Origin of the sequence: Paraburkholderia lebeckiae (assembly GCF_014201005.1) — a bacterium.
Classification (GTDB): domain Bacteria; phylum Pseudomonadota; class Gammaproteobacteria; order Burkholderiales; family Burkholderiaceae; genus Paraburkholderia; species Paraburkholderia tuberum.
Window position 1 is genome coordinate 171,591 of record NZ_JACHDK010000002.1, and the last position, 57,671, is coordinate 229,261.

Consider the following 57,671-nt stretch of genomic DNA (forward strand, 5'->3'; position numbering starts at 1 on the left):
GACGACATGAGCGAGACGTGGGACCCGATGAAGTATCACGATACTTTTCGCGACGACATCATGGCGCTCGTCGAGCGCAAGATCAAGGCGGGCAAGACCGAGGAGGTCGTCGAGGTCGAAGCGCCGCACGAGTCGCGCAAGTCCGCCGACATTCTCGACCTGTCCGATCTGCTGCGCCGCAGTCTTGGCCGCGGCAAGGGCAAGCAGGCCGCCACAGGCCGCAAGCGCGCCGCCGACGGGGACGAGGATCAGAGCGATAGCGAGGCCGAGTCCGATGAAGAGGCGGCCGCGCCCGCGCGCAAAAAGCCGCGCGCGGCAAGCACGGCGCGCAGTCGCAGCGGTAGCGGCGGCAGCGGGCGCGCGACCTCGAAAACCACCGCAACGTCCCGCAAACGGCGCGCGGCGGCCTGAGCGCGCGGCCGAGCCGCCCAGCGCACCAAACGCACCGGAGTCATCGCCATGAACGACCGACTCGAGCACTATCATCGCAAGCGCCGCTTCGAGGATACGCCGGAGCCGGCCGGCGCGACGACCCGCAAGCGCGCCGCGAGCAAGACCGGCAAGCGCGCGACGCCTGCCGCGCCCGATACGCTCTCCTACGTGATCCAGGAGCACGACGCGCGGCGTCTGCACTACGACTTCCGGCTCGAACTGAACGGCGCGCTGCTGTCGTGGGCGGTTCCGAAGGGGCCGAGCCTCGACCCGTCGGTCAAGCGGCTCGCGGTGCACGTCGAGGATCATCCGGTCGAATACGGTACCTTCGAGGGCGAGATTCCGCCCGGCAACTACGGCGCGGGTACCGTGATCGTGTGGGATCGCGGCACGTGGGAGCCGGCGGGCGGCGCGGCCGAAGCCGCGCGGTCGTACGCGGCCGGCAAGCTCAAGTTTCATCTGCACGGCGAGAAGCTGCATGGCAGCTGGACGCTCGTACGGAGCCACATGCGCGGCAGCGGCGACAAGGAGCAATGGCTGCTGATCAAGGAGCGCGACGAAGAAGCGCGCGACGAAAGCGCCTACGACGTGCTGAAGAAGCTGCCGGGCAGCGTGCTGGCCGACGGAGCTTCGAAAGGCAAGAAAACAAAGCAATCGAAAGCGGAGACGAAAACCTCGCGCAACGGCAAGGCCACGAGCGCAGGCAAGCAGGCGAAATCCGCATCCTTGCGCCGCGCAGCCGATCCAAAACGCCCCGACATCGTCGCGACGCGCAGCGCGCAGTCGCTACGCGAACTCGCCGCATCGCCATCGATCGAAGGCGCGGTCAAAGCCGCCTTGCCCGCGAGCCTGAAGCCGGAGCTGGCGACGCTCGTCGACAGCGCGCCGCCAGGCGATGACTGGCTCTACGAAATCAAGTTCGACGGCTACCGCGTGCTCGCGCGCATCGACCATGCGTCGAAGGCGAAGGGCGGCGTCGTCAGCATTCTCACGCGCAATGGCAACGACTGGACCGCAAAGTTCAGCAAGCAGATCGAGGCGTTCGCGGGACTCGACGTGCAAAACGCGTGGCTCGACGGCGAAGCGGTCGTGCTCGATGAACGCGACGTGCCCAACTTCCAGTTGCTGCAAAACGCGTTCGACGCGCATCGCCCGCAGGACATCGTGATCTATCTGTTCGATCTGCCGTTTCTGAACGGCTACGACCTGCGCGACGTGCCGCTCGAACAGCGCCGCGCGATTTTGCGGGCACTGCTCGAAGGCGTCGATGATCGCGTGCTGCGCTTTTCGAACGACTTCGCGTTCAGCGCCGACGAGTTGCTCAAGAGCGCGTGCGACATGGCGCTCGAAGGCATCATCGGCAAGCGGCGCGACAGCAGCTATGTGTCGGGCCGCTCGCCGTCGTGGATCAAGCTGAAGTGCCGGCGCCGCCAGGAGTTCGTGATCGGCGGCTATTCGGAGCCGGGCGGCAGCCGCGCGGCGTTCGGCGCGCTGCTGCTCGGCGTCTACGACGCCGACGGCCGGCTGCAGTACGCGGGCCGCGTCGGCACGGGCTTCGACGCCGCGCTGCTGCGCTCGGTCAAACGGGCGCTCGACGCGCACGCGAGCAAGCGCATGCCGTTCGCGAGCACACCGCGCGAGCGCAGCCGCACGCCCGTGCATTGGGTCGAGCCGGTGCTCGTTGCCGAATGCAACTTCGCCGAATGGACGGGCGACGGCATCGTGCGCCAGGCGTCGTTCGTCAGCCTGCGCGACGACAAGCCGGCGCGCCAGATCGTCAGGGAAACCGTCCGACAAGGAGCCGACGTGCAACAGCAAACCGAAACCGCCACCACCGATACGCCACGAACAGACGCGCCGAAAAAGCGCGCAACCAGCAAGACCGCCAGTGCCGCCAGGCCCGCCGCCAAGCAAAGCGCGCCCGCCCGAACCACGGCAACACGCTCGCGCGCACAGAGCGAAATCGCCGGCGTGCGCATCTCGCATCCCGATCGCGTGATCGACAAAGACAGCGGCGCAAGCAAGCTCGAACTGGTGCAGTACTACGAATCAATCGCCGAATGGATGCTGCCGCATCTGCGCGAGCGGCCCGTCGCGCTGGTGCGCGCGCCCGAGGATATCGGCGGTGAGCTGTTCTTCCAGAAGCACAGCCAGAAGCTGTCGATTCCGCACGTCACGCAGCACGAGGGACTCGATCCGGGCCATCCTCCGCTGATCACGATCGACACGCTCGCCGCGCTGGTCGGCGCCGCGCAGATGGGCACCGTCGAATTTCATACGTGGAATGCGGTCGCGTCGAATATCGAAAAGCCCGATCGCATGGTGTTCGATCTCGACCCGGACCCGTCGCTCGGCTGGGAACGCATGGTCGAGGCCGCACAACTGACCCGCTCGCTGCTCGACGAACTGGGCCTGAAGTCGTTCTGCAAGACGAGCGGCGGCAAGGGCTTGCACGTGGTCGTGCCGCTCGCGAAGCAGGCCGGCTGGGACGAAGTGAAGGATTTCTCGCAGGCGGTCGCGCAGCACATGGCGACGACGCTGCCGCAGTACTTCAGCGCGAAGATGGGCGCGCAGAATCGCAAGAAAAAGATTTTCATCGACTATCTGCGCAACAACCGTGGCTCGAGCACGGTGGCCGCATTCTCGGCGCGCGCGCGGCCGGGGCTCGGGGTGTCGGTACCGCTCGCGTGGGACGAACTGGAGAGCACGACGAGCGGCGATCAATGGAGCATCCGCAACGTCCACGAGCGCGTGGACGGCCTCGGAAACGACCCGTGGGCCGACTACGCAAAGACGCCTCAGCGCATCACCGCGGCGATGAAAAAACGTCTGGGCGTCGGGTGATGAGCGCTCGTCCCGGGAGCGGAATCCAACCCGCGATTGCGCCGCGCGTACTTTGCGCGCGAACGCGCTTCGCGAAGGAGCGATGCAATGAAGACCCTGCCGCAATCGACCGATGGCGACCCGCAAGCCGACCCGCACGCGAACAAGGATCCGAAGTCGTTGCAGGAAGCCGCGGCGCCGCTGCCGCATGAAGCCGACCAGCATCCCGAGTCGCAGCACGAGGACGAGCCGCGCCATGTCGGCAAGCAGGCTCATGACGACATCGAGCATGGGCAGCAGGATACCGACCGCCGCGGCGGCGGCGAGTATCAGCAACGCACGCAGAACGACGCGCATGCCGATGTGAACTCGGACCGCAAGCAGGGCGGCGCAAAGGGCGGCAAGCGCTGACGCGGCGTAGCGGGCATCGCGCCGCCTACGCGCCCGCCAGGCCAACCGGCTCGCGATCCCAGTACGGCGGATCGCCGAAATGCGCAGTGACGAAGTCGATGAAGGCGAGCGTCTTCGGCGGCACGAACGCGCGGCTTGGGTACACGGCCCAGATCGCGACGTCGTCCGCGAGAGGATAGCTATCGAGCACGCTGACGAGTTTGCCGCTGCGCAGATGGGGCGCCACGTCCCACGTCGATTTCAGCGCGATGCCGAAGCCCGCGAGCAGCGCGTCGCGAATCACCTCGCCGTTGTCGGTGACGAGGCGGCCGCTCACGCGCACGTCGAGCGGACCGGCGGGCGTCACGAAGCGCCAGTCGCGCTGCTCCGACAGGATGATGCACTCGTGCCGCGCGAGATCCGACGGATGATGCGGCGTGCCGCGCGCGGCCAGATAGGCGGGGGCCGCGCACAGCACGCGGCGGTTGACCGCGAGCCGCCGCGCGACCAGCGACGAATCCTTCAGCACGCCGACGCGAATCGCGACATCGATTCCCGCGTCGACCAGATCGACCACCTGATCGGTCAGGCGCAGATCGACGCTGACACCCGGATAGCGGCGCAGAAACTCGCTGATCACCGGCGACACATGCTGACGCCCGAACGACGACGGCATCGACACGCGCAGCCGTCCCTGCGGTGCGGCCTGCGCGCGGCCGACCGATGCGCGCGCCGCGGCGGCCGCGTCGAGCAGCGCCTCGGCGCGCGTCATGAACACTTCACCGTCCTGGGTGAGGCTGATGCGGCGCGTGGTCCGATGCAACAAACGCGCGCCGAGGATCTTTTCGAGTTGTGCGATCCGTGCGCTTGCGACCGCCGCCGATAATCCGAACTCGCGCCCGGCCGCCGACACGTTGGCGAGCAGCGCGGCACGCACGAACAACGCGACGTCGAGCAGATCGAGCCGTTCGCGTTCGTTCGGCACGGACCGGACGGCCCGGCTTGAATCGTCCATTATTCTGAAAAACCAAAAAATGTTTCAGCGATTATGCCTGTTTTATCAGAATAAGAATCATCGTACGATACGAGTCATGCGTCACATCAACCGAACCCACAAGGAGCAGCCATGAAAGCCGTCGGACTCTACCGTTATCTGCCCATCGATCACGCCGAAGCGCTCGTCGACGTCGAGATCCCGAAACCCGAAGCGACCGGCCGCGATCTGCTGGTCAAGGTCGAAGCCATTTCCGTGAACCCGGTCGACACCAAGGTGCGCGCGCCGAAAGACACGCTCGAGAAGACGCCGCGCGTGCTCGGCTGGGATGCGGCAGGCACCGTCGTCGCGGCCGGGCCCGAGGTCACGCTGTTCAAGGTCGGCGATCCGGTGTTCTATGCGGGCAGCATTACGCGGCCGGGGGCCAACAGCGAGTTTCATCTGGTGGACGAACGGATCGTCGGGCACAAGCCGGCGTCGCTCGATTTCACGCACGCAGCCGCGCTGCCACTGACCGCGATCACTGCGTGGGAAGCATTGTTCGATCGCCTCGGCGTATCGCCTCAGGGCGCCGACGCAGGCCGGACGGTGCTGATTTTCGGCGGCGCGGGCGGGGTCGGCTCGATCGGCATCCAGCTCGCGAAGCAGCTCGGCAAGCTGCAGGTGATCGCGACCGCGTCGCGGCCCGAATCGGCGAAATGGGCCCGGGAGTTCGGCGCGGATCACGTCGTCGATCATTTCGGCGATGTGCCCGCGCAGATGAAGGAGATCGGCATCGAGCAGGTCGACTACGTACTGATCTTCAACGACACCGACCGTAATTTCCCGGCCGCCGCGCAACTGATCAAGCCGCAAGGCGGCGTCTGCACGATCGTCGAGAACAGCGCCGCCGTGCCCGTCGAATTGCTGAAGGCGAAGAGCGCCGCGTTTCACTGGGAGTTCATGTTCACCCGCTCGATGTTCGGCACGACCGACATGATCGAGCAGCACAAGCTGCTGACCGAGATCGCGCGGCTCGTCGATGCGGGCACGTTGCGCACGACGCTCGGCGAGGACCTCGGCCGCATCAACGCGAAGAATCTGCGTCGCGCGCATGGGTTGCTCGAAGCAGGACGCGCGATCGGCAAGCTGGTGCTGACCGGCTTCTGAGATGAAATCGACGCGCAGAAAGCGCGTCGCCGCAAGCGGGTTAACACCCGAGCCGACACGGCACGCGCGGCAGCGCGCTTGGCGTTAGACTGACGACGCAGCATGCCAAAACGGTTGCGTGTCTTGCGGCGAGGCAAGCCGGTATGAACCGGCCGGCCCTCGGCAGTGCGTGAACAGTGCACAGGCAGTCGCGTCGACGCGAGCGCGCAGCGGCACAACAAGGAGGTGACAGTATGAGCTTCAGCTTCAAACTCTCCGCCGTTTCCGTTGTCGCTTCTCTCGCCTGCGCGCTCGTGCCGGCTGCTCGCGCAGCCACGCCGATCACGGTGACCAACAAGGCCGCGCTCGACGGTCCGATCCGCTACACCGTTCGCGTCACGTCCAAACAGTTCGGCAATTCCCAGGAGACCCGCACGATCCGCTCGGGCGAATCGGACGACTTCACGTGGAAGACCGTGCCGCCCGGCGGTCCGGTGCCCGGCTCGGACGCATGCCCGGACTATGCGTCGCTGCCGGTCGACGAGAATGGCGCAATGATCCGCCAGACGCAGATCCGCTTCGCGCCGGTGGTGTCGAGCGACGGCACCGCGGCCGTACAGCTGAGCTTCCAGGCGCAGACGCCGCATGGCGTGAAAACCGTGACGAGCGGCGGCAAGACGCTCAAGTGTCCGAACGATGTGCGCGTGAGTCAGATCGTGCGTTTCACGATGCCGGTCAACGGCACGACGAAAACGCTGACGCTGACCGACGGCACGGAGATCGCCGTCACCGCGAAGCGGTGAAGGTTCGAGCGCGCGCTAGCGCGTCATCCTTGTACGTCATCCTTTGCGTGCCTCACGCTCGACGAGCCGCGTCGGCAAGAACTGATGCTCGGCCGAAAAGAGCCGCCGGTACGTGAGCAGCACCGCGCCCACGGTCCCCAGCGCTGACGCCGCCGCGATCAGAAACATGATGACGATCTGATAGCGCACCGCCTGCAATGGCGACTGCCCGGCCAGCACCTGACCGGTCATCATGCCCGGCAAACTGACGACGCCGACCACCGCCATCTGGTTCAACGTCGGCATCATGCCCGCGCGCACCGCCTGGCGCGCCGGCGCCTGAGCGGCCTCCCAGCGAGTCGCGCCGAGCGCGAGCGCCATGTCGACGCGGTCGCGCCGCGCGGTCAGCTCCTCGGTCATCCGCTCGATGCCGAGCGATACACCGGTCAGCGTGTTGCCGAGGATCATGCCGAGAATCGGAATCGCATATTGCGGCGCGTACCACGGATGGATGCGGATCACGACGAACAGTCCCACTGCGGCTACGAGCCACGAGCTGAGCCAGATCGACAGCACGCTGTCGGCGCGTTGTCCGGCATAGGTGTGGCTGCCGCGCTGCGCGCCGGCGAAACCGGCGATCAGCGTCATCACGATCATCAGCGGCAGCACCACGTACCAGCGAGCGAAACTGAACACCCAGCCGAGCACATAGCCGATCGCGAGCAACTGGACCACGGTGCGCACCGCCGCCCATGCGAGCTTGCGCTCGAGATCGAGCTTCAGCGCGACGGACACCGCGCCATTCACGACGATCAGCAGCGTCGCGATCGCGACGTCCCACAAGCTCAGATTCTGCAGGCTCATTGGCGGGGCTCCCGACGCTGGTCCGCGGGAGCGCGTTGGTCAGCATCGCGCCGCACGGGAGTGTGTTCGGCCAGTACGCCGGCGCGCATCGTCAGATGCCGTTCGCTCATGCGTGTTGCCTGCTCGAGATCATGCGACACCCACATCGATGCGTGAGCGCCCGGCGCGGCACCGAACCACGCCTGCACGAGCGCTTCGATCGCGCGCGACGACGCCGGGTCGAGCGATGCGGTCGGCTCGTCGAGCAACAGCACTTCGGGCGCGAGTTGCAGCACGCGGATCAGCGCGGCGATCTGCGCTTCGCCACCCGATAGTTCGCTTGCGCGTTTGCCGAGAAAGTCCTCGCCGCGGCCGGCCTGCATCGCGAGCCGGGCCGCGCGCGCGCGATCGAAGCGCGCGTCGCGATATGCCCGCAGCTCAAACGGATAGCGCAGATTGTCTTCGACGCTGCCGTCGATCAGCGCGGGCCGCTGCCGGATATACGCGATTGCGCGCCGGTAGCGCGGAATCCGCGCACGCTCGAGCGGCGCGCCATGCCACAGGATGCGCCCCGCATCGACCGGATCGAGCAGCGCGAGCGCGCGCAGAAACACGCTCTTGCCGGAGCCGGACGGTCCGGTAATCGCGACGCGCTCGCCGGCGCGCAGGGCGAAGGTGGTCGGCTGCAACAGCGTCAGGCCGCGCTGCGCATCGCGCCGCACGATGCCGTCGGCGAGGACGAAGGGAACATCGGTCATGGTTGGAACGTCGTGGGGAGGGTGTGCCGGTGGGACTGTCGACAAAGCGTGCGCCATGATAAAACGACGAGGCGCAACAGCGCACGACCGACGCGGCGATTCACGCTCGCGCCCCAGGCACGATAACTGCTGCACCGTGCACAACGCAGAACAACACGCGGAGCTTTTCAATGGCAGTGTCGAGCGGCACCGGACGACGGGTCGGAAAAATCCTTGCATGGCTGCTTGCGGCGCTCGTGATCCTGATCTTCGCGCTCGTCATCTTCATCCTGACCTTCGACTGGAACCGCGCGCGGCCTTACATCGACGACAAAGTCAGCCAGGCGATCGGCCGGCCGTTCGCAATCAACGGCGACCTGAAGGTGGGCTGGCGTCATGCGGTCGGCGAAACCGGCTGGCGCGGCTGGGTGCCCTGGCCGCGCTTTTCGGCGGCCAACATTGCGATCGGCAATCCCGACTGGACCAAACAGCTGCAGTTCGCGACGCTCGACGAAATCGACTTCGAGGTCGAGGTGCTGCCGCTGCTCGCGCACGACATCGTGATTCCGGCGATCAACCTCGTGAATCCGTCGGTCGATCTGGAACGTCTTGTCGACGGGCGCAATAACTGGACCTTCAAGCTGCCGTCGTCGAGCGGACCCACCGAGTGGAAGCTCGATCTGCACGACATCGCGTTCGCGAAGGGCAACATCGCGCTGTCGGATCAGCAGAAGAAGGTCGAGGTGCAGATGGTCGTCGATACGCTCGGGCAGCCGATCCCGATCGGCGACGCGCTGAAGCAGCAGGAAGCGGCCTCGCGCAGCGCGTCGGCTCAGGCAGTCGGCCGCGCGGGCGCGCGCCAACTCGCCGCCCAGGCCGAGGCACAGGCGGCCTCGGAGGCGAAGGCGGCTTCCGCTGCGGCGGCTTATGAAGCGGCAGCGCAGGCATCGGGCGCATCGGGCGCGTCCGCAACGTCGGGCGTGGGCGTGAGTTCCGGCGTGCTCGCGACGAGCGGCGCCGCCGCCCCAGCCGAAACCACCAGCGGGAGCGCCAGCCCGGCCGCGGCTGTCTCGGGGGCGAGCGGCACCGCACCTGGCGCCAGGCCCGCGACGCCGCTTTATGCGATCGGCTGGACCGTCAAGGGCACCTACAACCGCACGCCGGTGTCGGGCAGCGGCAAGCTCGGCGGCGTGCTCGCGCTGCAAGACGCGAACCGGCCGTTCCCAGTGCAAGCCGATGTCAAAGCCGGCGATCTGCATATCGCCTTCGTCGGCACGGTCACCGATCCGGCGCATCTCGCGGCGCTCGATCTGCGTCTCTGGCTGCAGGGCAACAGCATGGCGCGCCTGTATTCGTTGACCGGCGTGACCTTGCCCGAGACCCCGCCGTACGCGACCGAGGGCCATCTGATCGGTCAGTTCAAGGCGAGCGGCAACGTGTTCACGTATGAAAACTTTACAGGCCGGGTCGGCGGCAGCGATCTGAACGGTTCGTTGACCTATACCGGGCGCGAGCCACGTCCCCTGCTGCAGGGCGAAATCGAGTCGCATCTGTTGCAGTTCTCGGATCTCGCGCCGGTGATCGGCGCCGATTCGAACGCGAGCAAGGCGAGGCGCGGCGACGCCGCCGCGCAGCCGAGCAACCGCGCACTGCCGGTCGAGGAGTTCCGCACCGACCGCTGGAAGGCGATCGACGCCGACGTCAAGTTCACCGGCCGGCGCATCATCAAGAACTCGAACCTGCCGATCACGGATCTGTACACGCACGTCGTGATGACCGACGGCGTGCTGTCGCTCGTGCCGCTGAAGTTCGGCGTCGCGGGCGGCTCGCTCGCGTCGGACATTCATCTCGATGGCAGCGCGGCGCCGCTGAAGGGCCGCTTCGCGATGTCGGCGCGGCATATCAAGCTGAAGCAATTGTTCCCGAGCTTCAAGACTATGCAGAACGCGCTCGGCGAGATCAACGGCGATGCGTCGCTGTCCGCGACCGGTAATTCGCCGGCGGCGCTCGCGGCGACTTCGAACGGCGAGTTGAAGGCGCTCGTGACCGACGGCACCGTGAGCCGTCTGCTGATGGAGGCGGCCGGGCTCAACGTCGCGAACGTCGTCTATGAAAAGCTGTTCGGCACGCGCGACGTGAAGATCAACTGCGCGGCCACCGACTTCGTCGCGACCGACGGCGTGCTCGAAGCGCGCGTGTTCGCGCTCGATACCGACGACGCGGTGATCAACATCGACGGTCACATCAATCTGCGCGACGAAACGATGGACCTGGGCGTGCATCCGCATACGAAGGGCTTCCGGGTTTTTTCGCTGCGTTCGCCGCTGTACGTGAAGGGCACCTTCAAGGATCCGCACGTCGGCGTCAATGCGGCCGCGCTCGCGTTGCGCGGCGGCGCGGTGGTCGGGCTCGGGCTGATCAATCCGTTCGCGGCGCTGATCCCGCTGCTTGCGCCGAGCAACAACAAGCCGCTGCCGTGCGCGCAATTGCTCGCGCAAGTGCGGCAGATGCCAAAGGCGCCGCCGCCGGGCGTCAAGCAACAGCCGAAGGCGCCGATGTCACTCGAGGGAGCGCCGGTCAACAAGTCTTCGGGCGGCGCGTCGTCGCCAGCCACGGTGGATCGTAAGCGAGCGACGCCGTCGCCGGCGAGCGCGGCTGAATACAAGGGCAGCTGATGTTGTCGGGTTGGCCTTTGGACTGGGTGAGCTGGAGCCTCGGCGGTGGCCTGTGCCTGATCTTTCTGCGGCTGATCAGCGTGCCGCCCGCACGCGAGCGCGTCGATGAAAGTAGCACCGCTCTGACGAAGACGCCAGCGACGCGTGACGACATCAGCTGTCGAAACTGCGGATGAATGACGACTGAGAGACCCCGTCAGCAGCCCTGAACTTCAGGGCATCTGATCGGCCTATCTGAGCGAGCGCGGTGTGGCATCGCCCGACGCATCCTGGCGACGCACGCCGCGGCGAGTACCGATTCGTGTCGCGCCGAACTCCGTCAGAATCTTGCCGCGCGCACGGCTCGCGAACACGAGGAAGCCGAAGCCGTCGGCCTCGTACCAGTAGCCGCCGTTCTCGAGACCATCGAGCGGCTGCTCCAGCGCGTTGGTAATGGATTCGATGCAGCGCCGCCGCAATTCGGCTGGTGCGGGGTAGGGCGGCTGTGCGCCGCGCACACTGCATAGAAGCACGTCGAGTCCGGGCAGCACGTGTGCATAGAGCACCGGTTCGTCCTGCGCGCGAGCCCGCGCAATCTTGGTGTCGAGTTGACCGAACGGCTTGAAATGCCGCAGAACCGCGAGGAACGACTCGTCGCCGTCCACCTTCGCGCGTCTACGCTTTTTCGGGAAGGACATAAAAATTCGCCTGAAAAAGAATTGCAAGAATCGCTGCGTCTTCATGCGACCACTCCCGGCTTTCGCGCGCCGCACGTCGATCTTTTATAGCATACGACAAGGCCGGATTCACGATGATTCGACGCTACCGCATCGCCCCACCGCCTCCCGCACGAATCATGCCGAACCGCCTCGCCGCGCGCATTCGCATCCCAGCACACCTTGTCTCCATCATAGACGCAGGCGGCGCGGAAAAAACATCCCATCCCAATAAAAAAGTCATTTTTGTGTGGTCGAGCGCTTGCTGGCGCGTCGTTGAAATATCTCCGATTCACGTCGATAATGGCCCGTCCAGCCGCGCTGGCGCCCGCCTTGCAGGGCGCGACGGGTGCGCGCGAGCCCAGCCGTTCGAGTGACAGCCTGAACCACAGCCTGAACGCCCTGACGGAACCATGAAACTATTCACCAAAGGTCTGCTGCTGATCGCGATACCGAGCGTGGTCGAACTCGCGCTGCTCGGGGTCGTCTTCGATACCCAGCAGCGGACCGCGCAGGCCGCGCGATGGGTCGACAACAGCAAGCAGATCCTCTACGAGTCGTCGGCCATCGTCGATCCGCTGCTGCGTCAGGCCGCGCGCGTGCGCACGGCGATGGTGACGGGCAGCGCCTCGCTGATCGACCGCCATGCGGTGTGGGTCGACCTGAATGACCGGCTCGCGAAGCTCGATGTGCTCGTCGCCGAAACGCCGGCCCAGGCCGAGCGCGTACGCAGCATGCGGCGCGCGATCGACGCGTATCGCGAACAGAGTGTCGCGATCTCGCAGGCGTTGCACGAGGGGCGCAGTCTACGCCCCTATATCGCGCTCGAAACCGGCGAGTTGCCGGAGCAGATCGCCGTGTTCCGCGACGAGTTGGCCCAGTTCGGCGCGGCGGCGTCGGAGCTCGACGTCGAGCGCTCGAGCGCGCTCGGCGAGCGGCGCGAGCTTCAGCAGCGCGCGCTGATCGCCGCGGTGTTCGGCTCGATGTTGATCTGGGCGGTCACCGCCTTCGTGTTCGCGCGCGGCATCGGCCAACGCCTCGAAGTGCTGACCGATAACGCCGAGCGGCTCGGCAGCGGCCGGCCGCTCGCGGCGCCGTTGTCGGGCAGCGACGAAATCGCCGCGCTCGACACGGTGTTGCATCAGACCGATGCGCGTCTGCGCGAGGCGGAAGCCGGGCAGGAGGCGCTGAAGACGGAGCTCGAAGCACGCGCGCGCGAACTGGCGGCCGTCAATGAGGAATTGCGCCTGGAAACGCAGGACAACGAGATGTTCATCTACAGCGTGTCGCACGATCTGCGCTCGCCGCTCGTCAATCTGCAGGGGTTTTCGAAAGAGCTGCACGTATCGTGCGACGAACTCGACGTGCTCGTCGGACAGGCTCGTCTGCCGGAGAACGAAGCACGACGCATGACGCAGATCCTCGATGGCGACGTGCGCGAGTCGTTGCACTATTTGCGCACCGCGGTCGCGCGCGCGGCGGCGATCATCGACGCGCTGTTGCGCATCTCGCGCGCGGGACGGCTCGAATACCAGTGGCAGCGGGTCAGCGTCGGGCGCGCGGTGGCGCGAGTCGTCGATGGGCTGCAAGGCACGATCGACCGGCGCGCCGCGAGCGTCACGGTGCGCGAGCTGCCGCCCGCATGGGGCGATCCGGCGGCGGTCGAGCAGATCTTCGGCAACCTGATCGGCAATGCGCTGACTTTCCTCGATCCGGCGCGCCGCGGGCGCATCGAGGTCGGCGCGCTCGCGCCCGAACCCGTCGACGAAAGCGAGCCGCGCGTGGTCCGTATGCGCACCTATTACGTCCGCGATAATGGGCTCGGTATTCCGGCCGTGTATGTGTCGAAGGTGTTTCGGGCGTTCCAGCGTCTGCACGGGGACGTCGCAAGCGGCGAGGGGATCGGCCTCGCGGTGGTGCGGCGCGCGGTCGAGCGGCACGGCGGGCGCGTCTGGGTCGAATCGGCCGAAGGCGCCGGATCGACCTTTTTCGTGGTGCTGCCCGAGCAGCCGGGGCGCCTCTGAGCGCCGCGCATGCCGGCGCGGGCACTGCCGCTGCCATCCTCCCGGCGGCATGGATGACGAATCGTTGGCACGGAGAGCCTATGAATTACGCGCAAGCGGTCAGCATCGTTCTGATCGAAGACGACGACGGCCACGCGACGCTCGTCGAGCGGAATCTGGCGAATTTCGTCGTGCTGCTCGATCTGAAGATGCCGCGCGTCGACGGCTTCGAGGTGTTGCGACGTCTGAAGGAAGCCCCCGAGACCGCCGCCGTGCCCATGATCGTGCTGACCACGACCGAGGAACCGCGCGAAATCGCGCGCTGCTACGAACTCGGTTGCAACGTCTATATCTGCAAGCCGGTCGAATACGATGCATTCACCGAGGCCGTGCGCCTCTCGGCTTTTTCCTGCAAGTGGTCAAACTGCCTCCGGGGCATCGGCTCGCGCCGCCCTGAAGCTGTCCGAAAGCCGTTCATGACAAGATGAGCACCGTACCGAGCCGGAGAGCACCTGCATGATCGAAGAAGTGTCCACGCCGCGCGCCGCCTATGTGCTCGTCGTCGATGACGACGAGGGCATCTTGCGGCTCGCGCGCAAGTCGCTCGAACGCGCCGGCTGCCGGGTGACGATCTGCGCCGGCGTCGAGGCGGCCCGCGAGCGGGTCGCGAGCGGCAGCCCCGATCTGCTCGTGCTCGATTATCAGCTGCGCGGGCCGGAGACCGGGCTCGATTTCTTCCGGCGTCTGCGCGCGGAGGGCGTGCGCATTCCGGCGATCCTCGTGACCGGCTTCACCGACGAGTCGCGCGTGATCGAAGCGCTGCGCGCGGGCGTGTCCGACGTGGTGCCGAAGTCCGGCGACTATCTCGACTATCTGCCAGAGGCCGTGGAGCGCGTGTTGTCGCAGGTGCGGCTGCAACGCGCGTCCGACGAAGCGCTACTGCTGCGCGATCGCGAGCTCCATTACCGCACGCTGTCGGAGACGTTGCCGCATCTCGTGCTGACCTGCGACGCGGCCGGCGATTGCGACTTCCTGTCGAAGCAGTGGTACGACTACACCGGCTTGCCCGAACATGGCTCGCATGGTCTCGCGTGGCTCGACGCCGTGCATCGCGACGATCGCGAGCAGATCCGGCAAAGCTGGCTGAAGACCGTCGCGGGCCGCAGCGGCGACTATCGGCACGAGATGCGGATTCGCCGCCACGACGGCGAGTACCGCTGGTTCGACGTGCGCGTGGTCGCGATGCGCGATGCCGATGGCAACGTCAGCAAATGGTTCGGTAGCTGCACCGACATCCACTCGCAGCGCGAGGCGATCGAGGAGCGCGAGCGACTGCTCGAGTCCGAGCAGGCCGCGCGCCAGGCCGCCGAAGAAGCGAATCGCGCGAAGGACCGTTTTCTCGCGATGCTGTCGCACGAATTGCGCACTCCGCTCACGCCGGTGCTCGCGGGAGCGAGCGTGCTCGAGACGATCCCGGAACTGCCGGAGCAGGCGTGTGCGAGCGTGCGCATGATCCGCCGCAACGTCGAACTGGAGGCGCGACTGATCGACGATCTGCTCGATCTGACGCGCGTCGCGAACGGCAAGCTGCGGCTGTCGCTGGAGACCGTCGACGTACACGACGTGATCGACAGCGTGCTCGAACTCTTTCGCAGCGAAATCCAGGTCAAGCAGCAGGACGTGCATGTCGAGAAGCACGCGACGCATCACTATGTGCTCGCCGATCGCGCGCGGCTGCAACAGATGCTGTGGAACCTGATTCGCAATGCCGCGAAGTTCACGCCGGACGGCGGCCATATCTATGTGCGCACACGCGACGAACGCATGCAGGTGCAGATCTCGGTCGAAGACACCGGCATCGGCATCGAGCCGGAGCAAATCGGCAAGCTGTTCAATGCGTTTGAGCAGGGCGACCAAAGCATGACGCGGCAGTTCGGCGGCCTGGGTCTCGGTCTCGCGATCACGAAGGCTTTGACGGACGCGCACGGCGGCACTGTGACCGCGCAGAGTCCCGGTCCGCATTGCGGCGCGACCTTCACGATCACGCTGCCGACCGCCGCCGCGCCGGCCACTGCGCCGCCGGTCATCGTGCCGAGCAGCGTGCAGCCGGCGAGTTCGCTGTCCGTGCTGCTGATCGAGGACCATGCCGACACCGCCGACGTCATGGCCCAATTGATGCGCGGCTTGGGTCATCAGGTGACGGTGGTCGGGCGCGTCGACGATGCGCTTGCGGCGACGCAATTGCACAGCTTCGATCTGGTTGTCAGCGATGTCGGATTGCCAGATGGCACCGGTCTTGATTTCGTCATGGCGTTTCGCGAACATTCCGACGTGCCAGCCGTCGCTCTGACCGGCTTCGGCACCGACGAGGACGTGCGCCGCTGTTTGAGCGCGGGCTTTACATCGCATTTGACGAAGCCGGTCAATTTCGGCCAGCTCGAAGCGATGATCGAAAACGCCGCGCAGTTGAAGTGGCGAAAGGATGAGTAAGGTTCGATAAAGGGCAGCGCGCTGAAAGCGGCGTGAAAATACAAAGGCCTGTTGCGACGCCGATCGCAACAGGCCTTTTGATTTCACTGGCTCAGGCCGCCCAACCCGAGCTCGATTCGACGATTAACGCTGCTGGTTCTTCAGCGAATCGCGGATATCGCGCAGCAGCAGCACGTCTTCCGGCGTCGGCGGCGGCTCCGCCGGTGCAGGTTGCGGCTCCTTGCGCAGTTTGTTGATGAACTTGACCATCAGAAAGATGATGAACGCGAGAATGAGGAAGTTGATCGTCGCGGTAATGAACGAACCGTAACCGAACACCGCCACGCCAGCCGTCTGCAGGTCTTTATATGATTCGGGGTTGCCTTTGTAAGTGGCCGGAATATGGCCCAGGCGAACGAACAGATTGGAGAAATCGAGGCCGCCGGTAGCGACCCCGACAACCGGCATGATCAGGTCTTTAACCACGGAATTGACAATGGTGGAAAACGCGCCGCCGATAATCACACCGACCGCCAGATCCATCACATTGCCTTTGAGGGCAAATTCTTTAAATTCCTGGATCATGCTCATACATACACCTCCCTGATATGAATAGCCGAATCATACCAACCTGAAGCGGATAGGCTAGTGCTTTAGCCGCAAGGCGACAAGCGCATTTGCTGCGCGTCGCTAATGAGGAAACTGTGACTCGCTATGGCGCGCGCGCTCCAGATGCGCGGCAAAACTGACTGGGTCGATATTGGCGCCGCACAGCAGCACGCCCGCGCGTTTGCCCTGCAATGGTTCGCGCAGCGGTCCGAGCAATGCGGCCGTGGCGGCCGCGCAAGCCGGCTCGACCGCGAGCTTCAGCTGATTGAACAGGATCAGCATCGCCTCGCGCAACTGGTCGTCGGACACGGTGACGATCCGATCGACATGGCGGCGGCACAGCTCGTAGCTGTATTGCTCGGTATGCGGCGACATCAGCGAATCGGCGATGCTGTGCATGTGGCCCATTCTGACCGTATGGTTGGCGGCAAAACTCTTGCTCATCACGTCCGAGCCTTCGGGTTCGACGCCGTACACGTGCATGTTCGGATTCGCGAGCCGCAGCGCGGTTGAGACCCCGGCCGCGAGTCCGCCGCCGCCGATCGGCACGATCACCGCTTCGAGGTCGGGCGTTTGCGTGGCCCATTCGTAGCCGAGCGTCGCCGAGCCGAGCACCGTGCGATAGCCGTTAAACGGATGCACGAAATAGCGGCCTTCCTCGGCCTCGACGCGGCGCACCAGTTCGAACGCTTCGGCCAGATCTTCCGCATAGACGATGTCGGCGCCGTACTCGCGGCACAACGCGACGCGGGCCGGATTCGCCGCGCTGAACAGCACGACCTTAGCGCTGACGCCGAGCCGCATCGCCGCATAGGCGACCGCCACCGCGTGATTGCCACCCGACACGCAGGTGACACCCGCGCTCTTCTGCGCGTCGTCGAGCGCGAGCAGGTTCGTGAAGGCGCCGCGTGCCTTGAAGCTGCCGCCCGCCTGCAGCAGCTCGAACTTGAAATTGACGACGGTGCCGCGCAGCGACGAGAAGTCGAGCCGGTCGAACACCGGCGTGCGCGCGACCCACGGCGTCAACGTGAAGTGCTGCGCGGCGATGTCGTCGAGCGTGGGGATCGGCTCACCGTCGATCGTGTGATCCGTGTGCTGCGGCATGGCGCTGGACATGGCGGTCGCTCCGGAGTCGTCGATGTCGCTGAGACCCGTGGCTCGGCGCGCAGGTTCACTGCGACTGCGCGCCGCTGCAACGAAACGGGCTAAGCGGCCTCGACCGACATGCTGTGGATGAACTTGCGCAAGAAGCGCTCGCACGCGACGAGCTGCGCGAGCTCGACGAATTCGTTCGCCTTATGCGCCTGCTGGATGTCGCCGGGGCCGCAGACGATGCTCGGAATCCCCGCGTTCGAAAACAGGCCGGCCTCGGTGCCGTATGCGACCTTGCGCTTGTCCTGGTCGGCCGTCAACGCGCGTACGAGCTGCGTGATCGCGGCCTGTTCAGACGAATCGAGTCCGGGCGCCGCGGCGATCTTCGTGATCTCGATCGCGGCCGACGGATGCTCGCGCAGCATTTTCGGCAGCAGCGTTTCGCGCGCGTAGCTGTCGATGCGCGCGAAGATCTGCTCGGGATCGAGCGTCGGCAGATTGCGGAACTCGAACTGGAACTGGCATTCGGCCGGCACCGTGTTGATTGCGTTGCCGCCCGTGATCGTGCTGGTCTGCGCGGTGCTGAACGGCACGTCGTACAGTTCGTCGAAGGGGCCTTGCGCGCGGAACTGGTCGGCCATGTCGCGGATGTAGCAGATCAGGCGAGCCGCGTACTCGATCGCGTTCAAGCCCTTCGGCGTCAGCGACGAATGCGCGGCCTGGCCGCGTACGCAACACTGATACGCGTTGATGCCTTTGTGCGCGATGATCGGGCGCATGCTGGTCGGCTCGCCGACGATGCAGCCGTCCGGCTTCACGCCGCGCTTCATCAGATCGGCGATCAGAAGCGGCGCGCCGACGCAGCCAACTTCCTCGTCGAACGACAGCGCGAAGTGGATCGGCTTCGCGAGCTTCGTGCGCTGCATGTCCGGCACGAGCGCGAGCGCCACGCCGATGAAGCCCTTCATGTCGCAGGTGCCGCGGCCATAGAGCTTGTCACCGCGAATCTCCGGCTTGAACGGATCGCTGTCCCATTGCTGGCCGTCCACCGGCACGACGTCGGTGTGGCCCGACAGCACGACGCCGCCGTTCGTTTCGCCGTCGTGCGCGGGAATGGTCGCGAACAGGTTCGCCCATTTGCCGCCCTTGCCATGCGTCAGCGTTGCTTCGATACCGACCGCGCGCAGCTCGTCGCGCACGGTTTCGATCAGGCCGAGGTTTGGATTGCGGCTCACCGTGTCCATCGACACGAGACGCGTGACCCAGGGCAGAGATATCGGAGAAGCGGGGGACGTGGAGGAGGCGGACGACTGCAACGATTGCGCTGTTTCAGCGACGTGAGACATGACATGACTCCAGCGTTTTGTGTCTATCGATCATATCCCAAATTGCATTTTCGTCAGGATGTCCAAAAAGCCGGGCTCGCGTTGGCGCAGCGCAGCATCGATGCAAAAAACGGGGGACGTCCCCCCGTTTTTTGCGGCTTTCACGAGCCTGTGCGCGCAGCGTGCCGCGCTCAGCGAGCAGGCGCCATCGCCGTGCCGCGGCTCGGCGAACCGAGCGCGCGCAAGGTCTCCTTGACGGTCGCGACGCGCACCGCGAGATCCGGGCTGCGCGTTTCGATACGCAGCTTGTCCTGACCCGCGAGCTTGATGTGCTTGTGCTTCTGCACCATCTCGATGATCCGCATCGCGTCGACGGGCGGATTGGGGATGAACTGCAGGCCGATCACCGCTTCACCGGCATCGATCTTCGAAATGCCGAGCGGCTTCGCGGCGAGCCGCAGTCGATGCGTCTCCACCAGCGCATGCGCCTGCGGCGGCAGCTTGCCGAAGCGGTCGATCAGCTCTTCCTGGATGCCGTCGATCGAATCGTTGTGTTCGCAGTTCGCGAGGCGCTTGTACAGCGACAGACGTTCCTGCACGTCGCCGCAATAGTCCGACGGCAGGATCGCCGGCGAATGCAGGTTGATCTCGGTGGTCGCGGCGAGCGGCGCGGTGAGGTCTGGCTCCTTGCCGTTCTTGAGCGCCTTCACCGCGTCGTTGAGCATGTCGGTATAAAGCTGGAAGCCGATCTCGTGAATCTCGCCCGACTGCTTGTCACCGAGCACCTCGCCGGTGCCGCGAATTTCGAGGTCGTGCATCGCGAGATAAAAGCCCGAGCCGAGTTCCTCCATCTGCTGGATCGCTTCGAGCCGCCGTTGCGCCTGCTTGGTGAGCCCCTGCGGATCGTGCACGAGCAGATACGAGTACGCCTGGTGATGCGAGCGGCCGACGCGGCCACGCAGCTGATGCAATTGCGCGAGGCCGAACTTGTCGGAGCGGTGGATCAGGATCGTGTTCGCGCTCGGCACGTCGATGCCGGTTTCGATGATCGTCGTGCACAGCAGCACGTTCGCGCGTTGCGCGACGAAGTCGCGCATCACCCGCTCCAGTTCCCGCTCGTGCATCTGTCCATGCGCGACCGCGATGCGCGCTTCGGGCACCAGCTCTTCGAGCATCTGCCGGCGATTCTGGATCGTCTCGACTTCGTTGTGCAGGAAGTAGACCTGGCCGCCGCGCTTCAACTCGCGCAGCATTGCTTCGCGAATCACGCTGGTTTCCTCGCGCCGCACGAAGGTCTTGATCGCGAGGCGCTTTTGCGGCGCCGTTGCGATCACCGAAAAATCGCGCAGACCTTCGAGCGCCATGCCGAGCGTACGGGGAATCGGCGTCGCGGTCAGCGTCAGCACGTCGACTTCCGCGCGCAGCGCTTTCAGCGCCTCCTTCTGACGCACGCCGAAGCGATGCTCTTCGTCGATGATCACGAGCCCGAGCCGCTTGAACTGCACGTCGGACGACAGCAGCTTGTGTGTGCCGATCACGATGTCGACCGCGCCTTCGTTGATCTGCCGGATCGCCGCGTTCACTTCCTTGGTCGACTTGAAGCGCGATAGCTCGGCGATGCGCACCGGCCAGTCGGAGAAGCGATCGCTGAAGGTTTGCGTGTGCTGTTCGGCGAGCAGCGTGGTTGGCGCCAACAGCGCGACCTGCTTGCCGCCCATCACCGCGATGAACGCCGCGCGCAATGCGACCTCGGTCTTGCCGAAGCCGACGTCGCCGCACACGAGCCGGTCCATCGGCTTGCCGCTCGTCATGTCGCCGATCACGGCAGCGATCGCGGCGGCCTGGTCCGGCGTTTCCTCGAAACCGAAGCTCTCGGCGAACTTCACGTAGTCCTTCGGTTCGAGCGCGAACGCGTGGCCCTCGCGGGCGGCACGGCGGGCGTACAGGTTGAGCAGCTCGGCGGCGGTGTCGCGGATCTGCTGCGCGGCCTTGCGCTTGGCCTTTTCCCACTGGCCCGAGCCGAGCGAATGCAGCGGCGCGCTTTCCGGATCGGCGCCGCTATAGCGCGAGATCACGTGCAATTGCGCGACCGGCACGTAGAGCTTGCTGTCGCCCGCGTATTCGAGGTGCAGGAACTCGGTTTCGCCTTCGCCGAGATCCATCGTCGCGAGACCCATGTAGCGGCCGATACCGTGCTGCGAATGCACGACCGGGTCGCCGAGCTTCAGCTCGGACAGATCGCGCACCATCGAATCGACGTTGCTCGCCTGTTCCTGGCGGCGGCGTCCCGCGCGGCGCGCGAGCGGCCCGTACAGCTCGGTTTCGGTGATGATCGCGATGCCGTCGCCCGGCAGCGCGAAGCCGTTCGCGAGAGGCGCGACGCCGAGCGAGAAACGCGCGTCGCTCTTGAGCCAGTCGGCGAAGCTGTCGGCCGAGGCGGGCCTCAGCTGGTTGTCGGCGAGCAGTTGCAGCAGCGTCTCGCGGCGGCCCGCCGATTCGGCGGCGAACAGCACGCGGTTCGGCGTCGTGGTCAGATACGCGCGCAGCGCCGAGACGGGATCGTCGGCGTGACGATCGATCGCGAGGTTCGGCAGCGCGATCGACCAGGCGCCGTCGCCGTTGGTGGGCAGCACGAGCCGTGCGAACGGTTTCGCGAACGTGAAGAAATCCTCATCCGACAGGAACAGTTTCTGCGGTTCGAGAATCGGCCGGTCGCGGTCGTGCGACAGGAAATTGAAGCGCTGCTTCGTGTCATTGGTGAAGCGCCGGATCGCCGCGTCCAGATCGCCGACGAACGCGAGTTGCGAACCGTCGGGCAAGTAATGGAAGAGGGTGGCCGTCTCCTCGAAGAACAGCGGTAGATAGTATTCGATGCCCGCCGACGGCACGCCGTTGCCGATGTCTTTATAGATCGACGCGCGGCTCGGATCGCCCTCGAAAGTCTCGCGCCAGCGGCTGCGGAATGCGGTGCGAGCGGCCTCGTCGAACGGGAATTCGCGGCCCGGCAGCAGGCGCACGTCCTTGACCGGATAGACGCTGCGCTGCGTGTCGGGGTCGAACGCGCGGATCGAGTCGACCTGGTCGTCGAACAGGTCGATCCGGTAGGGCAGCGGCGAGCCCATCGGGAACAGATCGAGCAGCGAGCCGCGCACGCAATATTCGCCGGGACGCACCACCTGGCTCACGTGCTCGTAGCCGGCGAGCGTCAGCTGCGCCTTCAGCTTCGCTTCGTCGAGCCGCTCGCCTTGCGAGAAGGAGAACGTGTAGGCGGCCAGAAACGATGCAGGCGGCATCCGGTACAAGGCCGTCGTGGCCGGCACGAGCAGGATGTCGCAGCGGCCTTCGCCGAGATCGTGCAGCGTCGCGAGTCGCTCGGACACGAGGTCCTGGTGCGGTGAAAACGTGTCGTACGGCAGCGTCTCCCAGTCGGGCAGGAGGCGCACGCGCGCGTCCGGCGCGAAGAAGCCGATTTCCTGCGACAGCCGCTGCGCGTCGACCGCGCTTTCGCAGACCACAGCAAGCAGCGGCATCTTCTCGCGATACGCGAGATGGTAGCGGGCGATCAGCAGGGCGTCGGACGAACCGCGCGTGCCGTCGAAGGCGAAACGCTGGCCGGCCTTGACGAGCGCGACGGGCGGGGAGGACTGCGAGGATGCGGCGATGTCTGGCATAAAGGAAAAAAAGGGCGGCTCGGGGCTCACGCGACGGCCAAGTTTACGCGTGTACGGGCGTGGATGCGAAGGACGTATTATAAAATCCGTCCTTTACTTTGACCTGGCGGCATCCGCACTCGTGACTTCCCGTCTCTTTGCCCTGATCCCGTGCGCGGGCACCGGCAGCCGTTCCGGCGCCGCGATGCCCAAGCAATATCGCACTGTCGCCGGCCGCGACATGCTGCATTACTCGCTCGCCGCGTTCGACGCGTGCAGCGAATTCACGCAGACGCTAGTCGTCATCGCGCCCGACGACCAGCACTTCGACGCCCGCCGCTTCGGCAATCTGCGCTTCGCGGTGCGTCGCGTGGGCGGCGCGTCGCGCCAGGCGTCGGTGCTCAACGGTCTGCACGCGCTCGCCGAGTTCGGTGCCCACGACGACGACTGGGTGCTCGTGCACGACGCGGCCCGGCCGGGCATCACGCCGGCGCTGATCCGTACGCTGATCGGTTCGCTCAAGGACGATGCGGTCGGCGGCATCATGGCGTTGCCGGTCGCCGATACCTTGAAGCGTATCGACCGCGCGTCGGCCGATGACCGCATCGCCCATACCGAAGCGCGTGACGGCTTGTGGCAGGCGCAGACGCCGCAGATGTTCCGCATCGGCATGCTGCGCGAGGCGATCCTGCGCGCGCAGGCCGACGGCCACAATCTGACCGACGAGGCGAGCGCGATCGAATGGTCGGGCCACGCACCGAAGCTCGTGCAAGGCAGCCTGCGTAACTTCAAGGTCACGTATCCGGAAGATTTCGATCTGGCCGAGGCGATTCTGAGCCGCCCCGCCGGTTCGTGATACCGCGCCTGGCACATTGGAAAGATTTAGAAAGGCTTTAAAGAGGCTTTAAAACCTTCAGCACTTGAGGACGTGACGCACATGGATTTCAGAATTGGGCAAGGCTACGACGTGCATGCGCTGGTGCCGGGGCGCGCGCTGATCATCGGCGGCGTGACGATTCCGTACGAGCGCGGGTTGCTCGGTCACTCGGACGCGGATGTGCTGCTTCACGCGATCACCGACGCGCTGTTTGGCGCGGCCGCGTTGGGCGATATCGGCCGCCACTTCTCGGATACCGACGCGAAGTTCGCCGGCGCCGACAGCCGCGTGCTGCTGCGCGAATGCGTGGCGCGCGTGAAGGCGGCCGGCTTTGCGATCGGCAACGTCGACAGCAGCGTGATCGCGCAGGCGCCGAAGCTCGCACCGCATATCGACGGGATGCGCGCCAATATCGCGGCGGACCTCGGTCTGCCGATCGAGCGCGTGAACGTCAAGGCGAAGACGAACGAGAAGCTCGGTTATCTCGGCCGCGGCGAGGGCATCGAGGCGCAGGCCGCGGTGTTGTTGGTCAGGAGCTGAACGGGATTTTTGTTTGGGTGACGGGCGGTGCCGCTTACAGCGTCGCGCCGCCAATCGCCCGATTGCTCGGACACAGCTCGTCCGTTTGCAGGCCGTCGAGGATGCGCAGCACTTCTTCGGGATTACGTCCCACGTACAGATTGTTGACCGACACGTGCTGGATCGTGTTGTCCGGATCGACGATATAGGTCGCGCGCAGCGCGACGCCCGCTTCCTTGTCGCGCACGCCGAGCTGGTCGATCAGCTCGCCTTTCACGTCGCCGAACGAGTAGTGGTTGAGCCTGTCGAGCTCCTTGTACTCGCGGCGCCATGCGAGCTTCACGTATTCATTGTCGACGCTGCCGCCGAGCAGCACGGCCTCGCGGTCCTCGAACTCCTTGACGAGCTTGCTGAAATCGACGATTTCCGTCGGGCAGACCAACGAAAAATCCTTCGGATAGAAATAAATGATTTTCCATTTGCCTGGAAACGACTGCTCGGTGATGTATTCGAACGCCGAGACGCCGTGTTCTTCGTGATGGTTGAAGCCCGGCTTGGCGGCAATGACGGTGAACGCTTCGAGTTTATCGCCAACGGTTTTCATGCAAAGGCTCCTTCGGTAGTCGCAACAAGCGGCATGTTTCGAATGGCGACGGCGCGCGGTGCCGCGCGTCGTCGGCTCACGCGCTTTTCGCGAGTGGAAACTCGATCGTCACTTCAAGCCCTGGTCCGGGCGAGCGGTTGCGCAGCCGCAGCGCGCCGCGATAACGGGCGACGAGCCGCTGCACGATCGCCATGCCGAGGCCCGTGCCGTTGGCCTGGGTGCGCGCCGAATTCACGCGATAGAACGGCCGCGTGACGAGCGCGAGCTGGTCTTCGGGAATGCCGGGACCTTCGTCGACCACCGAGAGTTCGACGCGCGAGTGCGACACGCGCGTTTCGAGAATCACGTGTGGCACACCGTCGCCGTCGCTGAGGCCATATTTGCGCGCGTTCTCGAGCAGATTGCCGACCACGCGACGCATGTCGGTTTCATCGGCCTCGATCACCGCCGACGGAGCGAGCCGCGTGATCAGCCGCATGCTGTCCTCGCTTTGCATGCGTGCGGCGAGTTCGCTCGCGATCACCGAGAGGTCCACCGGTTCCGGCACACGCTGCACGGGACGCGCGTAGTCGAGGAAGCGGCCGATGATCATGTCCATCTGCTCGATGTCGTCGACCATCGCGTCCTTGGTGGCCTGATCGGACGGGCTCATTTCGGTCTCGAGCCGCAGCCGTGCGAGCGGCGTGCGCAGATCGTGCGAGATGCCCGCGAGCATCAGCGCGCGGTCCGCCTCGAGCTGTTCGAGGTCGCGCACCATCTGGTTGAAGCTTCGATTGGTTTCGGCGGCCACACCCATGCCGCGCTCGGGCAGCGGCTCGGGCGATTGCCCCGAGCCGACCCGGCGCGCGGCCATCGCCAGACGCGCGAACGGCCGGTTTACCAGACTCGTGATGAACGCCGCTCCGAACAGCGACAGCGCTAGCGCGAACACGCCCCAGCCGGCCCATTGCAGGCCGGTGGCGTTGTCGAGCTGATCGCGGTCGAGCGCGACCCAGTAATCGTCGTCGTCGATCTTGAAGCTGATCCATACGCCGTTGATATCGTTGACGCTCTGCGCGATGATGGTGTCGTCGCCGAGACGGCCGCGGATGTCGTGCTCGATCAGGCGATTCAACGATTCGTCGGGCTGGAGTTTGTATTTGTCGGTGGCTTCGCGCGGGTACACGCGCACCCCTTCATTGCTCTCCAGATCCTGCAGCAGCGCGCGCCGCAGGTCGGGATCGGAATAGAGGAGCGCGGTGCGCGTTAGCTTGACGATCGCGACGAGTTGCAGAGCCACGCGTTGCGCGCGCGGCTCACGCTCGATCACGCGAAAGCTCTGGAACCACGCGGCGAGGCTGACTGCGATCAACAGCGCGATCAGCAGAAAGGTCCGCCAGAAAAGGCCGCCGAACGCGAGCGTCAGGAGGCGCCGGTCGATCCGCATGGGCCCTTCTTATGTGACACAGAAACGAAAACGGAGCACAAACTCAGGCTGCACCGTCGGGGATGAACACGTAGCCGAGGCCCCACACGGTCTGAATGAAGCGCGGGCTGCCCGGATCCGGCTCGATCAGCTTGCGCAGACGCGAGATCTGCACGTCGAGGCTGCGGTCGAAGACTTCGTATTCGCGGCCGCGTGCGAGTTCCATCAGCTTTTCGCGCGACAGCGGCTGACGCGGATGACGCGCGAATACCTTCAGCACCGAGAACTCACCGGTGGTGAGCGGAATTTCCTGGCCGGCCTTGGTCAGCGTGCGGGTGGCGAGATTCAGCGCGAACTCGCCGAACTCGAAGACCTCGGTGGTCTCGGACGGCGCGCCCGGCAATTCGGACGGCGACTGGCGACGCAGCACCGCGTGAATGCGCGCGACCAGTTCGCGCGGATTGAACGGCTTGGGCAGATAGTCGTCGGCACCCATCTCGAGGCCGACGATGCGATCGACATCCTCACCCTTGGCCGTCAGCATGATGATCGGCGTGCGGTCGTTGCTGCCGCGCAGTCGCCGGCAGATCGACAGGCCGTCCTCACCGGGCAGCATCAGATCGAGCACCAGCAGATCGAAGCGCTCTCGCACCCAGAGCTTGTTCATTGACGGCGCATTTTCGGCGACGTAGACGTTGAAGCCTTGTTCGCCGAGGTAGCGGCGCAGAAGATCGCGCAGGCGTGGATCGTCGTCGACGACGAGGATTTTCGAAGGGTTTTTGGTTTCCATGGTCGGCATCTTAGCGCGATTAGAAAGTGGTGCGCGGTTACACCATTTCTGGGGTTACAGTCGGTTACAAAATTTACCCGCGGCGTGGAGCGACGTAAAGTATGCGCGTTTAGACTGCTTTACTGAATGCGGCTGTTCGGTGGATACTTCACTCGACAAAACTCTCGCACCCGGCTGTTACCGGGGTTTGTATACGCATCTGAGGTAGCCGGTTGCCGCGCCACGAAGGGAACAACATGAAGGGAGGGGTTTGGCCAAACGTGCGCCTGAGCGTGATTGCACTGGCGGTTGCCGGTACGCTCGCAGGCACACTGGGCCCGACGCTCGCCCATGCGCAGCCGTCCGCGGATAGAACGGCGAGCGAGCATGCGCCCCGCTCGGGCAATGGCAGAACCAGCCGCCACAACCCGAGCATCGATCACCCTGCCTCTGACGCGATGCTGCGCACCGCGGTTCCCCCTGATCTCGATCAACGTCGCCGCGACGGGCATATGACGCCCGAAGAGCGTCGGCTGTTACGGCAGCACATCGAAGACGCCGTGCGCGAGTTGTATAAGCGTTAATCCCAGCGCGCGCATCGCCGCGTGAAAAATCCTGTTGTATCTTCAGCGTCCACTCTCTGATCCGCTGCTCCGTTGAGTCGCCAGCACCGGCGCGTTTTGGTGCGCTTCTTCGTGCATATAGGCGCCTCGGCTCACGATGTCACGCCACTCACGAGCGTGGACAGCGTTACGAACTTTTACGAGCGTGGTGGGTGCGCGATCCGGCGATGCTGCTGTGCCTCGACGGTGGGTCCAAACGCACGCGCAAGCCCAATGAAAATTTCGCGCGCGAAGTGATGGAGCTGTTCACGCTCGGCGAGGGGCGCTATACGCAGCGCGACGTTGTCGAGGCCGCACGCGCCTACACCGGCTGGACTCTTGATCCCGATATGCAGGCATACGTGTGGCGCGCGGCCCGAGACCGCGACGTTCGTCACGACGAAGCTTTGGCGCGAGTTCATCTTCGACACGCCGGACCCGGCACGCGTCGAGCCGATCGCCGCGCAGTTTCGCACGAGCGGTTATGACATCGCGGTGACGCTGCGCGTGCAGGGCGGTTTGTTTGGCGTGCCGCCGATGCTTGCGCGGCTCGATGGGAATGGCAACCTGCCGGTCGGCGTGGATTTTCGCCAGCTTTATGCGACGGTGCTCGGGCCCTGGTGGGGGTTGGACGCGCCTGCGATTCTGCAGCAGCGGTTCGAGCCGCTGCCGTTGCTGCGGGCGTGAGCACTGGGCGCGAATCGACGCGCCCGGCGCTCAGGCTACTTCGCGCGCCACGCGATCCATAGCTTGCGGATCGGCGTCAACGCGATGCGTTGATGCAGCACGTGATAACCGTCGCGCTCGATTTCATCGAGCAACGCCAATGCGAGCGCCGCGAGCGCGAGCAGCGTGCGCTGCGCGCGCCGCGCGCTGGCGGGCACCGCGGCGAGCGCGGTCTGCACCGCGTCGCGCGCGCGATGCGTTTCGAACCGCATCAGCTCGGTGAAAGCGTCGGTGTATTTGCGATTGATCAGATCGGCGGCGGTGACGTTGTAGCGCTGCATCTCGTCGATCGGAACGTAGATGCGGCCGTGCCGGGCATCGTTGCCGGTTTCGGCGACGAACTGCGCGAGCATCAGCGCCTCGCCGAGCGGAGCGGCCCACGCCGACGCTTGCGCGGCATCGTCGGCCGATCCGGTTGCAGCCGCGCGCGACACCAGCGACGCAAAATTGCCACCGACACCATGCACATAGCGCCGCAGGTTCGGATAGTCGAGATAGCGTGCCTGGTTGAGATCCATCTCGAAGCCCGCGAGCAGTTCCTGCAGAGCCGGATATTCGGCCTGCGCGTCGGGCAGATAGGCCGCGAGTGCCTTGGACACCGGATGCGACGGCGAGCCCGTGGCCAGCGCGGCAATTTCTTTCTGCCACCACGCGAGCTTCGTGCGGCCGACCGCGGGATCGCTCGTCTCCTTGACCGTTTCCTCGAATTCGCGACGCAATGCGAAGAGCGCCGTCAACAGCGGCTGACTGGCGGCGCGCGCCTGGCGAAGCGCATAGTAGGTGCTCGATCCTGGGGGCGCCGCTTTCTGCTGGCAATAGTCGTCGAAATTCACGGGATGAGAGTGTGGGGAAGGACTGGCGAGAAGGGCGCCGACGTCCGATGCGGCGCCGGTCTCGACGAGCCGAAAATTGTAGCATCGGCGTCGCGCGCGCAGATACCGCCGGGTGCAGACAAGCGCGAATCAATCAGTTAGAATCTCGCGCTTACGCTTTCGGGCACGTTTCGGGCACGTGTTAGGCTCGCCTGGAAGTGCACAGGACAATCGGGCGCGACGCATCGCGGCGTACCCGGCTGCGAGGGTGGCGAAATTGGTAGACGCACCAGGTTTAGGTCCTGACGCCCGCAAGGGTGTAGGGGTTCGAGTCCCCTCCCTCGCACCACTTATTGGTAGTCAAGAAAAACCCCGTCAAGTTGGTAGTCAAGAAAAACCCCGTCAAGTCTTTGGACCGACGGGGTTTTTTCTTTTTTGCGCGGTCCTCTGAAAGGCCTCAGTGTTGCTCCGCTGACTTTCATTACGACCGCGCGACTCAGGCGCCCGGCGTTCGCGGCGCTTCCTCCGAGCCCGGCAATTCCGCTTGCGCGGCGCCTTCGAGGAAACGGCGCGTCGACTCGAACGCCTGCAGCATCTGGTCCGGCCACGGCGTTTGCAGCATCACCGCCTGATGATTCTCAAATGCCGACGACAGCAGTTTCGCCAGTTCCGGCGAACGAAGATGACGCAGCACGACGCTGACCGCGATCGCGGTCGCCTGGCTCGCGCCGGCGGTCTGGAGTTCCGACGCGGTGAGTGCCGCGATCTGTTTGTTGATGTCCACTGAAGCGTCCCTGGATGAAAAAGAGGGTGAAGGCGCGTTGGCCGAGGCTCAATTTTGACACGCGCCGCCCAATGCCGTGAAACGGCGCTTTTCAAACACGGCGGTTCGCCGCGCGCTTTCGCTCCCGCGCGTTCATGGCACGGATCACCTTGTCGAGCGCCGCGCCGAACGCGGCCCTTTCTTCTTCGTCGAGGCAGTCGAACATATCGCCGTTCCACTTGCGCGCGATCGGCATCACTTTGCGATACAGCGCGCGGCCTTCCTGCGTCAGCGAGACCAGCACGACGCGGCCGTCCGCGGCGCTCGATTCGCGCTGCACGAGTCCCTGCCGGATCAGCGCTTCGGCCGCGCGACTCGCCTGGCTCTTGTCGAGATTGGCATGGCGTGCCAACTCCATGATCGAGAACGGTCCGAACGATCCCACCGACGCAATCACCCGCGCTTCGGGCAGCGTCACGTCGAGCTTCGCCGCGTAGCGCGCGCTGATGCCGCGCTCGGCCAGTTTGTTCAGCACATGCAGACGATACGTGAGGAACTGCTCGAGCCCGGCTTTGGCGGAGTCCTTCATGGTCATCCCGTGATGAGTGGAACGGTCGTGGCGCTGTGATTGTTGGGGGCAACCGTTTTGCGGGTCAACGCACGCCGTATTTCAGGCGCGTCAGCTGCTCGGCTTCGTTGGCGAGCAGGCGCGCCGCGTCGCGAATTGCGACGTCGAGCGTGATCGGCCCCGGCGCCGGAGAAAAGCAGCCGCTGAAGTATTCGGCAAGACGCGGCAGCGCGGCGGGGTCGACCGCGCCGGACAGCAGCGTGGCGGGCACGCCCGCGGCGCGCGCGTGCGCGCACGCGACGAATGGCGCCTTGCCGTGCAGCGTCTGTACGTCGGAACGGCCTTCACCGGTGATCAGCCAGTCGGCGCCCGCGAGCGCGGCGTCGAGGCCGATTTGCCGCGCGACGGTTTCCGCGCCCGGCTCGAACTGCGCGCCGAGCATGTGCAATGCGAAGCCGAGGCCGCCCGCCGCGCCCGCGCCCGGCAGGTCACGCGCCGTGCGGCCCAGTGCGGCTTCGAGCAGATCGGCGAAGCGCGCGAGCGCCGCGTCGATCGGTGCGACCTGTTCGGGCTTCACGCCTTTTTGCGGACCGAAGATCGCGGTCGCGCCGTGCTCGCCGGTCAACGGATTGTCGACGTCCGACATGCCGACGAACTGCGTGTCGGCAAGCCGCGCGTCGAGCAGCGACGCATGGACCCGCGCCACGCGCGCAAGCTGCTCGGGTGTGCCTTCGAGTACGTTGCCTTGCGCGTCGAACAGTTGCAAGCCGAGGCCGGTCAGCAGGCCGGCGCCGCCGTCGTTCGTACTGCTGCCGCCGAGCGCGACGAAAAAGCGCCGCACGCCGGCATCGAGCAGCGCGCGAATCGCTTCGCCCATGCCGCGCGTGCTGCGCGCCTCGACCGGCAGGCCCATGCCGATGGGGTCCGTAATGCCGACGATTTCCGCCGTTTCGATGATGGCGCTGCCGTCCGTGAGCAGGCCTGTCAGCGCTGCGCGCGTCGGACCGGCCGCGCCGCGCACGCTAAGCGTGCGGCGCTCGCCGCCGCTGGTGAGCATTGCGTCGAGCGTGCCTTCGCCGCCGTCGGCCATCGGACAGATGCGCACGCTGGCGTCGGGGCGTGCGCGCTGGATGCCGGATGCGATCGCCTGTGCGACTTGTTCCGCGCTGAGCGAGCCTTTGAATGAATCGGGAGCGATGACGACGACAGGCGAGGGCGACGAATTCGGCATGGTGTCTCTGAGACGTTTGAGTCGTTGTAAGCGGTTGCTGGAGCGGATGAAGCGACCGGCTGCTGGTGACCGGCGGTGGCGGCCCGACCGAGTGCGTTAGCTTATCAGCATGGGAGCGTCGGCTGAATATGTCGAAAGGCATAGGCGGGATCGCCGCCATGACGCTCGCACTCGCTGTGTCAAAACTAACCGAAAACGGCCCTCAAAACGCCCGGAATGCAGGGAAAACTCGATGCAATCATCGAATCCCGGCTAGGCGCGCAAATAGTTTGCTAAAATATTCGGCTCTTTGGACTCAACCGTGCTGCCGACGGCCTGCAAGCCCGCGGCGCAGGTGCGTGATCGATGCAATCGGCGCAAATCGATGCGAAGCGACATCGACGGGCAGCACGGAGAAGATAACTGATTCGCTCGAATAATTTTAGGACGATTGAAGCCATGGCTAACGTTGTTGAAAACCTCGGCAAGCTCGAACGCCGCGTGACGATTTCCCTGCCGAAGGATGCCGTGCAGAAGGAAGTGGATTCGCGTATCCGTCAACTCGCGAAGAACGTGCGCATGCCGGGTTTCCGCCCGGGGAAGGTGCCGCTCAAGATGGTGACGCAACAGTATTCGGGCCAGGTGGAAGCCGAAGTGCTGAGCGACAAGGTCGGCAAGGAATTTTTCGACATCAGCCGCACGGAAAACCTGCGTGTCGCGGGTCAGCCGAGCTTCGCGCCGAAGATCGACGCTGCGGAAGGCAGCTACGCGTTCGACGCGACCTTCGAGGTGTATCCGGAAGTGAAGCTGGGCGACGTCGCCACGGCTGAAATCGAGCGCACCATGACCAGCATCAGCGAAGCGGAAATCGACCGCACGCTGGACATCCTGCGCAAACAGCGCGTGCACTTCCACGCCCGCGGCGAGGCAGGCGAGCACGGCGACGGCGGCGCGGACACGGCCGCCAAAGACGGCGACCGCGTGACGGTCGACTTCGTCGGCAAGATCGACGGTGAAGCATTCCAGGGCGGTAGCGCCGAAGACTTCGGCTTCATCCTCGGCGAAGGCCGCATGTTGCCGGAATTCGAAAAAGCGGCGCTCGGCTTGAAGGTCGGCGAAGCGAAGGAATTCGATCTGAAGTTCCCGGACGACTACCACGGCAAGGAAGTGGCGGGCAAGACGGCGCAATTCACGATCACGATGAAGAAGATCGAATGGCCGCATCTGCCGGAAGTCGACGGCGAATTCGCGAAATCGCTCGGCATCGAAGACGGCGATCTGACCAAGATGCGCGCTGAAATCAAGGACAACCTCGAGCGCGAAGCGAAACGCCGCACGCAAGCCATCGTCAAGAACCAGGTGATGGACGCACTGCTCAAAATCTCGGAGCTCGACGTCCCGAACGCGCTGATCGAGCAGGATCAGGAGCGCCTCGTCGTGATGGCTCGCCAGGATCTGGAACAGCGCGGCGTGCCGAACGCGAAGGACGCGCCGATCCCGGCCGCGATGTTCAAGGAGCAGGCCGAACGCCGCGTCAAGCTGGGTCTGGTGCTGGCCGAGCTCGTGAAGGCGAACGAACTGCAGGCGAAGCCGGAGCAGATCCGTGCCGAAGTCGATGAATTCGCGAAAAGCTACGAAGACCCGAAGGAAGTCGTCCGCTGGTATTATTCCAACCAGCAACGTCTTGCTGAGATGGAAGCGTATGTCGTTGAAGCCAACGTCGTCGACTTCGTCCTCAGCAAGGCCAAGGTGACGGACAAGGAAGTGAGCTTCGAGGAACTGGCAAGCGCAACGGCGCAAGCGTAAGCGTCGCTGGAACGGCGTGCCGGCTGTCGGAGCGACCGACGGCCCGCACGCCGTTTTTTTCTGTCATGAATCTGTGTGACGTACCGGATCCGGTCGTGCGGCGCACACGAAGACAGCACTTGAATACGGGCTCGTCGCACCAACCTGTGTCCAGCAGCTAACATTCAGAATATTTCCAGACAAGGATCCATTGCATGACCTTTCGCGCCCAAATGCTGGACACGTTGACCTCCCAGTCGTCCCGGGATCTCGAAGCGCAGGCACTCGGTCTGGTGCCGATCGTCGTGGAAACGAGCGGCCGGGGCGAGCGCTCCTATGATATTTATTCGCGTCTGCTGAAGGAACGCATCGTGTTCCTCGTGGGCGAAGTGAACGACCAGACGGCCAATCTGGTGGTTGCGCAGATGCTGTTTCTCGAAAGCGAGAATCCGGACAAGGACATCTACTTCTACATCAACAGTCCGGGCGGCTCCGTGTCTGCCGGCATGGCGATCTACGATACGATGCAGTTCATCAAGCCGGACGTCTCGACGCTGTGCATGGGGCTTGCGGCGAGCATGGGCGCGTTCCTGCTCGCGGCCGGTGCGAAGGGCAAGCGTTTCGCGCTGCCGAATTCGCGCGTGATGATTCATCAGCCGCTCGGCGGCGCGCGCGGCCAGGCATCGGACATTGAAATCCAGGCGCGTGAAATCCTGTACCTGAAGGATCGGCTGAATCATCTGCTCGCGCACCACACCGGTCAGCCCGTCGAACGTATCGCGCGTGACACCGATCGTGACAATTTCATGTCCGGCGATGACGCGCAGGCGTACGGCCTCGTCGACCAGGTGGCGCACAAGCGTCCCTGATCTGGTACGGTTTTGCCCTGCTGTTTTGCCCACTGTTGCGGCAAAACCGTCATCGGGTCGGTTGTGAATGTTCAACTTCCGTCCGGGCGTCTGCGGCAAGCGCCGTTATCGTGCTCACTAGCCCTGCCGCGCCCAAACTGCGTGGTGGGGGCAAACGGCGTATTATGTAATCCGGTGTCCGGAGGCTCACACATCTATGGCGGACAAGAAAGGTTCTAACAGCGAAAAGCTGTTGTATTGCTCGTTTTGCGGCAAGAGCCAGCATGAGGTCAAAAAACTGATTGCTGGCCCGTCGGTATTCATCTGCGATGAATGTATCGATCTGTGCAACGAAATCATTCGTGACGAGGCTGCAGGTGCGGGCATCGAGGCCGGCTTGTCCAAGTCCGATCTGCCGACCCCGCAGGAAATCCGCGAAATTCTCGACCAGTACGTGATCGGTCAGGAGCGCGCGAAAAAGATCCTCGCGGTCGCGGTCTACAACCACTACAAGCGCCTCAAGCATCTCGACAAGAAGGATGAAATCGAGCTGTCCAAGAGCAACATCCTGCTGATCGGCCCGACCGGCTCCGGCAAGACGCTGCTTGCGCAGACGCTCGCTCGCCTTCTGAACGTGCCGTTCGTCATTGCCGACGCGACCACGCTGACGGAAGCCGGCTATGTCGGCGAAGACGTCGAGAACATCATTCAGAAGCTGCTGCAGAATTGTAATTACGAGGTGGACAAGGCCCAGCGCGGCATTGTCTACATCGACGAAATCGACAAGATCAGTCGCAAATCCGACAACCCGTCCATTACACGCGACGTGTCGGGCGAGGGTGTGCAGCAGGCTCTGCTGAAGCTGGTCGAAGGCACGATGGCGTCGGTGCCGCCGCAAGGTGGCCGTAAGCATCCGAACCAGGACTTCATCCAGGTCGATACAACCAACATCCTGTTCATCTGCGGCGGTGCGTTCGACGGCCTCGAGAAGGTCATCGTCGATCGCACCGAGAAGACCGGCATCGGTTTCGGCGCGAGCGTGAAGAGCAAGCAGGACCGCGACGCCGGCGAAGTGCTGCGCGAAGTCGAGCCGGAAGATCTGATCAAATTCGGCCTGATTCCGGAACTGATCGGCCGTCTGCCGGTGGTCGCCACGCTCGGCAAGCTCGACGAAGCGGCGCTGATGAAGATTCTCGTTGAACCGAAGAATGCGCTGGTCAAGCAGTATCACAAGCTGTTCAGCATGGAGCGCGTCGAGCTCGAAATCCGTCCGGCCGCGTTGCAGGCCGTGGCGCGCAAGGCGATCCGCCGCAAGACGGGCGCGCGGGGCCTGCGTTCGATTCTGGAACAGGCGTTGCTCGAGGTGATGTACGACCTTCCGCAAATGAAAGGTGTCAGCAAGGTCATCATCGACGACAACGTTATCGACGGCGACGGCAAACCCCTGCTGATCTACGAAGACGCGCCGAAGGTCGCGGGTTCGAACTGATCGGCTTTCGAGTTGTGCAAAAAGGCCGTTCATGGCGACGTGAACGGCTTTTTCGTTTATCGTGTGGTCAGGCTGGTTGTTCTCAACTATGGAGTCACTAAACCTTCGGAGTCACTGAACTTTTCCCACACGCGGAGGCTTGCAATATTTTCTGCTGGCCTCACCTATCGAACGAACTGATTCCACTCATGGGGAAATGAAATGTCAGGAACCCAACTCCTCCCGCCGGAACGCATTACGCTGCCGCTGCTCCCGCTGCGCGACGTAGTCGTTTTCCCGCACATGGTGATTCCGCTCTTCGTAGGCCGCCCGAAGTCGATCAAGGCTCTCGAAGCAGCAATGGAAGGCGGCAAGCACATCATGCTCGTCGCCCAGAAGACGGCTGCGAAAGATGAGCCGACCGAAAAGGACATGTACGAAGTAGGGTGTATCGCCAACATCCTGCAGATGCTGAAGCTGCCCGACGGTACCGTGAAGGTGCTCGTCGAAGGCTTGCAGCGCGCGAAGACGCTTTCCATCGAAGAACAGGAAACGCAGTTCTCGTGCGAAGTCATGCCGCTCGAACCTGACCACGCCGACAGCGCTGAAACCGAAGCGCTGCGTCGCGCGATCGTGTCGCAGTTCGACCAGTATGTGAAGCTGAACAAGAAGATCCCGCCGGAGATCCTGACCTCGCTGTCGGGTATCGACGAGGCAGGGCGTCTCGCCGACACGATCGCGGCGCATTTGCCGCTCAAGCTCGACCAGAAGCAACACATCCTCGAGATGTTCCCGGTGATCGAGCGGCTCGAGCATCTGCTCGCGCAACTCGAAGCCGAGATCGACATCCTGCAGGTCGAAAAGCGTATCCGTGGGCGCGTGAAGCGTCAGATGGAGAAGAGTCAGCGCGAGTACTACCTGAACGAACAGGTCAAGGCGATCCAGAAGGAACTCGGCGAAGGCGAAGAAGGCGCGGATCTCGAAGAACTTGAGAAGCGCATCACGTCCGCCCGCATGCCGAAGGAAGCGAAGAAGAAGGCCGACGCCGAGCTGAAGAAGCTCAAGCTGATGTCGCCGATGTCGGCGGAAGCGACGGTCGTGCGCAACTACATCGACACGCTGATCGGCTTGCCGTGGCGCAAGAAGAGCAAGGTCAACAACGACCTGTCGAATGCGGAGCGCGTGCTCGACGAAGACCACTTCGGTCTCGAGAAGGTGAAGGAACGTATTCTCGAGTATCTCGCGGTCCAGCAACGTGTCGACAAGGTCAAGGCGCCGATCCTGTGCCTCGTGGGGCCTCCGGGCGTTGGTAAGACTTCGCTCGGTCAGTCGATCGCGCGCGCGACGAACCGCAAGTTCGTGCGCATGGCATTGGGCGGCGTGCGTGACGAAGCCGAAATTCGTGGCCACCGTCGCACGTACATCGGTTCGATGCCGGGCAAGATTCTGCAAAGCCTGACCAAGGTCGGCGTGCGCAATCCGCTCTTCCTGCTCGACGAAGTTGACAAGATGGGTCAGGATTTCCGCGGCGATCCGTCGTCGGCCCTGCTGGAAGTGCTCGATCCGGAACAGAACCACACGTTCGCCGACCACTACGTCGAAGTCGACTTCGATCTGTCGGACGTGATGTTCGTGGCGACGTCGAACTCGCTGAACATTCCGCCGCCGCTGCTCGACCGGATGGAAGTGATTCGTCTGTCCGGTTATACGGAAGACGAGAAGGTCAGCATCGCGCAGCGTTATCTGTTGCCGAAGCAGAAGAAGAACAACGGCCTCAAGGATGGCGAAGTCGATGTGACGGAAACTGCGATCCGCGACATCATTCGTTACTACACGCGCGAAGCGGGCGTCCGCTCGCTCGAGCGTGAAATTTCGAAGATTTGCCGCAAGGTCGTGAAGATGCTTCTGCTGAAGAAGGCGGAAGGCGCGGTGAAGGTCGACGGCAGCAACCTCGACACGTTCCTCGGCGTGCGCAAGTACGACTTCGGTCTGGCCGCGAAGGAAAATCAGGTGGGCCAGGTCACGGGTCTCGCGTGGACTGAAGTGGGCGGCGATCTGCTGACCATCGAAGCCGCGGTGATGCCGGGCAAGGGCAATGTGATCCGCACGGGTTCGCTCGGCGACGTGATGAAGGAATCCGTCGAAGCGGCGCGCTCGGTCGTGCGTTCGCGTTCGCGTCGTCTTGGCATCAAGGACGAAGCGTTCGAGAAGCAGGACATTCACATCCACGTGCCGGAAGGCGCGACGCCGAAAGATGGTCCTTCGGCTGGTATCGCGATGACGACCGCGCTGGTGTCGGTGTTGACCGGTATTCCGGTGCGCGCCGATGTCGCGATGACGGGCGAAATCACGCTGCGTGGCGAAGTTCTGCCAATCGGCGGCCTGAAGGAAAAGCTGCTGGCGGCGCATCGCGGTGGCATCAAGCTGGTGCTGATTCCGGAAGAAAACGTCAAGGACTTGACGGAGATTCCGGACAACGTGAAGAACGCGATCGAAATCGTGCCGGTCCGCTGGATCGACAAGGTGCTCGAACTTGCGCTCGAACGTGTACCGCAGGCGTTACCGGAAGAAGAACCGAAGCCCTCGGCGCCGGTTGGGGCTGAGCCGGGCAAGGATGCCGCGACGGACGTCGTCAAGCACTAAGATTCAATGCGCATCAGAATGCGCTGGACGCCAAAGCATTCGCAGCGGTGTCGTTCGCTGAAGCAGAAAACCCGCGGTCAAGAGCCGCGGGTTTTTTTTGCCCGCGCGGCTTCGTCGCCAGGCTGCATTGCCAGTCTTTCCGCTGCAACATACTGCAACATACTGTGACAAAAGCGCCCCTCTAAAATACGCCGATCAGGCTCAACCCCGGTTGACACAGGGGTTTCGGCCGTTTCTAATGAGGCGGCCTGGCGTTCGCGCCGGCCGCGTGGCGGGAGGTGCTGGAAAGCACTGTCACGATTGCCAATAAACATTCACGGGGGTTTGAATGAACAAGACGGAATTGATCGATCACATCGCACAGCAAGCCGACATTTCGAAGGCCGCGGCGGGCCGTGCGCTCGATGCAGTCATCGCCGGCGTCAAAAACACGTTGAAGAAGGGCGGATCTGTGACGTTGGTCGGCTTTGGCACGTTCGCGGTCGGCAAGCGCACCGCGCGCACCGGACGCAATCCGCGCACGGGCGCCGCGATCAAAATCAAGGCAGCAAAGGTTCCTAAATTTAGGCCTGGCAAAGCTCTGAAGGATGCGCTAAACTAATGAGCTTGCTGCTTGAGGAATTGCTTAACCCGACTGCATGAACGATTCGCGGGGAGGGCGGCGGCAAGGCAGAAAACACATCAAGCACTGAATCACGAAACGGGTGCTTAGCTCAGTTGGTAGAGCGGCGCCCTTACAAGGCGTAGGTCGGGAGTTCGAGCCTCTCAGCACCCACCAGTTTCAGATTCGGCTGCAGTGTTTCCAGTCGCAAAAGTGCAGTATAAGGAGTGGTAGTTCAGTCGGTTAGAATACCGGCCTGTCACGCCGGGGGTCGCGGGTTCGAGTCCCGTCCACTCCGCCAGTATCCACGAAAGGCGAACTCCGGTTCGCCTTTTTTGTTGCCCGCTGTTGTAAGATCGGGCGTTCTGTTTTTGGCACCCCTCACGCATGCTCGATTTTTTCCGCAATCACCAGCGTCTGATGATGTTCATGCTCATCCTCGTCATTTTGCCGGGGTTGGGTTTCGTGGGTATTCAGGGCTTCCGCGGCTTCTTTGACGAAAGTGCAAACGTCGCGAGTGTCAACGGTCACAAGATCACCCGTGCCGAATACGACGACGCGATGCGCCAGCAGATCGACCGCGGGCGTCAGATGCTCGGCGCGAAGTTCGACATGAAGTCGTTCGACACGCCGGAGCGCCGTCGCCAGATGCTCGACGGCATGATCGAACAGCGTGTGCTTGCCGACGAAACGCAGCGTCTGCATCTGAGCGCATCGGACGAAGCGGTGCGCCGCACGCTGCTGTCCGATCCGGTGATCTCGTCGCTGAAGAATCCCGACGGGTCGATCGACCTCGACCGTTACAAGCAACTGCTCGCGATGCAGGGCATGACGCCCGATCAGTACGACGAGCGCGTGCGCTACAACCTCGCTATGCAACAACTGCCCGCGAGCATCGAGGCGAGCGCGTTCACGTCGAAGACGCTCGCGCAGCACTTGACCGAGCTCGCGCAGCAGCAGCGGGAAGTGCAGGGCATCGCGTTCCATCCGCACGATTACGCGGCGAAGATCCAGCCGACCGATGCGCAACTGCAAGCGTACTATGACGCGCATCGCAACGACTTCGCGACGCCCGCTACGGCGACGATCCAATACCTGATGATGTCGCCGGCCACGCTGAGCGCATCGGTACAGCCGAGCGACGCGGACCTGAAGAAGTACTACGACGACAACATCGCCCACTTCCGCACCGAAGGCGAAGTGCGCGCAAGCCATATCCTGATCGCGGCACCGAAGGACGCGAGCGCGGCCGACAAGGCAAAAGCGAAGCAGAAGGCTGAGGAGTTGCTCGCGCAGCTCAAGGCGCATCCGGACCAGTTCGCGCAGATCGCGCAGCAGAACTCGCAGGATCCGGGTTCGGCATCGAAGGGCGGCGATCTCGGTTACTTCGGCCGCGGCATGATCGCGGGCGGCCAGGCGTTCGACGACGCGGTGTTCGCGCTGAAGAAGGACGAAATCAGCGGCATCGTCCAGACCGACTTCGGTTTCCACATCATCAAGGTCACCGATGTAAAGCCGGCGGTCACGAAGTCGTTCGACGAAGTGAAGGACCAGATCGCGAGGGAGCTGAAGACGCAACTGGCGAGCAAGGCGTTCACCGACAGCTCAGAAGGTTTCACGTCGCTCGTCTATGAAAAGGCCAAGAGCCTGCAGCCGGCCGCTGACAAATTCAAGCTGCAGATCCAGACCGCGACGGTCACGCCGCAGCCGGATCCGAAGCTGCCGCCCGACAGCCCGCTGAACAACCCGAAGTTCCTCGCAGCCGTGTTCGCGAACGACTCGGTATCGGCGCACAACAATACGCAGGCCATCGACGTCGGCAATAACACGCTGATCGCCGCGCGCGTGACCGACTACAAGCCCGCTGCCGTGCCCGCATTCGACGCGGTGAAGGACGCGGTGCGTCAGAAGGTGATCGCCGTGCAGGCGAACGAAGCAGCGCACAAGGACGGCGTCGCGAAGCTGGCCGAGTTCGAGAAGTCGAAAGCGACCGCCGGTTTCTCGTCGGCGCTGAAGGTGTCGCGCAATGACGCGCAGGGCGTGCCGCCTGCCGCACTGAGCGCAATCTACAAGGTCGATGCGCAAAAGTTGCCGGCCTACGTCGGTGTCGATCTCGGCGACGACGGCTATGCGATCTATCGCGTGAACCAGATCGTGCAGCCCGCGGCCACCGACGCGCAACATCTCGCTGTCGCGCAGCAGCAGATCGCTCAGGTGGACGCGCAGTCGCAGGCCGAAGCCTATCTGAAAGCGCTGCGCGAGCGCTCGAAGGTGAAGTTCTACGGTACGCTCGACAGCGCCGCCCAGCCGGCCGATCAGTAAGCCGCAGTAAGCATTGCCTGCTCGTGCAAAAGAAAGCCCCGCATTTGCGGGGCTTTTTTATCTACAGCCAGGTGGCAGCTTTACAGACAGCCGCTGATCGCGCCGGTGGCGTTGCCACCGCCAGCGCCGCCGGCGCGAAAGCCGACCCACGTGCCCTTGCCGCTATAGGAAGGACGGACCACCGCGGCCGCGCCGTTGGGCGGCTGCTGGCCCGGGACGTAGACGTCCATGGCCTGATCGTTGGCGAGCGTGTTTTGCGAGACCACCTGTTGTTGCGAACTATCCGCCCATTTCTGCGCGATGCAGGTTGCGACGGCGCGAGGCGGCTGCTGGCTTTGACCCACCGACTGAACGCCGGCCGGCGGTTGAGCCGCGCAGGCCGAGATGGCAACGGTCAAAGCGATTAACGGTAAATATTTCAACGTTATCTCCTCAGAAGTCGCTCAAGAATGAGCCGGGTGGCAGGGATTGCCCATCTGTCGAACGGCTCGGCGATCCGTGTTCCCCAGGTTCCGGAAACAAGTCGTTAGCAGGTCTTTCAGTGCGGCGAACTTGTGCGAAGAAGTGGCTTGACAGCGGGCCACACGTTGTTGAGTAGCAGCGGCTGTGCCTGCTGCGTCGGGTGGAGCTGATCGGCCTGGAACATGTCCGGTTTATCCGCGATGCCGGCGAGAAGAAAGGGCACGAGCGGCACATGGAACTCCTTCGACAGCTGGCCGTAGAGGCCGTGGAACTTTTGCGTATAGTCGGGGCCGTAATTGGGCGGCACGTACATGCCGACGAGCACGACCTTCGCGTGGCCTTGCTGCGCCTGTTCGATGATCGTGCGCAGGTTGTCCTCGGTCGTCGAGAGCGGCACGCCGCGCAACGCGTCGTTGGCGCCGAGCTCGACGATCACGATGCTCGGCTTGAGCCGTTCCATCAGCGCGGGCAGACGCGCGCGTCCGCCGCTTGTCGTGTCGCCGCTGATGCTCGCATTGGCGACGCTATAATCGATGCGCTCTTCGGCCAGACGCTGACGCATCAACGCGACCCAGCCCGTATCGCGGGGCAGCCCGTACTCAGCGGAGATGCTGTCGCCGAGCACGACGATCACCGGCTTCGCGGGTTCGGGCGTATTCGCCGCGTGAGCCCGCAACGGTAACGAAACCAGAGCGGCGGCCATCATGGTCGCGCCGAATGCCGCAGACAGCGCCGCGGCGCGAGGGGCGATGGCGCGCACTTTCAACCTACGCTTCACCATGCCAAACAGAACTGATCCAGTCATTGAAGTGCGGGGTTTGTGCAAGAGGGTTAAGGATGCTGCGGGCGAACTGACGATTCTCGATGACATCGATCTTGCCATCGATGCCGGCAGCAGCGTCGCGATCGTCGGTGCATCCGGGTCGGGCAAGTCTACGCTGCTCGGCTTGCTCGCGGGATTGGACAGTGCTAGCGCGGGCTCGGTTCGGCTGCTCGGGCGCGAACTCGGCGAGCTCGACGAAGACGGCCGCGCCGCGTTGCGCAGCGGCGCGGTCGGCTTCGTGTTCCAGTCGTTTCAGTTGATGCCGCATCTGACCGCGCTCGAAAACGTCACGTTGCCGCTCGAACTGCAAGGGGGCATCGGCACACGCGAGGCCGCCGCGCGTGCGCGTGAACTGCTCGAACAGGTTGGGCTCGGGCAGCGTACCGGTCATTATCCGAAGCTGCTGTCGGGCGGGGAGCAGCAGCGCGTCGCGCTCGCGCGCGCGTTCGTCACGCGCCCGGCGATCCTGTTCGCCGACGAACCCACCGGCAGTCTCGACGCGGCCACCGGCCACGCGGTAATCGATCTGATGTTCGAGATGAATCGCGCGCACGGCGCGACGCTTGTGCTCGTGACACACGACATCGAACTCGCGCGGCGTTGCGATACGACGGTGACGATCGAAGCGGGGCGGCTCGCTTGATGGTCTGGCGGATCGCGGGCTTGCGCTCGCGTACCTCGAGCATGTCGTCGTCGAAGCAAAAACAAAGCGGGCCGTAGCCCGCATTGTTCTGTTTATGGCGCGTTATCGCCCGCTATCGTGCGCTCCAGACTTCCATTCAGCGCTCCAACGCAGCCCGGGCCCGGGCGATCAGCGCCGACGTCGACGAGTCATGCTTCTTCACGTCGGCACTCGCCGCGCCCAGATCGGCCTCGACCACCTTGCCGAGGATCTTGCCGAGTTCGACGCCCCACTGATCAAACGGGTTGATGTTCCACACCGACGCTTGCACCAGCACCTTGTGCTCATAAAGCGCGATCAGCGCGCCGAGCGTGCGCGCGGTCAACGCGTCGAGCAGCAGCGTCGCGGTGGGGCGGTTGCCCGGGAACGTCAGGTGCGGTGCGAGTTCCGGCTTGTCGGGGCCTGCCACTTTCTTCGCTTCTTCAAGCGTGCGACCCAGCATCAACGCTTCGCTCTGCGCGAAGCAGTTCGCGAGCAGCTTCGGATGATGGCTGGCGAGCGGATGCTCGGGCGTCAGCACCGCGATGAAATCGATCGGCACGATCGTCGGGCCCTGGTGCAGCATCTGGAAAAACGCGTGCTGACCGTTCGTGCCCGGCTCGCCCCACGTGACTGCGGAAGTCGCATAGTCGACGAACGCGCCGTCGAGACGCGCGGACTTGCCATTGCTCTCCATTTCGAGCTGCTGCAGATACGACGGCAGGAAATGCAGCGCCTGCGAATACGGCGCGACCAGATAGCTCTGCGAGCCGAAGAAGTTTCGATACCAGATGCCGATCATGCCGAGCAGCACCGGCAGGTTCCTGTCGAGCGGCGCGGTGCGGAAGTGCTGGTCCATCTCGTTGGCGCCGGCGAGCAGCTCGTCGAACTGTCGCGGACCTACCGCGATGATGATCGACAGACCGACGGCCGACCACAGCGAGTAACGTCCGCCGACCCAGTCCCACATCGAGAACACGTTCTCTTGCGCGATGCCGAACTTGACGACTTCGGCGGTATTGGCCGACACACCGACGAAGTGCTTCGCCAGCGCGCTTTCCGGGCAGCCTTTCTGGATGAAAAAGTCGCGCAGCGAGCGCGCGTTGGTCATCGTCTCCAGCGTCGTGAAAGTCTTCGACACGATGATCGCGAGCGTCTCTTCGGGATCGATCTGCTGCATCACGTCGTACAGATCGGCGCCGTCCACGTTCGACACGAAGTGCGTCGAGATCTCGGGCGTCGCGAGATGATGCAACGCGTGCACGACCATCTTCGGCCCTAGATCCGAGCCGCCGATGCCGATGTTCACGACATGACGGATCCGCTTGCCGGTATAGCCGGTCCATGCGCCGCTGCGGACCTGCTCGGCGAACGCGGCCATTTTCTTGCGCTCGGCCTGCACTTCGGCGAAGAACGGCGCCTTCGGGTCGGTTGCGCGCAATGCCGTGTGCAGCGCGGGGCGGCCTTCGGTCGGGTTGACGACCTCGCCCGCGAACATCGCGTCGCGGCGCTTTTCGACGCCGGCTTCGCGGGCGAGTTGCACGAGCAGTTGCAGGGTTTCGTCGGTGATGCGGTGCTTCGAGAAATCGGCTGAGAGACCGCCGCCCGCGAACGTGAAGCGTTCGGCGCGCGTGGGAGCGGGATCGTTCTCGGGGGCGAACCAGTCGCGCAGATGCGCATCGCGAATCGTGTCGTAATGCGTCTGCAGCGAGGACCAGGAGGGGAGCGAGTTCTGGGTCATAGCGTCCGTCTAACCAAGGGGCACGAAGGAAGGCGCGCGCATGAAGCGCGGCCGAGAATGATGCTGCGATGCAGTCAGAGCGATGCCACGCGGCCCGGATCGGGACAGGTGCCGACGATACTTCGCGAAGCGGGTGAACTTCGCGAAAACGCGAGGCGGCGCCCGCGCCCGCTGGAGTATCGCCGCGACCCGCGATCGACCCGACGAGCGGCGCAGGCAATCAGTATAGCGGGGATGCGCGACGGGCAGCAGCGCGTTGCGCGCGCTCGCAATGATTGGGATCGCGATGTTTCATCGGTGTGAACGAGCGCCGCGAACGCGATTCGTATTCCGAGCAATCGCGCGCGTCAAGCAAGCGGCGCCGAATAGAACAGCCGGTTCAACAAGGTCCGCACCATCGGTGCCAGCTCGCCGGCCGTCAGCCCGGCGGGGCCGTGGCCCTGCGCGGTCAGCGCATCGGCGGCGAGGCCGTGCAGATAGACGCCCGCGAGCGCCGCCTCGAAGCGTGGCAGATGCTGCGCGAGCAGCGCGCCGATGATGCCGCCGAGCACGTCGCCGGTGCCGCCCGTCGCGAGCGCGGCGTTGCCGGTCGGGTTCAGCGCGAGGCGGCCGTCGGGCGCGGCGATGATCGTGCCGACGCCCTTCAGCACGACGACGCTCGCAAAACGCGCCGCGAGCGCGCGCGCGGCCGCGAGACGGTCGCGTTGCACGCTCGCCGCATCGCTGCCAAGCAGGCGCGCCGCTTCGAGCGGATGCGGAGTGAAAATGCACGGATCGCCTTGCACGCCGCGCGCGGTGACTTCCGCGGCGAGCGCGGGATCCTTGGCGACCAGGTTCAGCGCGTCGGCATCGAACAGCTTGGGCACGTCGAGTTGCAGCACGTCGTGCAGTACCCGCGTCGCGCGTTCGCCGTGCCCCATGCCGCAGCCGATCGCGAGTGCGTCCATCGAATCGAGCGGCAGCGTGTCGATCGGATGCAGCATCAGTTCGGGGTGCGGAGGATCGTAGGGCGGGGCGCCTTCGCCGAGCAGCGCGACGTGGACCTTGCCCGCGCCGGTGTAGAGCGCCGCGCGCGCCGCGAGGATCGGCGCGCCGCACATGCCGGTGTCGCCGCCGACCACCGCGAGGCTGCCGAAGGTGCCCTTGTTGGTCGCGAAGTTGCGTGGGGGCATGAAGGGGCCGAAGAGATCGGGGGCGCTGAGCTGGATCGCCGCACGCGAGGCGCTGGTGGCTGCGTCCTGGCTGCCCCCGCCGTTGATCCCTGCCACGAGCCCGATCGGTGCGACCGTCACTCGCCCGGCGAGATCGCGGCCTTGCGCGGTGAAAAGCCCCGGTTTCGCGCCGATGAACGTGATCGTGTGCGTCGCATGGACCGCCGCCGCGCCGTTGCCGCCGATCACCGTGCCGGTGTCGCTGTCGAGCCCGCTGGGAACATCGAGCGCGAGCACGGCGCCTTGTGTCGGGCGCGCCTTCGTGCGCTGCGACAGCTGCCGCGCGAGCGTCGCGAAGACGCCGTCGAGCGGCCGCGCGAGACCGATGCCGAACATACCGTCGACGAGCCAGCCATAGCCGTCGAGCGAGGCGGGCGGCGACGCGTCGATCGGCACGCCGGCGGCGCGCGCGGTGTCGAGCGCCCAGCGCGCGTCGGCGGGCTTCACTTCGACCGGCATACAGACTTCGACGGCGATGCCGGCCTTGTGCAGTTCCGTCGCGACGACCAGCGCGTCGCCGCCGTTGTTGCCGGGGCCGGCGACCAGCCACGCGCGCTGCTGCGACTTCGTCACCGACGTTTCCGCGACGATCCGTTCGAGCAGCCAGCGCGCGGCCGCGTGACCGGCGCGCGCCATCAGCGTGTGCTCGGGCAGGGCCGCGGCGGCCTGGGATTCGGCGATCCGCAAGTCGGTCAGCGTCAACAGCGGCAGCGCACGCGGCTGCGAGTCGGTCAGCGGATCGAAAAGGGCGAGCGGCGAGTTTTCTGCGTCTGTCATGGCGAAACCTGGCGGTGCGCCCGCGGCGCGGCGGGCAGACTTTGGAATCGCTATGTTAGTGCCGATAGGCGCACGGCGTGCGGCTGTTTCGGGGCGTGCGGCGGAAGCGGCGCGATGAACGCGGGGTATCGACAGCGGGCTGTCAGCCCGCCATACCCGCCTGGAACAGCACGAAACCTTACTGGAACCGCTCCGGCCTCAATGCAGCGAGCGTGTCTTGCGGCAACGTCGGCGTCTGTCCCGACATCAGCTGTGCGACGAGCTTGCCCGCGCCGCAGGCGAGGCCCCAGCCGGCCGGGCCATGCCCGACGTTGATGAACAGCCGCGGATGCAGCGCGTTGCCGATCACCGGCAAGCCATCGGGCGACAGCAGTTTCACGCCTTCCCACGGCAGCGCCGCCGAAATGCGCGCGGCGCCCGGAATCCAGTCGTGCGTCGCCTGGCCGAGCAACGCGAGTGCCTCCTTGGTCAGCGCTTCGCCGAGCGGCTTGTCGATCTGGCTCGCGCTTTGCAGTACCGCGCCGCCCGCGATCCGCAGCCGATGGTTCATGCGGCTGATGCCGATGCGCTTGACCGCATCGACGATCGCGACGTGCGGCGCGCATTCCTCGTGCGCGATCGGCGCGACCAGCGAATGCAGCCGCAGCGGATGCAGCGGCAGCCTGAGCCCCGCGCGTTCGAGCAGCGCCAGGCTGCCGTAACCGGCGGCGACCACGACCGCGTCGGCCTGGACCACGTCGATCTCGCGCGAGCGGGGCGCGCCGTCGCGCGGCGCCAGTTCGACCGCCGCGCGCTGACTTTCGAGACGAATGCCGGTCACCTCGCAGTTCGGCATGAACTGCACGCCGCCTTGGGTATCGAGCACCTGTTTGACGAGCTTGGTCAAAAGCGGACAGTTCGCGGTGCGTTCGTGCTCGAACAGCACGCCGCCGGCGAATTCAGGATCTGTGGGGACTGCATGCTCGAACGCCGCGCATTCGGCCGGGCTCAGCACGTGATGCGGCACCTCGAACCGGTGCAGCAGATCGAGCGCGGCTGCGTTCAGCTCCCATTCGTGCGCGCTGCGCACGAGGTACAGCAGACCGCTCGCCTGTTCGAATTCGAGGCCGAAGCGGGCTTCGACGTCGGCCATCGCATCGCGCGAGGATTCGATCAGCGGCCGCAGCAGCGCGTACTGGCGCGCAAACGCCTCGGGTTCCTGCCATGCTCCGAGCTGCTTGATGAACTGCCGCGCGGCGCCGTTGAAGCCGGTCTTGCTGATCACGCCATTTTTCGCGTTGTAGCGGCTCGCCATGAAGGTCGGGCCGAACCAGACGTCGAGCGGCGTCGGCAGCACGTTGCCGCCTTGTCCGTAGGTGGCGCCTTGCGCGACGGTCGCGTGACGCTCGACGACGCATACCCGGTGGCCGGCCGCGCGCAGGTGATAAGCGGTGGCGACGCCCGCTACCCCGCCGCCAATGACGATGACATCCATGCTCTGATTCGATGTGTCGACGGGCGGCTCGCGCGCGTTCCCGTTGGCTGTGACATGCGGCGCGCCGCCGGGTGAAACCCGGGCCGCGTGCGCCGATCTGGTGAAACGCGAATGATAGCAGTCAAAACACCCGCGCGGCGACGCGACGGGCACCGCGGCGACGCCTCGCGCGGGCAGGCGCTGCCCGCCGCCGACGCACCCCGGAGCCCGCTGGAAGCCCGTTCCCGGGGTATAATCCCGGACTTCCTTTCCGCCTCACGTCGCCTGCATGCGCGGCTCCCCGGCATCAATGATGAGCGACGCAACGTCAAGTCCCATGGCCCACTTCTCGTGTTTCCCCGGCGCTTCGGCCCTCTCCGATTTCCGTCAAACCCGCCTGCTCGACACGCTCACGCGCATCGACCCGAATATCACCGGCGTGCGCGGGCAGTATCTGCACTTCGTCAATGCCCAGACCGAACTGTCCGCTGAAGACAGCGCGAAGATCGAGGCGCTGATGCACTACGGCGATCCGTTCGAAGAAGGCAACGAGCGTGGCGCGGTCGAGACCTTCCTCGTCGTGCCGCGCTTTGGCACCGTGTCGCCGTGGGCCAGCAAGGCAACCGACATCGCGCATCTGTGCGGGCTCACGCGGGTGCGCCGCATCGAGCGCGGCGTCGAGTACTCGGTGACGCTGAAAAGCGGCCTGCTCGGCGGCAAGAAGACGCTGTCGGACGAAGCGCGCGCGGCCGTCGCCGCCGCGCTGCACGACCGCATGACCGAGAGCGTCGCGCCGTCGCGCGACCATGCGTTGCATCTGTTCGACGAATTGCCGGCCAAGCCGCTGCAAACCGTCGACGTGCTCGCGAGCGGCCGCGCCGCGCTCGAAATCGCCAACGCGGAACTGGGCCTTGCGCTCGCCGACGACGAAATCGACTACCTGGTGGACGCATTCACGAAGCTTGGCCGCAATCCGACCGACGTCGAGCTGATGATGTTCGCGCAGGCCAACAGCGAGCACTGCCGCCACAAGATCTTCAACGCGGACTGGACGATCGACGGCGAGAAGCAGGACATGTCGCTGTTCAACATGATCCGCAACACCGAGAAGCTGAACCCGCAGGGCACGATCGTCGCGTATTCGGACAACTCGGCGATCATGGTCGGCGGCATGGCCGAGCGCTGGTTCCCGCGCACGCCGGCCGACCTCGGCGCGAGCGAGTTGCCCGAGCACTATGGCCGCAGCGTCGAGCTCACGCACACGCTGATGAAGGTCGAAACGCACAACCACCCGACCGCGATCTCGCCGTTCCCGGGCGCCGCGACCGGCGCAGGTGGCGAAATCCGCGACGAAGGCGCGACCGGACGCGGCGCGCGTCCGAAGGCGGGCCTCGCGGGCTTCACGGTATCGAACCTCGAACTGCCGGACGGCGTCGAGGCGTGGGAAAACGCCCGCGACACCGCTCAGCCGCTCGCGCAGCGCAATCCGGCCGACCAGCACGAAGCGTACGGCCGCCCGGACCGCATCGCCTCGCCGTTGCAGATCATGATCGACGGCCCGCTCGGCGCCGCCGCGTTCAACAACGAATTCGGCCGGCCGAACCTCGGCGGCTACTTCCGCACCTACGAGCAGAACGTCGCGGGTCTCGTGCGCGGCTATCACAAGCCGATCATGATCGCGGGCGGCATCGGCAATATCTCCGACCAGCACACGCACAAGCACGAGCTGCCGGAAGGCTCGCTGCTGATCCAGATCGGCGGCCCGGGCATGCGCATCGGCATGGGCGGCGGCGCCGCGAGCTCGATGGCGACCGGCACCAACACCGCCGAGCTCGACTTCGACTCGGTGCAGCGCGGCAACCCGGAAATCGAGCGACGCGCGCAGGAAGTAATCAACGCGTGCTGGCAGCTCGGCGACAAGAACCCGATCCTCAGTATTCACGACGTCGGCGCGGGCGGTCTGTCGAACGCGTTCCCCGAAGTGGTGGACGGTGCGGGCAAGGGCGCACTGTTCGAACTGCGCAAGATCCAACTCGAAGAGAGCGGTCTGTCGCCGCGCGAAATCTGGTCGAACGAAGCGCAGGAGCGCTACGTGCTGGCGATCGCGCCGGCCGATCTGCCGGTGTTCGAGGCGATGTGCAAGCGCGAGCGCTGCCCGTTCGCGGTGATCGGCACGGCCACCGCCGAGCGTCAGCTGAAGCTGATCGACGCCGAACAGCAGGAAGGCGCGCACCAGCCAGTCGACATGCCGATGGAAGTGCTGCTCGGCAAGGCGCCGCGTATGCACCGCGACGTGAAGCGTGCCGAGCGCAGGCTCGAACCGGTCGACGTGACCGGCCTCGCGCTGCAAGACGTCGCGCAGAGCGTGCTGCGTCATCCGACGGTCGCGAGCAAGTCGTTTCTGATCACGATCGGCGACCGCTCGGTCGGCGGCACGACCGCGCGCGATCAGATGGTCGGTCCGTGGCAGGTGCCGGTGGCCGACGTCGCGATCACGACGATGGACTACGCAGGCTTCAGCGGCGAAGCGATGACGATGTCCGAGCGCACGCCGCTCGCCGTCATCAACGCACCGGCCTCTGGCCGTATGGCGGTCGGCGAGGCGATCACCAACATCGCGGCGGCGCCGATTGCGTCGCTCGACAAACTCAAGCTGTCGGCCAACTGGATGGCCGCGTGCGGCGCGCCTGGCGAAGACGCCGCGCTCTACGACACGGTCAAGGCGATCGGCATGGAACTGTGCCCGGCGCTCGGTATCGGCATTCCGGTCGGCAAGGATTCGCTGTCGATGCGCACACGCTGGGAAGAGAGCGGCGTCGCGAAGGAAGTGGTCGCGCCGGTGTCGCTGATCATCTCCGCGTTCGCGCCGGTTGAAGACGTCCGCCGCCATCTGACGCCGCAACTGCAGCGCGTGAGCGAAGTCGGCGAGTCGGTGCTGATCGCGATCGATCTCGGCCGCGGCAAGCAGCGTCTGGGCGGCAGCATTCTCGCGCAGGTCACGCAGCAGGTCGGCGACACGGTGCCGGACGTCGACGATCCGGAAGATCTGAAGCGCTTCTTCAACGCGATCCAGGCGCTCAATAGCGACGGCAAGCTGCTCGCGTACCACGACCGCTCGGACGGCGGGCTGTGGGCGACGGTTTGCGAAATGGCGTTCGCGGGTCACGCGGGCGTGTCGCTGAACGTCGACATGCTCTTGCTCGACGCGCACCACGAATCCGATTACGGCGACGCGAAGGACTGGGCGAAGCAGACCAGCGGCCGCCGCGAAGACCGCACGCTGCGCGCACTCTTCAACGAAGAGCTCGGCGCCGTCGTGCAAGTGCGCGCGGCCGACCGCGACGTTGTGCTCGCCGCGCTGCGCGAACACGGTCTGTCGGCGTGCTCGCACGTGATCGGCAAGACCAGCGAGCGCGACGTGATCGAGATCTATCGCGACGCGAAGAAGGTTTACGAAGCGCCGCGCGCCGAACTGCATCGCACGTGGAGCGAAGTGAGCTGGCGCATCGCGCGTCTGCGCGACAACCCGGCCTGCGCCGACGCCGAATACGACGCGCTGCTCGACGCGGCCGACCCGGGCATCACGCCGGTGCTGAGCTTCGATCCGGCCGACGATGTCGCCGCGCCCTTCGTCCCCCAAGGGGACTTCCTTCGGGGCGTTGGCAAGGGCGCGCGTCCGCGCGTCGCGATCCTGCGCGAGCAGGGCGTGAACTCGCATCTGGAGACGGCCTATGCATTCGATCGCGCCGGCTTCGACGCGCACGACGTGCACATGAGCGACCTGCTCGCGGGCCGCGCGAACCTCGCCGATTTCGCGGGTGCGGTCGCGTGCGGCGGCTTCTCGTACGGCGATACGCTGGGCGCCGGCGAAGGCTGGGCGAAGACGATCCGCTTCAACGCGCAACTGGCCGACATGTTCGTCGCGTTCTTCAGTCGTGGCGACACGTTCGCGCTCGGCATCTGCAACGGCTGCCAGATGATGAGCAGCCTCGCGTCGATGATCCCCGGCGCCGAAGCATGGCCGAAGTTCACGCGCAACAAGTCGGAGAAGTTCGAGGCGCGCTTCTCGCTCGTCGAGGTGCAGGCATCGCCGTCGCTCTTTTTCGCCGGCATGGAAGGCTCGCGCATTCCGGTCGCGGTCGCGCACGGCGAAGGCTTTGCGGACTTCTCGCAGCAGGGCGACAAGTCGAAGGTCGCGGTCGCGATGCGCTATGTCGATCACCGTGGTCAGGCGACCGAGCAATATCCGTTCAACCCGAACGGTTCGCCCGAGGGCATCACATCGGTCACGACGGCCGACGGCCGCTTCACGGTGCTGATGCCGCACATGGAGCGCGTGCATCGCGCGGTGCAGATGAGCTGGCATCCGCAGGGCTGGGGCGAGATCGGCACGGACGCGAGCCCGTGGCTGCGCGCGTTCCAGAACGCGCGTCGCTGGCTCGGTTGATGAGTCGAGGGGGCTGCCGCCCGCGTGCGGCGGCTCCTGTTTGCGGCAGCCACGCACGCCGCCGCTGCGAATCTTGCAGCAACAAAAAAGCCGCCCACGGGCGGCTTTGTCGCATTCAGGCTTCAGAGCCAGGCGGACTATCCGAAGACAATCTGCCCGCCGACCCTTACTGAATCTTCGCGTTCTTGCGCAGATTCTCTTCGAACGCCTGCAGCTTTTCCTGCTGGATCTGCTGCACGATCTGCGCGCGCACCTGCTCGAGCGGCGGCGGCGTGACGGCGCGGATGTCGTCGACACGGATGATGTGCCAGCCGAATTGCGTATGCACCGGCGTGTCGGTCATCTGGCCTTTCTGCAGATGCGTGGCCGCGTCCGCGAATTCAGGCACGTAGGCCTTCGGGTCCGACCAGTCGAGATCGCCGCCGTTCTTGCCCGATCCCGGGTCCTTCGAGTACTGCTTGGCCAGGTTCTCGAAGCTCGCGCCGGCCTTGATCTTCGCGATCAGGTCCTTCGCCTGTTGCTCGTTGTCGACGAGGATATGGTGCAGGTGATATTCCTTGCCGCCCGCATCCTTGACGAGCGCGTTGTAGCGCGCGGTGACTTCGGCGTCGGTCGGCTGGTTGGTCTTCACGAAGTCTTCGATCAACGCGCGCAGCACCACGGTTTGCTGCGCGACTGCGATTTGCGCCTTGATGTCCGGACGGTTCGGCAGCCCGCGACGCAGCGCTTCCTGCATCAGGATTTCGCGATTCACGAGCTCTTCGCGCACGGCCTGCTGCAGCTGCGGCGTGTCCTGCTGTCCCTGGTGAACCAGTTGCTGGATCAATGCATCGGCGCGCGACTTCGGAATCGGCGTACCGTTCACCACGGCGATGTTCTGTGCGAATGCAGGTGCGGCCGCGAACGCAGCCAGCAATACCCAGAGGCGGGTTTTCTTCAAGGTCATCGAAAGGTTCCTAGCGGGGCAACAAAGCAAATTCTTCGGGCGTATACGCCGTGATTGCAAGGGCATGAATGCCGCGCTGCATGGCATCGGCCAGCGCATCATACACCATGCGATGCCGCGCCACGCGGGGCTTCCCGGCAAACGCGACGGCCACGATCGTGACACTGAAATGACCGCCGGCCGAGGCGCCGGCATGGCCGGCGTGCTGCGCGCTGTCGTCGGTGATGCGGATCGACTCGACGGGCGCGAGCGCGGCCGTGAGGCGTGCCTCGATCAGCGCGGCGCGCTCGGCGGTGGTGGCATGCATGAACAGGTCGCTCATGTCATTCCTCCTTCATGTACTTCGACAGCCACAGGCTCTGTCCGACGATGAACACGAGCAGGCAGCCGGTCGCGCCGAACAGCTTGAAATTGACCCACTGATCGGTCGTGTAGTGATACGCAACGAACAGGTTCAAGAGGCCGAGCAGCACGAAAAACACCGCCCAGATCAGGTTCAGCTTGCCCCAGATCGCGTGCGGCAGCGCGATCTGCTTGCCCATCATCGCTTCGATCAGGTTCTTGTTGAAGCCGAGCTGCGACACGATCAGCGCGACGGAAAACGCCCAATACAGCACGGTCGGCTTCCATTTGATAAAGGTGTCGTTGTGCAGCACGAGCGTCGCGCCGCCGAATACCACGACGACGCCGAGACTCACCCACAGCATCGGGTCGACCTTGCGGTGGCGGAACGCCACCCACGCGATCTGCACCAGCGTGGCGACGATCGCCACTGCCGTCGCCGTGAAAATGCCCCAGATCTTGAAGGCCACGAAGAACAGGATGATCGGGAACAGATCGAACAGGAATTTCATTATCTGATCGGGAAGTCGGAGAGTGAGTCGAACGTTGAAGCGCGCCCGGATGGCGTGCAAGGTGCGCGGTGGCCGCTGGCGAGCGGGACTGGCGCATGAGAAGGGCGCCGCGCGCGATTCGCGCCGCAGCGCCCGAAGCGGGCAGGCCCGCTGCCGCGCCGCGTTACTTGGGCTCGAATTGTAACGCAGCCGAATTGATGCAGTAACGCAGACCGGTCGGCGCCGGTCCGTCCTCGAACACGTGGCCCAGATGCGCGCCGCAATTCTTGCACTGCACCTCGATGCGCAGCATGCCGTGTGAGCGGTCGGTCTTCTCGGCGATCACCTCGCCGTTGATGGGGCGGAAATAGCTCGGCCAGCCGCAGCCGGCGTCGAACTTGGTGTCCGATTCGAACAGCGGCGTGCCGCAGCACACGCAGTCGTAGACGCCGCGTTCCCAGTGATCGTTGTAGCGGCCCGTGAACGGGCGCTCGGTGGCCGCATGGCGCGTCACCTGGTATTCCATGTCGGTCAGCTGCTTGCGCCACTCGGCGTCGTTTTTCTGTACGGCTGGGGCGTCATGCTTGAGATCGTCGGGGTTGCTCATGGTCGGGTTCCTGTCTCGGGTTTGTCTCGCGGGTTTGTCCTGGTTCGTACCGGTGTTTTCTGGAGGCACGGCCGTGGCGATTCAACTGCGCCGGCGCGTCATGACGAACAGCTCACTTCCAGTGAGTTCGCCCAGTCGGGCGGCAGGCCCGCATACGACGCGTATTCGGGCTGCTCGTCGAACGGGTGACGCAACACGGCCGCGAGCCGTTCCACCTCGGAGAAATCCTTCTCCTTCGCGCGTTGGATCGCCGTTTCCGCCAGATGGTTGCGAAGTACGAATTTGGGGTTGACGCGATTCATTGCAATGGCGCGCGCAACGTCGTCGCGTGACTCTTCGGCGAGCCGCGCGCGATAGTCGTTCGCCCATGCGTCGAAGGCGACGCGATCGAGGAACAGGTCACGCACCGACGTATCGCCGCTCGCATCGTGTTTCGACAGGCGCGCGAGATTGCGGAACGTCAGCGTGAAATCGGCGCGGTTCGCGTGCATCACTTCGAACAGCCGGTTGACCAGCGCGTCGTCGCCGTCGCGCGCCTGTTCGAGGCCGAGCTTCGCGCGCATGCGGTTTTCGAGCGCCGGCGCGAAACGGTCCTTGAAGCCGGCGAGCACATGCTGCGCATCTTCGACCGCCTTGTCGGCGCGCACGCTTTCGTCGTGCTTCTCGCCGAACAACGGCAGCAGTCCCTGCGCGAGGCAGAACAGGTTCCAGTACGCGATTTGCGGCTGCAGCCGGTAGGCGTAGCGGCCCTGCGTATCGGAGTGATTGCAGATGTGGCCGGCATCGAAGCCATCCATGAAACCGAACGGGCCGTAGTCGATCGTCAGGCCCAGGATCGACATGTTGTCGGTATTCATCACGCCGTGACAGAAACCGACCGCCTGCCAGTCGACCATCAGATCCGCGGTGGAGCGCACCGCCTCGGCGAGCAGCGCCAGATACGGATCGTCGGCCTCCTTGCAATGCGGATAGAAGCGCTCGACGACGTGATCGGCGAGTGCGCGCAACGCGTCGGCACGATCGTTCGCGTAGTAGTGCTCGAAGTGGCCGAAGCGCACGAAGCTCGGCGCGACGCGCGTGACCACCGCGGCGGTTTCGATCGTCTCGCGCCGCACCGGCTGGTCGGAGCCGATCACGCACAATGCGCGCGTGGTCGGAATGCCGAGATGATGCATCGCCTCCGAGCACAGATATTCGCGGATCGACGAGCGCAGCACCGCGCGGCCGTCGCCCATGCGCGAATAGGGCGTGCGGCCCGCGCCTTTGATCTGCAGTTCGTTGCGCTCGCCGTCGTGTTCAAGCTCGCCCAGACCGAGCGCGCGGCCGTCGCCGAGCTGGCCAGCCCACACGCCGAACTGATGCCCCGAGTACACCGACGCATAAGGCAGCGTGTCGGTTGGCCAGTCGCGCGTCGCGTTGCCGCAGAACAGCTCGATAAAGCCCGGATCGCGCTCGATGCCCTCGGGCATCCCGAGCCGCGCGGCGGTCTCGGCCGAGAAGCCGACGAGATAGGGTGCGTCGAGCGGCGCGGCGGGCAGGCGCGTGAGGAACGTGCCGCCGAGCCGCGCGAACGCGTTGGCTGGGGGAGTGGCGAGTGTGTTGGAAAGATCCGTCAAAGCTGCGGATAGCCTTGCAAAGCTTGGGGAAAACGACATGTTGAGCGCCTCTGGATTAGCCGATATTGTAAGTCCGCGCCCGCGGCGCTGCTGGGCGGCCGCCTTCATCGTTCGGACCATGCTGCTGCGCTCGACGCCGCCACGATCTTGCGCCAACCCATCGACCCACTAACAAGCCGAGGAGACCCCGCCTTATGACGACGCCGCTGCTGGGCCAGATGATGGACGTGCCGCTCACCGTGTCATCGTTGCTCGCGCATGCCGCGCGGCATTTCGGCAGCACCGGGATCGTGTCGCGGCGCATCGAAGGCGACCTGCATCGCTACACGTACCGCGATTGCGAGCGGCGCGCGAAGCAGCTCGCGCAGGCGCTCATCGCGCTCGGTGTCGAACCGGGCGAACGCGTCGCGACGCTCGCGTGGAACGGCTACCGGCATCTCGAAGCGTATTACGGCACCACCGGGTTCGGCGCCGTGTGTCACACGATCAACCCGCGGCTTTTCCCCGACCAGATCGCCTACATCGTCAATCATGCCGACGACGCGTACGTGCTGTTCGACACGACGTTCGCCGCGCTGGTCGACACGCTCGCGCCGCAGTGCCCGCGCGTGCGCGGCTGGATCGCACTGTGCGATGAAGCGCATCGGCCGCCGATGCAAACGTCGGTGCTGTGCTACGAAACGCTGATGGACGGGCAGGACGGCCGCTTCGACTGGCCCGCGCTCGACGAGCGCCAGGCGTCGTATCTCTGCTATACGTCGGGCACGACCGGCAATCCGAAAGGCGCCCTGTATAGCCATCGCTCGACGGTGCTGCACGCGTTCGGCGCGGCGTTGCCCGACGCAATGAACCTGTCGGCGCGCGACTCGGTGCTGCCCATCGTGCCGATGTTCCATGTCAACGCATGGGGCCTCGCGCATGCGGG

General features: G+C 64.8%; 45 protein-coding genes, 3 tRNA genes and 2 pseudogenes (2 of these 50 cut by a window edge). 25 read left to right on the top strand and 25 right to left on the bottom strand.

Annotated features, from left to right (window positions below):
- From ku to HDG39_RS04090, 3 genes are all read left to right on the top strand, one after another.
- A protein-coding gene (gene ku, locus HDG39_RS04080; protein WP_184003475.1) for a non-homologous end joining protein Ku crosses the window boundary here: on the top strand, positions 1–411 show its 3' end. It extends 600 nt beyond the left edge of the window; the window shows 411 of its 1,011 coding nt (coding positions 601–1,011); its start codon lies beyond the left edge, outside the window; the stop codon is at positions 409–411.
- 48 nt (positions 412–459) lie between these two features.
- Positions 460–3,276, top strand: coding sequence for a DNA ligase D (gene ligD, locus HDG39_RS04085; protein ID WP_184003477.1), 2,817 nt, complete (start codon positions 460–462; stop codon positions 3,274–3,276).
- Positions 3,277–3,363: 87 nt separating this feature from the next.
- Complete coding sequence (locus HDG39_RS04090) at positions 3,364–3,666, top strand: hypothetical protein (protein ID WP_018418104.1); 303 nt, start codon at positions 3,364–3,366, stop codon at positions 3,664–3,666.
- 25 nt (positions 3,667–3,691) lie between these two features.
- Here the strand turns inward: HDG39_RS04090 and HDG39_RS04095 are convergent, their stop codons facing one another.
- Positions 3,692–4,660 (bottom strand): LysR family transcriptional regulator, encoded by a 969-nt coding sequence (locus HDG39_RS04095; protein WP_184003479.1) that lies wholly within the window; start codon positions 4,658–4,660, stop codon positions 3,692–3,694.
- A 111-nt stretch (positions 4,661–4,771) separates the two neighbouring features.
- Here HDG39_RS04095 and HDG39_RS04100 point away from each other — a divergent pair, with 111 nt between their 5' ends.
- Together HDG39_RS04100 and HDG39_RS04105 are read left to right on the top strand one after the other, a co-directional pair.
- The gene (locus HDG39_RS04100) at positions 4,772–5,788 is read left to right on the top strand and encodes a zinc-binding alcohol dehydrogenase family protein (RefSeq protein WP_184003481.1); all 1,017 of its coding nucleotides are present in this window, start codon (positions 4,772–4,774) and stop codon (positions 5,786–5,788) included.
- 233 nt (positions 5,789–6,021) lie between these two features.
- A complete protein-coding gene (locus HDG39_RS04105; RefSeq protein ID WP_184003483.1) occupies positions 6,022–6,570 on the top strand; it encodes a DUF6013 family protein in 549 nt (182 codons plus the stop codon).
- Positions 6,571–6,606: 36 nt separating this feature from the next.
- Here the strand turns inward: HDG39_RS04105 and HDG39_RS04110 are convergent, their stop codons facing one another.
- Together HDG39_RS04110 and HDG39_RS04115 are read right to left on the bottom strand one after the other, a co-directional pair.
- Positions 6,607–7,413, bottom strand: coding sequence for an ABC transporter permease (locus tag HDG39_RS04110; protein WP_184003485.1), 807 nt, complete (start codon positions 7,411–7,413; stop codon positions 6,607–6,609).
- Positions 7,410–8,150, bottom strand: coding sequence for an ABC transporter ATP-binding protein (locus HDG39_RS04115; RefSeq protein WP_184003486.1), 741 nt, complete (start codon positions 8,148–8,150; stop codon positions 7,410–7,412). Before HDG39_RS04115 ends, HDG39_RS04110 begins: the two co-directional genes overlap by 4 nt.
- Positions 8,151–8,320: 170 nt before the next feature.
- Between HDG39_RS04115 and HDG39_RS04120 the strand changes: the two genes are divergently transcribed.
- Positions 8,321–10,804 (top strand): AsmA family protein, encoded by a 2,484-nt coding sequence (locus HDG39_RS04120; RefSeq protein WP_184003488.1) that lies wholly within the window; start codon positions 8,321–8,323, stop codon positions 10,802–10,804.
- Between the two features lie 230 nt (positions 10,805–11,034).
- Here the strand turns inward: HDG39_RS04120 and HDG39_RS04125 are convergent, their stop codons facing one another.
- Positions 11,035–11,526 (bottom strand): hypothetical protein, encoded by a 492-nt coding sequence (locus HDG39_RS04125; RefSeq protein WP_018418096.1) that lies wholly within the window; start codon positions 11,524–11,526, stop codon positions 11,035–11,037.
- 386 nt (positions 11,527–11,912) lie between these two features.
- Here HDG39_RS04125 and HDG39_RS04130 point away from each other — a divergent pair, with 386 nt between their 5' ends.
- The 3 genes and pseudogenes from HDG39_RS04130 to HDG39_RS04140 all read left to right on the top strand — a co-directional run bounded on the left by HDG39_RS04130 (position 11,913) and on the right by HDG39_RS04140 (position 15,992).
- On the top strand, positions 11,913–13,523 hold the full coding sequence (locus tag HDG39_RS04130; protein ID WP_184003490.1) for a sensor histidine kinase: 1,611 nt from the start codon (positions 11,913–11,915) through the stop codon (positions 13,521–13,523).
- 80 nt (positions 13,524–13,603) lie between these two features.
- Positions 13,604–13,959 (top strand): annotated as a pseudogene (locus tag HDG39_RS04135) (response regulator).
- A gap of 59 nt (positions 13,960–14,018) precedes the next feature.
- Positions 14,019–15,992, top strand: a complete 1,974-nt coding sequence (locus tag HDG39_RS04140; RefSeq protein ID WP_184003492.1) for a hybrid sensor histidine kinase/response regulator — start codon at positions 14,019–14,021, stop codon at positions 15,990–15,992.
- A gap of 123 nt (positions 15,993–16,115) precedes the next feature.
- Here HDG39_RS04140 and mscL read toward each other — a convergent pair whose 3' ends face one another.
- The 4 genes from mscL to mfd all read right to left on the bottom strand — a co-directional run bounded on the left by mscL (position 16,116) and on the right by mfd (position 22,668).
- Complete coding sequence (mscL, locus tag HDG39_RS04145) at positions 16,116–16,562, bottom strand: large conductance mechanosensitive channel protein MscL (RefSeq protein WP_018418093.1); 447 nt, start codon at positions 16,560–16,562, stop codon at positions 16,116–16,118.
- 99 nt (positions 16,563–16,661) lie between these two features.
- Positions 16,662–17,696 (bottom strand): threonine ammonia-lyase, encoded by a 1,035-nt coding sequence (locus HDG39_RS04150; protein ID WP_184003494.1) that lies wholly within the window; start codon positions 17,694–17,696, stop codon positions 16,662–16,664.
- An 89-nt stretch (positions 17,697–17,785) separates the two neighbouring features.
- Positions 17,786–19,018 (bottom strand): acetylornithine deacetylase, encoded by a 1,233-nt coding sequence (argE, locus tag HDG39_RS04155; protein WP_184003496.1) that lies wholly within the window; start codon positions 19,016–19,018, stop codon positions 17,786–17,788.
- Between the two features lie 170 nt (positions 19,019–19,188).
- The gene (gene mfd, locus HDG39_RS04160; RefSeq protein WP_184003498.1) at positions 19,189–22,668 is read right to left on the bottom strand and encodes a transcription-repair coupling factor; all 3,480 of its coding nucleotides are present in this window, start codon (positions 22,666–22,668) and stop codon (positions 19,189–19,191) included.
- Between the two features lie 121 nt (positions 22,669–22,789).
- On the opposite strand from mfd, the gene ispD reads away from it, so the two are divergent.
- Both ispD and ispF read left to right on the top strand, forming a co-directional pair.
- Positions 22,790–23,503: a 2-C-methyl-D-erythritol 4-phosphate cytidylyltransferase gene (ispD, locus tag HDG39_RS04165; RefSeq protein ID WP_184003500.1), complete on the top strand. Its 714-nt coding sequence runs from the start codon at positions 22,790–22,792 to the stop codon at positions 23,501–23,503.
- Between the two features lie 81 nt (positions 23,504–23,584).
- Positions 23,585–24,064 (top strand): 2-C-methyl-D-erythritol 2,4-cyclodiphosphate synthase, encoded by a 480-nt coding sequence (gene ispF / locus HDG39_RS04170; RefSeq protein WP_184003502.1) that lies wholly within the window; start codon positions 23,585–23,587, stop codon positions 24,062–24,064.
- A 34-nt stretch (positions 24,065–24,098) separates the two neighbouring features.
- On the opposite strand, the gene HDG39_RS04175 is transcribed toward ispF, so the two are convergent.
- The 3 genes from HDG39_RS04175 to ompR form a co-directional block, all read right to left on the bottom strand.
- Positions 24,099–24,647 carry a peroxiredoxin gene (locus HDG39_RS04175; protein ID WP_184003504.1) on the bottom strand — a complete coding sequence of 183 codons (549 nt, stop codon included), beginning with the start codon at positions 24,645–24,647 and terminating at the stop codon, positions 24,099–24,101.
- 76 nt (positions 24,648–24,723) lie between these two features.
- A complete protein-coding gene (locus HDG39_RS04180; protein ID WP_018418086.1) occupies positions 24,724–26,073 on the bottom strand; it encodes an ATP-binding protein in 1,350 nt (449 codons plus the stop codon).
- A 43-nt stretch (positions 26,074–26,116) separates the two neighbouring features.
- Positions 26,117–26,851, bottom strand: a complete 735-nt coding sequence (gene ompR / locus HDG39_RS04185) for an osmolarity response regulator transcription factor OmpR (RefSeq protein ID WP_006048917.1) — start codon at positions 26,849–26,851, stop codon at positions 26,117–26,119.
- 227 nt (positions 26,852–27,078) lie between these two features.
- On the opposite strand from ompR, the gene HDG39_RS04190 reads away from it, so the two are divergent.
- Positions 27,079–27,405 (top strand): hypothetical protein, encoded by a 327-nt coding sequence (locus tag HDG39_RS04190; protein ID WP_184004169.1) that lies wholly within the window; start codon positions 27,079–27,081, stop codon positions 27,403–27,405.
- Between the two features lie 194 nt (positions 27,406–27,599).
- Positions 27,600–28,110: pseudogene (locus tag HDG39_RS35590) on the top strand (DUF1800 family protein); the annotation flags it as partial.
- Positions 28,111–28,145: 35 nt separating this feature from the next.
- Here the strand turns inward: HDG39_RS35590 and HDG39_RS04205 are convergent.
- Complete coding sequence (locus HDG39_RS04205) at positions 28,146–28,982, bottom strand: squalene/phytoene synthase family protein (protein ID WP_184003506.1); 837 nt, start codon at positions 28,980–28,982, stop codon at positions 28,146–28,148.
- A 241-nt stretch (positions 28,983–29,223) separates the two neighbouring features.
- On the opposite strand from HDG39_RS04205, the gene HDG39_RS04210 reads away from it, so the two are divergent.
- Positions 29,224–29,310: transfer RNA gene (locus HDG39_RS04210), tRNA-Leu, on the top strand.
- Positions 29,311–29,457: 147 nt separating this feature from the next.
- Here HDG39_RS04210 and HDG39_RS04215 read toward each other — a convergent pair.
- From HDG39_RS04215 to HDG39_RS04225, 3 genes are all read right to left on the bottom strand, one after another.
- Positions 29,458–29,745 (bottom strand): hypothetical protein, encoded by a 288-nt coding sequence (locus HDG39_RS04215; RefSeq protein WP_018418083.1) that lies wholly within the window; start codon positions 29,743–29,745, stop codon positions 29,458–29,460.
- A 91-nt stretch (positions 29,746–29,836) separates the two neighbouring features.
- Positions 29,837–30,313, bottom strand: a complete 477-nt coding sequence (locus HDG39_RS04220) for a MarR family winged helix-turn-helix transcriptional regulator (RefSeq protein WP_184003508.1) — start codon at positions 30,311–30,313, stop codon at positions 29,837–29,839.
- 64 nt (positions 30,314–30,377) lie between these two features.
- A complete protein-coding gene (locus HDG39_RS04225) occupies positions 30,378–31,523 on the bottom strand; it encodes a glycerate kinase (protein WP_184003510.1) in 1,146 nt (381 codons plus the stop codon).
- Between the two features lie 438 nt (positions 31,524–31,961).
- On the opposite strand from HDG39_RS04225, the gene tig reads away from it, so the two are divergent.
- The 8 genes from tig to HDG39_RS04265 all read left to right on the top strand — a co-directional run bounded on the left by tig (position 31,962) and on the right by HDG39_RS04265 (position 41,169).
- Entirely contained in the window at positions 31,962–33,308 is a 1,347-nt protein-coding gene (gene tig / locus HDG39_RS04230) for a trigger factor (RefSeq protein ID WP_184003512.1), read from the top strand.
- Between the two features lie 194 nt (positions 33,309–33,502).
- A complete protein-coding gene (gene clpP / locus HDG39_RS04235) occupies positions 33,503–34,156 on the top strand; it encodes an ATP-dependent Clp endopeptidase proteolytic subunit ClpP (RefSeq protein ID WP_013089401.1) in 654 nt (217 codons plus the stop codon).
- A 196-nt stretch (positions 34,157–34,352) separates the two neighbouring features.
- A complete protein-coding gene (gene clpX / locus HDG39_RS04240; protein ID WP_018418079.1) occupies positions 34,353–35,624 on the top strand; it encodes an ATP-dependent Clp protease ATP-binding subunit ClpX in 1,272 nt (423 codons plus the stop codon).
- Between the two features lie 201 nt (positions 35,625–35,825).
- Entirely contained in the window at positions 35,826–38,246 is a 2,421-nt protein-coding gene (lon, locus tag HDG39_RS04245; protein WP_184003514.1) for an endopeptidase La, read from the top strand.
- A gap of 328 nt (positions 38,247–38,574) precedes the next feature.
- Positions 38,575–38,847, top strand: a complete 273-nt coding sequence (locus HDG39_RS04250; protein ID WP_018418077.1) for an HU family DNA-binding protein — start codon at positions 38,575–38,577, stop codon at positions 38,845–38,847.
- A 101-nt stretch (positions 38,848–38,948) separates the two neighbouring features.
- Positions 38,949–39,024, top strand: a tRNA-Val gene (locus HDG39_RS04255).
- A 47-nt stretch (positions 39,025–39,071) separates the two neighbouring features.
- Positions 39,072–39,148, top strand: a tRNA-Asp gene (locus HDG39_RS04260).
- Between the two features lie 86 nt (positions 39,149–39,234).
- Entirely contained in the window at positions 39,235–41,169 is a 1,935-nt protein-coding gene (locus HDG39_RS04265) for a SurA N-terminal domain-containing protein (protein WP_184003515.1), read from the top strand.
- An 80-nt stretch (positions 41,170–41,249) separates the two neighbouring features.
- Here HDG39_RS04265 and HDG39_RS04270 read toward each other — a convergent pair whose 3' ends face one another.
- Together HDG39_RS04270 and HDG39_RS04275 are read right to left on the bottom strand one after the other, a co-directional pair.
- A complete protein-coding gene (locus HDG39_RS04270) occupies positions 41,250–41,591 on the bottom strand; it encodes a hypothetical protein (RefSeq protein ID WP_026225396.1) in 342 nt (113 codons plus the stop codon).
- A gap of 116 nt (positions 41,592–41,707) precedes the next feature.
- Complete coding sequence (locus HDG39_RS04275; RefSeq protein WP_184003517.1) at positions 41,708–42,412, bottom strand: arylesterase; 705 nt, start codon at positions 42,410–42,412, stop codon at positions 41,708–41,710.
- On the opposite strand from HDG39_RS04275, the gene HDG39_RS04280 reads away from it, so the two are divergent.
- Positions 42,411–43,097, top strand: a complete 687-nt coding sequence (locus tag HDG39_RS04280; protein WP_026225394.1) for an ABC transporter ATP-binding protein — start codon at positions 42,411–42,413, stop codon at positions 43,095–43,097. The genes HDG39_RS04275 and HDG39_RS04280 overlap by 2 nt on opposite strands.
- A gap of 136 nt (positions 43,098–43,233) precedes the next feature.
- Here HDG39_RS04280 and pgi read toward each other — a convergent pair whose 3' ends face one another.
- The 3 genes from pgi to HDG39_RS04295 form a co-directional block, all read right to left on the bottom strand.
- A complete protein-coding gene (gene pgi, locus HDG39_RS04285) occupies positions 43,234–44,856 on the bottom strand; it encodes a glucose-6-phosphate isomerase (RefSeq protein WP_184003519.1) in 1,623 nt (540 codons plus the stop codon).
- Between the two features lie 347 nt (positions 44,857–45,203).
- Complete coding sequence (locus HDG39_RS04290) at positions 45,204–46,844, bottom strand: NAD(P)H-hydrate dehydratase (RefSeq protein ID WP_184003521.1); 1,641 nt, start codon at positions 46,842–46,844, stop codon at positions 45,204–45,206.
- Between the two features lie 178 nt (positions 46,845–47,022).
- On the bottom strand, positions 47,023–48,318 hold the full coding sequence (locus tag HDG39_RS04295) for an FAD-dependent oxidoreductase (protein WP_184003523.1): 1,296 nt from the start codon (positions 48,316–48,318) through the stop codon (positions 47,023–47,025).
- 316 nt (positions 48,319–48,634) lie between these two features.
- Between HDG39_RS04295 and purL the strand changes: the two genes are divergently transcribed.
- Positions 48,635–52,744 carry a phosphoribosylformylglycinamidine synthase gene (gene purL, locus HDG39_RS04300; RefSeq protein ID WP_184003525.1) on the top strand — a complete coding sequence of 1,370 codons (4,110 nt, stop codon included), beginning with the start codon at positions 48,635–48,637 and terminating at the stop codon, positions 52,742–52,744.
- A 166-nt stretch (positions 52,745–52,910) separates the two neighbouring features.
- Here purL and HDG39_RS04305 read toward each other — a convergent pair whose 3' ends face one another.
- The 5 genes from HDG39_RS04305 to HDG39_RS04325 all read right to left on the bottom strand — a co-directional run bounded on the left by HDG39_RS04305 (position 52,911) and on the right by HDG39_RS04325 (position 56,785).
- Positions 52,911–53,690, bottom strand: a complete 780-nt coding sequence (locus HDG39_RS04305; protein WP_184003527.1) for a peptidylprolyl isomerase — start codon at positions 53,688–53,690, stop codon at positions 52,911–52,913.
- A 10-nt stretch (positions 53,691–53,700) separates the two neighbouring features.
- Positions 53,701–54,012 carry a BolA family protein gene (locus HDG39_RS04310; protein WP_018418067.1) on the bottom strand — a complete coding sequence of 104 codons (312 nt, stop codon included), beginning with the start codon at positions 54,010–54,012 and terminating at the stop codon, positions 53,701–53,703.
- 1 nt (position 54,013) lies between these two features.
- Positions 54,014–54,544 (bottom strand): septation protein A, encoded by a 531-nt coding sequence (locus HDG39_RS04315; RefSeq protein WP_027197690.1) that lies wholly within the window; start codon positions 54,542–54,544, stop codon positions 54,014–54,016.
- A 163-nt stretch (positions 54,545–54,707) separates the two neighbouring features.
- The gene (gene msrB, locus HDG39_RS04320) at positions 54,708–55,130 is read right to left on the bottom strand and encodes a peptide-methionine (R)-S-oxide reductase MsrB (RefSeq protein ID WP_018418065.1); all 423 of its coding nucleotides are present in this window, start codon (positions 55,128–55,130) and stop codon (positions 54,708–54,710) included.
- A 98-nt stretch (positions 55,131–55,228) separates the two neighbouring features.
- Positions 55,229–56,785, bottom strand: coding sequence for a protein adenylyltransferase SelO (locus HDG39_RS04325; protein WP_184003529.1), 1,557 nt, complete (start codon positions 56,783–56,785; stop codon positions 55,229–55,231).
- Positions 56,786–56,940: 155 nt separating this feature from the next.
- Between HDG39_RS04325 and HDG39_RS04330 the strand changes: the two genes are divergently transcribed.
- A protein-coding gene (locus HDG39_RS04330) for a 3-(methylthio)propionyl-CoA ligase (RefSeq protein WP_184003531.1) crosses the window boundary here: on the top strand, positions 56,941–57,671 show its start. Its footprint extends 967 nt past the window's final position; 731 of the gene's 1,698 nt are visible here — the first part of the coding sequence; it begins with the start codon at positions 56,941–56,943; the stop codon falls past the right edge of the window.

Bases quoted from the DNA above. Each gene is read 5' to 3' on its own strand.
- ligD (WP_184003477.1), top strand. From the start codon at position 460: ATGAACGACCGACTCGAGCACTATCATCGCAAGCGCCGCTTCGAGGAT.
- HDG39_RS04090 (WP_018418104.1), top strand. From the start codon at position 3,364: ATGAAGACCCTGCCGCAATCGACCGATGGCGACCCGCAAGCCGACCCG.
- HDG39_RS04095 (WP_184003479.1), bottom strand. From the start codon at position 4,660: ATGGACGATTCAAGCCGGGCCGTCCGGTCCGTGCCGAACGAACGCGAA.
- HDG39_RS04100 (WP_184003481.1), top strand. From the start codon at position 4,772: ATGAAAGCCGTCGGACTCTACCGTTATCTGCCCATCGATCACGCCGAA.
- HDG39_RS04105 (WP_184003483.1), top strand. From the start codon at position 6,022: ATGAGCTTCAGCTTCAAACTCTCCGCCGTTTCCGTTGTCGCTTCTCTC.
- HDG39_RS04110 (WP_184003485.1), bottom strand. From the start codon at position 7,413: ATGAGCCTGCAGAATCTGAGCTTGTGGGACGTCGCGATCGCGACGCTG.
- HDG39_RS04115 (WP_184003486.1), bottom strand. From the start codon at position 8,150: ATGACCGATGTTCCCTTCGTCCTCGCCGACGGCATCGTGCGGCGCGAT.
- HDG39_RS04120 (WP_184003488.1), top strand. From the start codon at position 8,321: ATGGCAGTGTCGAGCGGCACCGGACGACGGGTCGGAAAAATCCTTGCA.
- HDG39_RS04125 (WP_018418096.1), bottom strand. From the start codon at position 11,526: ATGAAGACGCAGCGATTCTTGCAATTCTTTTTCAGGCGAATTTTTATG.
- HDG39_RS04130 (WP_184003490.1), top strand. From the start codon at position 11,913: ATGAAACTATTCACCAAAGGTCTGCTGCTGATCGCGATACCGAGCGTG.
- HDG39_RS04140 (WP_184003492.1), top strand. From the start codon at position 14,019: ATGATCGAAGAAGTGTCCACGCCGCGCGCCGCCTATGTGCTCGTCGTC.
- mscL (WP_018418093.1), bottom strand. From the start codon at position 16,562: ATGAGCATGATCCAGGAATTTAAAGAATTTGCCCTCAAAGGCAATGTG.
- HDG39_RS04150 (WP_184003494.1), bottom strand. From the start codon at position 17,696: ATGTCCAGCGCCATGCCGCAGCACACGGATCACACGATCGACGGTGAG.
- argE (WP_184003496.1), bottom strand. From the start codon at position 19,018: ATGTCTCACGTCGCTGAAACAGCGCAATCGTTGCAGTCGTCCGCCTCC.
- mfd (WP_184003498.1), bottom strand. From the start codon at position 22,668: ATGCCAGACATCGCCGCATCCTCGCAGTCCTCCCCGCCCGTCGCGCTC.
- ispF (WP_184003502.1), top strand. From the start codon at position 23,585: ATGGATTTCAGAATTGGGCAAGGCTACGACGTGCATGCGCTGGTGCCG.
- HDG39_RS04175 (WP_184003504.1), bottom strand. From the start codon at position 24,647: ATGAAAACCGTTGGCGATAAACTCGAAGCGTTCACCGTCATTGCCGCC.
- HDG39_RS04180 (WP_018418086.1), bottom strand. From the start codon at position 26,073: ATGCGGATCGACCGGCGCCTCCTGACGCTCGCGTTCGGCGGCCTTTTC.
- ompR (WP_006048917.1), bottom strand. From the start codon at position 26,851: ATGCCGACCATGGAAACCAAAAACCCTTCGAAAATCCTCGTCGTCGAC.
- HDG39_RS04190 (WP_184004169.1), top strand. From the start codon at position 27,079: ATGAAGGGAGGGGTTTGGCCAAACGTGCGCCTGAGCGTGATTGCACTG.
- HDG39_RS04220 (WP_184003508.1), bottom strand. From the start codon at position 30,313: ATGAAGGACTCCGCCAAAGCCGGGCTCGAGCAGTTCCTCACGTATCGT.
- HDG39_RS04225 (WP_184003510.1), bottom strand. From the start codon at position 31,523: ATGCCGAATTCGTCGCCCTCGCCTGTCGTCGTCATCGCTCCCGATTCA.
- tig (WP_184003512.1), top strand. From the start codon at position 31,962: ATGGCTAACGTTGTTGAAAACCTCGGCAAGCTCGAACGCCGCGTGACG.
- clpP (WP_013089401.1), top strand. From the start codon at position 33,503: ATGACCTTTCGCGCCCAAATGCTGGACACGTTGACCTCCCAGTCGTCC.
- clpX (WP_018418079.1), top strand. From the start codon at position 34,353: ATGGCGGACAAGAAAGGTTCTAACAGCGAAAAGCTGTTGTATTGCTCG.
- lon (WP_184003514.1), top strand. From the start codon at position 35,826: ATGTCAGGAACCCAACTCCTCCCGCCGGAACGCATTACGCTGCCGCTG.
- HDG39_RS04250 (WP_018418077.1), top strand. From the start codon at position 38,575: ATGAACAAGACGGAATTGATCGATCACATCGCACAGCAAGCCGACATT.
- HDG39_RS04265 (WP_184003515.1), top strand. From the start codon at position 39,235: ATGCTCGATTTTTTCCGCAATCACCAGCGTCTGATGATGTTCATGCTC.
- HDG39_RS04280 (WP_026225394.1), top strand. From the start codon at position 42,411: ATGCCAAACAGAACTGATCCAGTCATTGAAGTGCGGGGTTTGTGCAAG.
- HDG39_RS04275 (WP_184003517.1), bottom strand. From the start codon at position 42,412: ATGGTGAAGCGTAGGTTGAAAGTGCGCGCCATCGCCCCTCGCGCCGCG.
- pgi (WP_184003519.1), bottom strand. From the start codon at position 44,856: ATGACCCAGAACTCGCTCCCCTCCTGGTCCTCGCTGCAGACGCATTAC.
- HDG39_RS04290 (WP_184003521.1), bottom strand. From the start codon at position 46,844: ATGACAGACGCAGAAAACTCGCCGCTCGCCCTTTTCGATCCGCTGACC.
- HDG39_RS04295 (WP_184003523.1), bottom strand. From the start codon at position 48,318: ATGGATGTCATCGTCATTGGCGGCGGGGTAGCGGGCGTCGCCACCGCT.
- purL (WP_184003525.1), top strand. From the start codon at position 48,635: ATGGCCCACTTCTCGTGTTTCCCCGGCGCTTCGGCCCTCTCCGATTTC.
- HDG39_RS04305 (WP_184003527.1), bottom strand. From the start codon at position 53,690: ATGACCTTGAAGAAAACCCGCCTCTGGGTATTGCTGGCTGCGTTCGCG.
- HDG39_RS04310 (WP_018418067.1), bottom strand. From the start codon at position 54,012: ATGAGCGACCTGTTCATGCATGCCACCACCGCCGAGCGCGCCGCGCTG.
- HDG39_RS04315 (WP_027197690.1), bottom strand. From the start codon at position 54,544: ATGAAATTCCTGTTCGATCTGTTCCCGATCATCCTGTTCTTCGTGGCC.
- msrB (WP_018418065.1), bottom strand. From the start codon at position 55,130: ATGAGCAACCCCGACGATCTCAAGCATGACGCCCCAGCCGTACAGAAA.
- HDG39_RS04325 (WP_184003529.1), bottom strand. From the start codon at position 56,785: ATGTCGTTTTCCCCAAGCTTTGCAAGGCTATCCGCAGCTTTGACGGAT.